Source organism: Devosia sp. (assembly GCF_035944845.1).
Taxonomy (GTDB): domain Bacteria; phylum Pseudomonadota; class Alphaproteobacteria; order Rhizobiales; family Devosiaceae; genus Devosia_A.
The window spans coordinates 1-57,671 of record NZ_DASZAW010000103.1 but is presented as its reverse complement, the minus strand read 5'-3'; the positions used below and the strand labels follow the sequence as shown (position 1 = coordinate 57,671).

Here is a 57,671-nt window from a genome sequence, read left to right as displayed (position 1 = left end):
CGCTGAGGGCGCGGGTGCAGCGGGTCGGCATGCGCAACTCCAACACCATGGCGATCGCGCCTACGGCCACCATTTCCAACATCTGCGGCGTCAGCCAGTCGATCGAGCCGGGGTACCAGAACCTCTATGTGAAATCGAACATGTCGGGCGATTTCACCGTGGTGAATGCGCTGCTGGTGCGCGACCTCAAGGCCCGCGGGCTGTGGGACGAGGTGATGATCTCGGACCTCAAATATTTCGACGGCTCGGTCGGCCAGATCGACCGGGTGCCCGATGACCTCAAGGCGATCTACGCCACTGCCTTCGAACTCGACGCCAGTTGGCTGATCGCGGCCGCCTCGCGCCGGCAGAAATGGATCGACCAGGCGCAGTCGCTCAACCTCTACCTCGCCAACCCCTCGGGCAAGGCGCTGGACAACCTCTATCGCAGCGCCTGGAGGGCGGGGCTGAAGACCACCTATTACCTGCGCTCGCGCTCGGCGACGCATGTCGAGAAATCGACGCTGAAAGGCACAGACGGCAAGCTCAACGCGGTGGCGGTGACGCCGGCAGTGGTGATGTCAGAGGTGGTCGAAGCGCCCAGGAAGCTGGCGCTGGAAATGGCGGCGCTCGATGGGCCGGCGTGCCTGATCGACGACCCCGACTGCGAAGCCTGCCAGTAGTCGCTGCCGGGCTCCCCTCCCCCTTGAGGGGAGAGGTGGGGGGTGGGGGTGGCGAGGGGAACCTCGGTGCTGACTTAACCACCCCCTCCCTCAATCCCTCCCCTCAAGGGGGAGGGAGGCCCGCCCTCTGTGTCTACCCTACAATCTTACAGGAATCCCCCCATGTCCCTCGACTGGTCCCCCGAGCCAACCTCCCCCACCCCGCTCCCCGCCGACACCCGTATCGACCGCGCCGGCGGCCGCGTTTCGGTCGACGACAAGGCGATGATCAACTGCCGCGCCGACGTGAACCAGCTGCTGCCGCTCAAATACAAGTGGGCGTGGGACAAATACCTCGCCGGCTGCAACAACCACTGGATGCCGACCGAAGTGTCGATGCAGGCCGACATCGCGTTATGGAAATCGAAGGACGGGCTCACCGATGACGAGCGCCATACGCTCAAGCGTAATCTCGGCTTCTTCGCTGCCTCGGAGAGCCTTGTTGCCAACAACATCGTGCTCGCCATCTACCGGCACCTGACCAACCCGGAATGCCGCCAGTACCTGCTGCGGCAGGCATTCGAGGAGGCGGTGCACACCCACACCTTCCAGTACATCGTCGAATCGCTCGGGCTCGATGAGGGCGAGCTGTTCAACATGTATCGCGAGGTGCCTTCGATCACCGACAAGGCAGCCTGGGCGCTCGATTTCACCCAACACCTCGACGATCCGGATTTCACCACCGGTACGCCGGAGACCGACCGCGCGTTCGTCCGCGATCTCATCGCCTTCTACGTGATCTTCGAGGGGATGTGGTTCTATACCGGCTTTGCGCAGATCCTCTCGCTGGGCCGGCGCAACAAGATGGTCGGCATCGCCGAGCAGTATCAGTACATCCTGCGCGACGAGAGCATCCACCTCAACTTCGGCATCGACGTGATCAACCAGATCAAGGCCGAGAACCCGCATGTGTGGACGCCGGAGTTCCAGGCCGAAGTGCGCGGCATGATCAAGCGGGCGGCCGAGCTCGAGGCCGCCTATGGCCGCGACACCATGCCGAGGGGGTTTCTCGGGCTCAATGCGGCGCTGTGCGAGCAATACATGCATTTCATCGCCAACCGCCGCTGCGCCCAGCTCGGCCTCGCCGCGGTATTCGGCGAGACCGAGAACCCGTTCCCCTGGATGAGCGAAGCGATGGATCTCAAAAAGGAGAAGAACTTCTTCGAAACCCGCGTCATCGAATACCAGAACGGCGGGGCGCTGAGCTGGGACTGATGACGCCAAGGGCGCCCGGGCCAATGGCGATGTCTGCGATCGCTGGCCATAGCACAGCGTTTGCTTTGCTCAGCATGCTCGGCGGGAACTGACCAGGGGGTTCACTCGCCACCCAGATCCAGCCGGCAGCGCTGTCCGCCTGGGATGGCGCTGCCGGGGTTGGGCAGTTCGACGCGGACGCCGAAGGTGTTGGAGGCCGTGTCGAACACCGAATCGACGACGATGATCCGGCCCTTGAGTTTCACCGGTTCGGGGCGATCGATCTCGACCACGACGTCGGCGCCGAGCTTGGTGCCGGCCCAGAGCTCGGTGGGCAGATAGGCATCGACCAGCAGCGGATCGGTCTGGACGATGGTGGCGATGATCGAGTCCTGCCGGACGAACTCGCCGACCTGGGTATCGACGGAGGTGACGACGCCAGCGATCGGCGCGTGAATGGTCATCCGATCCAGCATGGCCCGCTGTCGTACCAGTTCCTGCGCCGCCAGTTCGGCCTTGCGCTGTTCCCCGGCGAGATCGAGCCGGGTGATCTCCACTGCTGCCTCGAGTTCATCGATCCGCGAGCGGGTAACCGAGCCGGACTCGAGCAGGGCGCGGGAGCGCTCCAGTGTTGCCAGCGCCACATCGAGCCGCTGCCGCTGCGCCGCGATCGCCTCGCCAGCATCGGCTTCGGTTTCGGCGAGGCGGACATTGGCCTCCTCGACGGAGGACTCGAGCCGCGCCACCGGCTGGCCGGCTTCCACCTGGTCACCACGCCGCACCTTCATTTCGGCGAGCAGGCCGGTGACCGGACTGCCGAGCTTGACCGTCCGCGCCGGGGTCGCCACGCAATCGAACAGCCCGGTGATGCCGTCCTGCGCCAGAACCGGGGCAGCGAGAGCGAAGCCAAGCAACAGGCAGAGGGCGGCGAGCCGCATGCTACTCTCCACGTCCAGAGAAGGCGAGCGTCTTGGCCTGTTGCGCGTCGCTGCGCAAGAGCGATCGCCGCATGCCGGCATGGGTGCGCTCGAGCCGCAGTTGCGCCAGGTTGATGCAAAATGCCGCGCCGCGCGAACCGAGCACCGCCAAGACGCCGCGCGCCATGCCGGCCAGCCACTTGCCGCCGCCATCGACGAGGATCGGATCTTCGACCGAGAGGATCGGCTCGAACCGGCCGCGCTGCCCTTGGCGCCCGCTACGCCCGGCGAGCTGCCGATCGATGCGGCGCGCTTCGTGCCGCTCGATCATCACCACATGCAGGCCGCCCAGTTCCTCGACGCCGGGGCCGAGCTTGATGTCGGTGCCCCGCCCCGCCATGTTGGTGGCGATGGTGATGGCACCCCGATTGCCGGCTCCGGCGACGATCTCGGCTTCGGTTGCATCCTGCCGGGCGTTGAGCACCTGATGCGGCAGGCCGGCCTCGCCAAGGCGCCGGCCGGCTTCGATCGAGGAGGCGACCGAGCGCGTGCCGATGAGCACCGGGGCGCCGCGCTCATGCAGTTGCCTCACACGCTCGATGACGGCCTGCCAGTGACGCTCTGCCGAACCATGCACCCTCGCGGGAACCGTCACCCGCTGGAGCTTCCTGTGCGTGGGGATAGGAACGACGTCGAGGCCATAGACCAGCTTCAGTTCACCGGCGACCTGGCTGGCGGTGCCGGTGAGCCCCCCCAGATACTGGTAGCGGCGGAAAAAGCGCTGGTAGGTCATGCGGGCCAGCGTCCGCCGCGCGGCGCTCGGCTCCAGCCCTTCCTTGATTTCGACCAGCTGATGCAGGCCGTCGCTCCAGCTGCGGTCCGGCATGGCGCGCCCGGTGTGTTCATCGATAATCACCACCTTATTCTCGCGCACCATGTAGTGGTGGTCGCGATGGAACAGCCGGATGGCCGAGATCGCCTGGCGGATCAGCTCCTCACGCCGGATCACGCCGCGCCACTGCTCGCCGCGCCCCTGGGCGAAATCGGCGATGGTTTCGCGGCCGGCCGGGGTCAGGCCGACGCGATGCTCGAGCGCCACCACCTCATAGTCCCGCCCCTGCTGCAGCAGTTCCGCCAGCCTGAGCGCCTCTTGCGCCGAGGCCAAGTCGAACGGCAGCGGCGCACTCTCCGAGATGATCAGCGGGGTGCGGGCTTCATCGACCAGCACGCTATCCGCCTCGTCGACGATGGCAGCGACGAGGCCGCGCATCCGCAACTTCCGCTGCCGGGTGTCCTCGCCGCGCAAGGCCTCGAAGCGCAACCGCGTATCGCCGTCGCCATCGCCCAGCACCAGCCGGTCGCGCAGGGCGTCGAAGGTCAATTCCTTGTTGGTGCAGTAGACGATATCGCAGGCGTAGGCGGCCTGCCGCTCGGCCAGCTGCTGGCCGGAAACGACGATCCCGAGAGTAAAGCCCAGCCGACTGAACAAGGGCTGGCCGAGCACTGCATCACGCTCGGCGAGATAGTCGTTGACGGTGACGACGTGCACGGGCCGGCCGGCGAGGGCGGTGAGTGCAGCAGCCATCGCGGCGGTCATGGTCTTGCCTTCGCCGGTGGCCATTTCGGCGATGTGGCCGGCCATCAGCGTCGCCGCTCCGAGCAGTTGCACGTCATAGGCCCGGTTGCCGAGGGTGCGGTGGGTCACCTCGCGGATCAGCGCCAGCGCTTCGGAACGCAGCGGCATCTGCTCGACGCCATGGCGCCTGAGGCGCATCGACACGTCGCGGGCTGCGCGGTCGAGGGCCGCGTCATCGAGACCACTGAACTGCGGTTCCAGTTTGCCTGCGATCCGCACGGCATGCTGCAGCGCCAGCAGGTGACGGCGCGCGAAGGGCAGGCTGAGGCGCGCCAGCAGCGCATGGGCATGCTTGTCGAGCCCCTTGCGCTCCTTCGGCAGCACCATCGGATAGGGCTTCAGCGCCGGCAGCGCGAAGCTCGAGGCGGGGGCGTCAGGCACCGAACACCCGCAACAGCGTCTGCCTGATGGCACGCTGCAGCCTCTGGTAGACCGGCTCGGCACCATGGTCGAAGCGCACATAGGCGCGCGCCCCATAGGCGAGGAGACCCTTGGGACGCCTGGTGGTCACGTCGATGACGAACAGCCGCTCGAGCGCTACGGGCGTGCCGTCGGCGCCGTGGGTGACGGCGATGTCGCCGCCAGCGCGCGCGGCGAGTGCGAGGCTGGGCAGATCGTTCTGCCCGGTCGGCACTTCGCGGGTGACGCGGCCCGGCAAGGCTGCCGCCGGATCGAAGGAATAGCGAACCTCGACGCCGTCGGTGCGGGCCCGGACGAGATCGACCTCGGATTGCGGTATCACCACGCGGACGACCGGGTCTTCCGAGCTCACGACATAACCCAGCAGGTCGCCCTGGCGAACATAGCGACCGATGAGATTGGGGCCGACGGGAACGAAGCGTCCACCAGCCGGCGCGGCGACCAGCAGCGCCGCCTCGCGGATATCGAGGTCGCGGCGTTGTGCCGCGACGTGATCGCGCTGCTGCAGCGTCTCGGCCGCCTGGACCCGATCGGCGAACTGCAGGGCCTCGTAGCGCAGACCGAGCTCGGCGAGACGCGCATCGACGATGGCGCGCCGGGCCGCGATACCCGCATCCTCGAGCTGCACCAGCGGCGCGCCGGCGGCGACGTTCGCCCCATCGCCCGCCATGAGCTCGGTGACGATTCCCGCCGTGCCAGCCCGCACCTCGTCCTCGCCGGGCAGCCACACAACGCCCTGCGCCACCGTGGCGTAGGGCAACGGCAACAGTCCGACGAGGACCACGCAGGCGGCCAGCGCCGCGCTACTCACCGTCAGGGCGCGGCGCCGCTTGTTGTGCAGGGCCGGAGACGAGAACAGGTAGCCCAGCATCTTGGCCACCGGAATGACGAAGGTGGTGGAGAGCGTGAGTATTGCCAGCAGCACGCCGATGAAGAACAGCTGGGTGGCGATGAGCAGCGCTATGCTGAGGCTCAGGACGATGCGGTAGATGAAGGCGAGAATGGCATAAAAGAACAGCCAGACCCGCTCCGAGGGCTCATGCGAGGGGTTCTCGGTCTGGGTCAGCCCGAATGCATAGCGCTGCACCAGGTAGCCGACATAGCGATTGGCCCGGGTGGCGAGATTGGGGATCTCCAGCCAATCCATGAACACGTAATAGCCGTCGAAGCGGAGTAGCGGGTTGCCGTTGAACAACAGCGTCGAGACGCCCCCGATCAGCATGACGCTGAAGGCGATTTCGCGCGCCAGCCCGGGCTCGGCGCTGGCCCAGAAGATTGCCGCGAGCGCCGCGAGGCCGAACTCGACCATGATGCCGGCCCCGCTGACCACGATACGCTGCCACTTGCTGGCAAACGCGGTGGCGGCGGTGGCATCGACATAAGGCGCCGGCACGAGGATCAGCAGCATCAGGCCGAACTCGTGCACGTGGCCACCGAACACCTTGGTGGCATAAGCGTGCCCGGCCTCGTGCAGTGCCTTCACCACCGGGTAGGCCAGGGCGATCATCGCAATGTTGCCGGCGCTCATCAGCTGACCGCCGGCGGCGGCCTGCAAGGCGCCCCAATTGAGGGCGACGACGACGAGACCTGATATCACCAGCGCGATCCAGGCGAGGAGGCCGTAGATGGTGAAGATCGGCCGCGCCAGCCAGACAGTGGCGGTGAGGAAGCGGTCCGGATCCCAAAGCGGCAGGCGCAGCGCCAGCGGGTTTTTAAGCCGCGACATGACGTTGGTCCGCGCGGTCTTGGCTGAACGCTCCGCCAGCTCGGTGAAATCGGGCGGCAGTTCGGTCTGCAGCAGGTCCGCCGCATGCAGCTGCGATAGCAGCAGGATCATCTCATCCTGGGTCGGCGGGTCGTCACCGGCCTTCTGGCCCACCATGTCCCAGATCTGTTCCATGCTGCGCCGGCCGTCCATCAGCGCGACAGCGAGGTTGGCGGCGGCAGACAGCCGATGGAACTTACCGTTCTGCTGGTCTTCGAGCACGTACCAGATGCGATGCCGGAAGCGCTGCCGGTGGATCCGCGCCTGGCCGCGCAGCCGCGGCTGCAGGCCGGAAACGCGATACCACGAGGAGCTGAACAGCGACTGGGCCATGATGCGCCTACGGCACCAGCCGCCACCAGACGAGGCCCAGCCAATCGAGGAAGGGCCTGAGCCAGATCGATATCACCGGCCGCCGATCGATCGCCACCCGGGCCACGCCGGTCATGCCGGGACGGAGCCGGCTGAGATCGCCCGAGATGGTGGCCTCGACCCGGAAGCCGACGCCCCCGGCTTGCTCCTGGGCGACCGGCGTGATCCGGTCGATGGCGATCGGGATCGGCTCCTCGGGGAGCGAAGCGAACACCGCCTCGCCGGGCTGGCCCACGGTGAGCTCGCCGATATCGCGTTCGCCAACGGTCACCACAACGCGGTAGCCCGAGAGCGGCGAGAGTTCGAACAGCGTCTCGCCGCGTCCGACCGAGGCGCCAATGCGCTGGCTGAGGTCACCGCGCACCACCAGCCCATCGAACGGCGCGATCAGCCGGGTGCGGGCGATCTGCTCATCGATCAGGCGGATCTGCGCGTCGGCCTGCTCGATCTGGGTTTTGACGATGTTGATATTGGCCGGCTGCCCGGCGGCCAGCGCCCGGTCGTATTCGAACTGATGCTGCTGCCGCTCGGTGACCCAGCGCAGCCGCTCGAGGCTGAGTTCACGATCCTCGAGGCTGGCGAGCTCCTCGCCCGCCTTGACCAGGTCACCGGCGCGGGCCGACGCCGTCTGCACGTAGCCATCATAGGCGGAGACCACGGAGCGCCGTTCGGCCGGCTCGAGCTGCGCGTCGGCGACGACATGAAAGGTGTCGGTCCAGAACGACAGGATGGCCACCACGATGAGCGCGAGCAGCGCCACCACCTTGCGACCCAGATGCCCCGGCCCGAGCAGCTTTGTCAGCTGCTGGGTCAGGCTGTCCCAGGCCTTGACCACCAGCCAGCGGTCATTGCGGCGTTTCTCGGTGAGCACCGGGCCGAGAGCGGCGGCCATCACGCTTAGCAGGCGCACCGTCTCCTCGTCGAACGGCTGCTCCACCGGGCGCTCGAAACAGATGGCGCCGGCAAAGGCGTCGACCACCAGCAGCGGCACGGTGAGGATATTGCCACCCTTGTGCGCGGCGGCGAGCGCCGCATGCGCGGTGGTGAACACCACGTCCTCGGGAGCCGGCGGATAGCGGAGGATGGATTTCTGGTCGATGGCCTCGTCCATCGCGCCGCTAATCTGCTGCACCAGCTGGATGCGGGTGGAGAAGGTCGAGGTGTGCGAAATGGCGGCAACGCGGCTGCGGCCCCAGCGCACAAAGCCGAGGCTGACGCGCGAGCAGCCGAAACGCAGCGCCATCTCGGTCACTGCCGCCAGCGCCGCGGTGCGGAAATCGCCGCGATCGACCACGGTGGCGAGCAGTTCGAGCGTGGCACGCGAGCGGTCGCGCTCACCGCGCAAATCGGCATCGCCGCCGCGCTGAAAATACTCGCGCAGCCATGCGGCGCTCCACTGCAGCTGGCGCATCTGCCGGGCCGGAGCCTCGGCGTCGTCATCGACGCTGAGCGCCGCGACGGCGATAGCGACAGGCTTGCCGCCGGCCTCCACGGGCAGGGCGATAACCCGGCGCAAGCGCGACCCCCGTCCGGCCTGGCGCAGCACCGGACGCTGCTCGGCGAGCGCCAGCGCGGCGAGGCTTTCAAGGTCGGCGATGGCGGCGTTGGTCGGCCACAGCGCCAGCGGTTTCAGCCCGCCGGAGGTGATCTCGAATACGGCGCTGGAGCGCACGCCGGGCAATTGCTGCGCCTGAAGTGCCAGGAACGCAGCAGCAAAGCCCTGCGGCTCACCGGCGCCCAGCAATTGCCGCCAGAGCGTCGCGTCAGAAGGGCCTTGAGGCAGCGCGACGACGTCGCTGTCGTCACCACCCTCCAGCGCCTGACGTCTGTCGCTCATGGCATCGCTTGCTTATTCGACTTCGAGCGTGCCGTAGCGGCGCTCGTGCTCACGCAGGACATTGGCGAGGATGGTCGACAGGCGCTTGGCGGCCAGCGGGGTCAGGATGATGCGGTTGGACAGCTCCACCGTGACCTGCCCACCGGACTCGGCGTTCCAGGTGCGGTTGGTGCCGAAGAAAATATCGACCTGTTCGCGCGTGCCCTGCACGTTCACCACGTTGGCGAATTGCGTCTGCATCGCCTCTTCGCGCCACACCACCCCAGCCTTGGGGGCATCGGCCGGAGCCTCCTCGGCGGTCGGCTTTTTCGCCATATCTCGTCCTCCACGCGCGAAACTGCCGGAGGCTAACATCTCGCAACGAAGCCGTCTCGTCCCGGCGATGTCAAAGAGTTACCGGCGGCGTACCGCCGGTCAGAAATGAAACTTCAGCGTCACCTTGCCGGTGAGCAGGGTGGGCCACAGTTCAATCTGGTCGAACTGCGTGTTGTCGGTGACCAGCGGGCTGGTGGCCGCGGTGTAGTTGCCCTCGACACCAAGTGTAACCTGGTCGGCGACCGCTGTTTCGACGCCGAGGCCGAACTGAACTGCCGGCAACAGGGCGCTGCCGCCGCCATCGAGGGCGAAGAACTCCTCGTCGGCATGGGTATTGATTCCGGCGATGGCAAGCTTGCCGTAAACCAACGTCGAGGGGTTGGTCTTGACGCCGAGCCGCGCGCCGGCGCTGATCACCGTATCCACGCTCGCGAACTTGGTGGGGGGATCCACTAGCCCGCCATTGCCCGCCGCATCATCGAACACCAGCGGAGTGTAATCGAGATTGGCAGTCGCGCCGATCACCCAACCGTTACCGATGTCGAAGTCGTAGCCCAGGCCGATGCCGATGCCCAGGCCTTCGCTCCAGAACGGGCCGACGTCGGCCCCGGGGGTGACGATATTGATGCGTTCCATGCTGGCTGCGACGGCGAGCGCGGAAACCGAGACATTGGGGCCGGTGAAGTCGAAATCAATCTGTTCCGGCTCGGCGGTCATGTGACCGAGGCCGTCGTCGAAGCGGAACTTGAGACCCGCCGTTACGGCGAGGTAGCGCGGCAGGAATGAAACTCCGTCGGTGGTGGTGAAGCTGTCGAGCGCACTGAAGTAGCGCAGATCGACATTGGCGCTGAGTTGATCGGTCAACCGTGTCTCGGCACCGACACCGGCAACGAACCCGGTGGCCCGGCCATTGACCCAGTCGCCAAAGCCCTCAGGGGCTTCGAACCCGGCGGAGCCGAAGCCCAGCACGCCGTAGATCTGGGTACCTGGCGCCACCAGGTAACCGAGCTTACCGGTCGCCGAGATGGTGTCGTGGAACCGGAACAGGTCGTCATCCTCATCGAACGGCGCGAAGGCCGTGCTGAACAGGTCGTAGCGGAGCTCTACGCCGCCGACGAGGTTGGACCCCAGCATGGTGTCCCAGCCGAAGGCAATACCTGCTGTAAGGCTGGGCTTGGCGAAGTCATAGACCTCGGGTGGCGCAAAATCCGGATCATACTCGAGACCGACAATGGTGGGTCCTAGATGCGCGCCGACGTAGAAACCGGTCGGCGAAATGATCACCGGCAACACGTCGATCGGCGTGTCATCGATGATGAGATCAGCCGCCAATGCCGGCAAAGCCGTCGTCGCCAAAAGCGCGCCGGCCAAGTATCCAGTCAGTATCCGCATAACTACCGCCCCTATGCCCCTAGGACTGCAACAATCGCAGCATGAGCGCCGTCACAGCAAGCCCTGATGTGGTCATATTCACCTAATCGGGCCGCCGCCTCGCCACCGTTGCGCCGCTGCAACACCCCTGCCGTCCGGGGATCCCGGACGACTAATCATCCAACGGCACAAAGCTACCGGTTTCGTCATCGAACACTAGGGCCCCGGACCGTCCAGCTACCGGCGGCAACAGATCGAAATCACCCGTCAGGATGTTGTAGAGCCAGTGGTCGAGATCATCGCGCCCGTCCAGGTCGTCCTCGTCATTGGGCGTGAGCACATTGATGATGATGGGATCGTTGGCCTTGAGCAGAGTGATCAGGTTGGGATCGAGCGGCCGAGCCGAGTGGTACCTGGCGTCCACGGCGCGGGTCGACAGGTCGATCGGGGTGAACGCCGGCGCCGTGACCCCGGGCACGAAGACGAAGGGCTCGCGCAGCGGCGGCCGCACCTTGGCTTCGATGGTCTTCTGCGCAGCAGCCGCGGGTAGGGACGGCGTCGTTACCGCCGGGGCGTTGCGGCCGAACAGCAATCCGGTGGCTGCGGCGCGGTTCACGTCCTTGCCAAGTGCATCGAGCATCGGCGAGAGCCAGCTGCGCCCGAGGATGGCACTGTTGCCGCTGGCGTCGACCGTCTGCTTGACAGAGTCCCTGGCCCCAGGGGTTTGCACAGCCTTGTCACGCGACCGATCGAATGCGACCACGTTATTGCCCGCACCGCCGCCGACCGTGTCGTAGCCATTGCCGCCCGAGACCGTGTCATCGCCAAGACCGCCATCGACGGTGTCGTCGCCCTGCAGACCGAACAGCACGTCGTTGCCGGCGTCGCCCCAGATCAGGTCGGTGTCGATCTGGTAGATCGACTTGAGGTTGACTTCGGCGACCGCGGTGCGGTGCAGCTTGCCGTAGAGGCCCCAATCGTAGCTGTAACGTAGCGTCGAAGCCTGGGTCGCGCCCGGCTCGCCAATCGGCAGGATGCGGACCGCGCTGCCGACGCCGGCGGCCCCGGCGCCGTTGATGATCGGCATGACGTAGGAATTGTCGCCGATGACGATGTCGGCGCCCTCATTGCCGTGGATGCTATCGGCATTGAGCTTGATGTAATCCATCGCCGGTTTCTTGGACTGGCGCGGATCGGACAGGTTGGTGAGCCAGTTGCTGACCGAACCGTTCGACGACCAGTCGCTCTGGCCGGAACGCGAAAGCGTCGCCTGGACGCCGAAGGCATTGGCCAGGGCCGCGGCGCTTCCCATGTTGCCCATGTAGAGCGCATCGATGGTCTTGAGGAACGAGTCCTGCATCTGGTCGGCGACCGACTTGGCCTGGGCCGAGCTATAGCCCTGGAACACCGCCGGCACTTCGATCAAGGCGGTATCGCCGATGATCACGTCGTCCTCGGTGCCGCCGTTGATGGTGTCGCTGCCGATCGCCAGTTTGTAGCCGAGTTGGTTGCCGAGGAGCCATGCGGCGCCGCCTTTGACCGAAGCGTCGATCCGATGGTCACGCCCGATGTGGGCGTTGAGTGCATTGGTGAGCGTGGTGTCCTGCGATCTCAGCGCTGTATCGATCGCTGCCTTGGCCGCTGCCGTGTAGGTTTTGCTCGGCGTCGGACGGGTCAGCATGATCGAAGGCAGCGTGGTGACGCCGTGGTCGCCCACCAGCATGTCGGCGCCGGCGCCGCCGTTGATCGTGTCGTTGCCGATATCCAGCGTGTGCGTCGGAGGTATCAGCACCGCCTTCTTCGGATCGTAGGTGCCGACAATGCCCTTGTCGGCGACATACCTGGCGATGACCTTGGTCCCGGCGGCGTGCACCGTGTACGACAGATCGGCCAGCGCCGTCTGCAGCTTGAACAGCTGGGCGTTGAGCGCCAGCACAGTGGCCTGGTCGTTGGCGCCGTCGAGCACCAGCATGCGGGCCGGCACGAGGACCGTGCCGGTGTCACCGAACACCGTGTCGTTGCCGCCATCACCGTTGATGGTGTCCTTGCCGATGCTCACCGTGGTCGAGCCGCCGAGGCGGGCGTTCTGGGCGAAGCCCAGCGACGAGAAGTTGGTCATCAGGTTCTGCATGGTGACCGAGAGCCCCGCGAGGTTATCGTCGATCGTCGCAAAGCCGGTCCCGGTGTCGGCTGCGATACGGCCATTGTCACCGAAGATGGTGTCAGCACCCTCGCCGCCACTGATCTCGTCATTGCCGTAGATGGCCGCCGAGGCGCGCGTGACGTTGCCCTGCACCGCCGCGAGGATAGAATACTTGCCGCCAGCCGTGATGTTTAGGCTGGTGCGGCCAGCCATATCGCCGGCAAAACCATCGGCATAGGGGTAGACTTCCAGCTGCGGCTGGTACGGTGTGAGCTCGTTCGGCAGCAGGTTGACTGAGGGGACCACGACCTGGCCGAAGACCGGCAGGGCGAGGCCCAACGCGGCATCGGCGGCGATGACGCGGTAGGCGTTGACGATGCCCGGCAGGTCGGTAGCGAAAGCCGCGTTGTTGCTGGCACGATCGCCGAAGATGACGTCGTTGCCCGCATCGCCCCGCAGCTTGTCGTTGCCGCGCTGGCCGAACAGGATGTCGTCGCCGTCATTGCCGTTGATGGTATCGTCATAGGCCGGTTCGAGATTGACCCCGATGGCTACGTTCTGCGCGGCACCGCCGGTGATCGTGGCGTCGCTGCCATTGGCCAGCACGCGCCCGGCCACGAGCAAGGCATCATAACCGAGCAGCTTTTCGGCGGTCGTCAGGTCAATGCCGCTGAGGTTGGAGGTCAGTTGCACGATGCCTGCTGCCGTCGCCACTTCCTCGAGCACGACATCGCGATGCCAGGTGCCGTTGGAGTTGAGCAGGGCCGAGCCGTCGGCATTGAGGGCACGCAGGATCTGGCCCTCGTCGCCGAGGATCAGGTCGTTGTCGGCACCACCAGAGATGATATCGGCACCGAGACCGCCGACGATCTCGTCAACCCCGGCATCGCCGTAGATGGTGTCGTTGCCGCGCTGGCCGTTGATGCGATCCTCGCCGTCGCCACCATGGAGCGTGTCATTGCCGCCGATCTTGTCGGCATGGTCGAACAGCACGAATTCGCGCAACAACGCGGGTGTGCGGCCAGCGATCGTCGGGTTGAGCTTGAAGACATAGTTCTTCCAGCTGGTGCCGCCGATGATGGTCCGACCGATGACGCCGTTGTCGCCGAGGATCACGTCCTCACCGGCATCGCCATAGATGGTGTCGTTGCCGTCGCTGCCGCCGACCACATTGTGGCCGCCGACCAGGTCATCGTCGCCGGCGCCACCCCAGATCTGGTCATCGCCCTGCTGGCCATAGACCATGTCGTTACCGGCTTCGGCATAGATCTTGTCCGCACCTCCGCCATCGGCGCCGCCCGAATAGATGGAAATCACCAGCTGGTTGACCGGGTTGGCAATATCGAACAGCGCGTGATCGCCGAACACCCGATCATCGCCGTCGCCGGAGTAGATGGTGTCGGCGCCTGTGCCGCCGATGACGATGTCGTTGGAGGCCTTGGTGTTGATGGTGTCGTTGCCGCCCGCATTGGGCGCGATCGAGAAGGCGCGCGTCAATGTCATGACACCGGCAATATCGGTGAACTCAACCTTGGCATTGTCGCCGAAGACGATGTCGTTGCCGGCGCCGGTGGTGATGCTGTCGCCGTCGGCGCCACCGATCGAGACGTGGTCGCCGTCACCGGTCTCAATCGTATCGGCGCCGCCGACCGAGGGGTCGATGGCATAGGCGGTCTTCAGCGCGCCATTGACGAACTCGGCATAGCCATTGTCGCCGAACAGCACCGAATTGCCGGTCCCGACCTTGAGATAGTCGCCGTCAAAACCGCCAAACACCAGGTTCTTGCCCGAGCCGGCAACGATCGTATCCTTGCCGCCGACCCCGGGCGCGATGGAATAGGCGATCTGCACCACGCCGTCGACGAACTCGGCATGGCCGCCATCGCCGAACAGGGTGCTGTTGCCGGCGCCGTTGGCGATATCGTCGCCCGCCGCACCGCCGAAGATCACCGCGTTGCCATTGCCGGCGCGAATCTTGTCGATGCCGCCGAGGTCCGGCTGCAACGAGAAGGCCATCGTCGCCTTGTTGTTGAGGAACTTGGCATAGCCGCTGTCGCCGAAGACGACGCTGGTGCCATCCTTGACGTCGATGTCGTCGCCGGCGCCGCCACCGATCACGGTGTTGAAGCCGTTGCCGACCTTGATGATGTCGGCTCCGTCATAAGTGGTGTTCTCGCTGACCAGCGCCACCAGCAGGCCGTTTTCGAAGTTGGCGACGCCATTGTCGCCCACCACAACACTGTTGCCATTGCCGGCGGTGATCTTGTCGGCGCCCGAACCGCCCATCAGGATGTGATCGCCATTGATGATGGTGATCTCGTCATCGCCATAGTGCTCGGGCGCGATGGTCTGTACCACCTGCGCGACGCCCAGGCTCGAGAACAGCGCGAGGCCATTGTCGCCGAGGATCGTGCTGGTGCCGGTACCGGCGGTGATGATGTCGCCACCTGCGCCACCCATGACGATGTTGCGACCGGCACCGGCCCGGATGGTGTCCTTGCCGCCCTTGTTGGTCGCGGTGGTCTCGACACGGAAGGCAATGCCGGCGGCAAAGAACGCCGCGCCGTTGTCGCCGAGGATGGTGTCGGCCTCGTCGCCCGAGGTGATGTCGTCCTCGTCGGCGCCGCCGATCACGATATTCTTGCCGGCGCTGGTGACGATGACGTCCTTGCCGCCATCGTCGACGAAGCTGGAGATGATCGACTTCACTTGGGCATTCTCGTCGAAGACGATCCAGCCATTGTCGCCCAGCACCACATCGCCGGCGCTGCCGGGATTGGGCGCCGCAGCCTCGGCTACCACCTCGATGAAGTCGCCGGCCGAGCCGCCGACCACGACGTTGCGGAGGTTCCCCACCACAGCCGCCCCGATATAGGTCCTGATCGTGTCGATGCCGCCATAGAGCGGGTCGGTACTTTCGATCTCGGTCGGCATGCCGTTGATGAACCTGGCGATGCCGTTGTCGCCGAACAGGATATCGGTCCCGCCGGTGCCGGTGACCTGGTCGGCTCCGCTGCCGCCGAAGACGATGTTCTTGCCCCTTCTGGCGTCGATGATGTCGTCGCCGCCCACCGTCGGATTGGTGGTGCGCACGGCGATGACGGCGCGATCGCTCATCATGTTGAGCACGCCCTCGGTGAGGGCAATGGTGGTCCCGTCGATTACGCCGGCCTGGGTGATGAGGCCGTGGTCGCCGATGATCACGTCGTTGGTGTCGCTGCCGGTGATGGTATCGGCCCCGGCGGAAGTCGCCTTGTCGTCGATGATCACGGTGCGCAGCGCATAGTTCACGTCGAAGGCGCTGTCGCCAATGATCCAGTTGCTACCCAAACCGCCGGTGATCTGGTCGTTGCCGGTGCCTCCGGCGATGAAGCTGGTTTTGGCCCCACCCTTCAGCGTGTCGGTGCCCGCGCCGCCATCGATCACCACGATGCCGTTGGCTTCGGTCGCATCGATGATGTCATTGCCATACTCGGTGAACTGGTAGGCAGTCCCGTTCGGCGCGCCAGGCAGCGCGCTGTAGCGCAGGCCGTTGGCCGAGGTATCGCCAAACAGCACCAGCGGGCCGCGGACAAGCGAGGCGCCCTGCAGGTCCACATCCGCGTCGACGGTCAAGGTATCGGACTTGCCGCCGCCATGAACGACGGTGAGCGTCGCTTCGTTTGTGCTCTTGATGGTGAAGGTGTCGGCGCCGTTGCCGAGCAGCACTTCGACGACGCCCATGTTGGTGTAGGTGATGCCGCGGGGGAAGCGCTGCGTGCCGTTGCCCGTGTCTATGTCGAGCGGATTGGACGGCATGTTGAGGCCGGAGATGTGATCGAGGGTGAGCTGACCGGTCTGGTTGGCCTGTACCGTGTCGGCAAACACCACCAGCTGGTCGAGATCTGGCACGTTGTCGTCGACGATATCGCGCACCACCACCGGGTTGGTTTCGCCCGGCAGCACCACGGCGCGGGTGATCGAGCGGTTGATGGGGCCGACGCCGCCTTCGATGAACAGCGGACCCTGGATGGCGACCAGGTCGTGCGGCTGCTGCGAGAACACTTTGATGTTTTCGGTCGAGTCGAGGCCGGCGGCGTCGTACTCGAGGGTGACGGTAACGGGCAGGTTCCAGTTCGCCGCGGTGAAGCGGACGTAGTAACCCTGGGCGTCCTGCAGCACGTCAGCGCTCAGCTGGGGCTTGGCCTTGCCGGTAACGAGAATGTTGACGCGCACCCAGGGGTTCGGCTCCTCGGACGTTGGCAGCGGCGGCGCCGTCAGCACCACCTGATAGGTGTCGGTCTGGCCGGACTGCGAGACTTGCGTCGAGCCGTCGGTCTCGATGATCTCGACACCCGGGGTGTTGGTATCGACGACCTCGACGCGCACGCGGGCCGTGTCGACAGCGGCATAGACGCCGCCCCCGAGGTTGCTGGTCACGGTGTGGGTGACGTCGGACACATAGCGATTATCGATCCCGTCGTTCATCGACGTAACCTTGATCTGCTGCGCGTCGCTCCACAGCAGGACGCCGGCGCCTGCGTCGGCGAAAAGGCCGAACTTCAGGGTGATGGTCGAGGCCTCGACGATGGCGCCGTTCGACAGCGTTATGCCGGTGCCCGCATCGAGCTTGACCGTCACCACTTCGCCGGCCAGCGGCGGCTTGTTGAGCCGGACGGTATAGTCATCTCCCGCCGGGTTGTTCTCGAACACCTGGGTGTTGCCACCCGTCTCGGAAACCAGCACGCCCGGCTTGTCGTCGTCCTGCACGCGCACCGCGACGTTCGGGATCAGGAAGTCTTGGTAGTCCGCGCCGGTGCTGATCACCGAGTGCGAGATCACCACCGTGCTCTCGCCTTCATGGGCGCCGTCGGAGTCCGCCTTCACATAGATGGTGGCGCCGGCCGCATAGTTGGCGCCGGTGAAGGCGACGGTGACGGATTCCGAGAAGGTGATGCCGTCGAGCGAGACCAGCACGGTCTTGCCTGGGCCGCCCGGGCGGGCGGTGAGCATGGCCGAGGCCTGGGCCGCCGAAATGGTGACGAACACGGTGGCCGCCGGTGCCGTAGGCAAGGTCAGCGTGTAGCTGTCGACAGCCGCCAGACCGCCGTCTTCGAGTACGTCGAGCCCATTGCCGACGTTGAGCGCCACCGTATTGGTAGAGGCTCCGGTGGCGGTGAGATCGAGCCCGCGTACGAACAGGCCACTATAGCGCGGGTCAGAGCTCTGAACGGTGTGGGTGACCGAGCCTTCGTCGCCCTGGTTGTCGGCAACCACGGTCTTGGTCACGTCGCCGGCGACGTTGAACGTATCAGAGCCAAGCCCGCCGATAAGGGTGGTGACCACGTCGGCCGCGGTCGAGAGCACGTAGAAGGTGTCGTTGCCCTCGAGGCCGTCGACTTCCATCGCCTCGGCATTGCTGATCCGCACGGTCAGGCCGGCGCCATAGACGCCGTCTTTGGTGATGACGAAGTTGTCGGCGAGTTCGGTACCGAGCACGACGATCTTGTCGAAGCCGGCGCCGCCGTCGATATCGACCGGAGCGTTGACGTTGTACTGGATGATGTCGTCGCCGGTGCCGCCGTTTAGCTTGACGTTCGCCGCGCCGGCGAGCGCAAAGGCGCGGATGATGAACTCGTCGTTGCCGTCCTCACCCTCGAGCCGCAGATCGGCCTTGTTGGAGTAGACCACGAACTGGTCGTTGCCGACGCCGCCATAGAGCACCGCCGGCAGGCTGATACCCTTGGACAGATAGGCATCGAAGCTGAGTTCCACAGTCTCGAAGCGGTCCTCGACCGATTCGATCGCTGCCGCATCGCGTGGCGTGGCGAAGACCTGCCCGACCTGGAAGCGGTCGTTGCCGACGCCGCCGTCGACGGTCATGATCGCCGAGGTGTCGTCGAAGTAGAACTCATCGTCTCCGTCATTGCCGTTGACGATCACACGGCCATTGATGTCTGCGGTGTAGTTGATCCGCTCGAAGGCGTCGGCGTAGGTGTCGACGCCGGTGCGATGCATATTGGCGATCATGTTCCGGCGCATCAGGAACACATCGGCCGCGGCCGTGCCTTCGATGCGCAGCACATCACCGGCATCGAGCTTGCTGCCGGTATCTACCACGTTGATGACGTAGTCCGAGGTCGTGCCCTGGACATTGACGAGCGTGAGGTCGCTGCCGTCCTGGCCATCGATGGTCAGTTCGTCGCGCAGTTCGCGGCCCGTGCCGTCCTTGCCGAAAACGCCGTCGGCATCGACGACGCCCTGATAGGTGGTCATCGAGGGCAACTGGTTGACGGTGACGGTGTCGTTGCCGGCGCCGCCGAAAACGAAGGTGTTGCCGTTGAGAGCCTCAAGGTCGAACAGGACGGAATCGTCCTGGTCGCCGCCGCTGATAGTGATGGTTGGAGCGGTAAAAATGCCCTTGAGGTCGGCCACGCCGCCTTCCGCATCAGGGTCGGGGCCAGAGACCTGGTAGTCGACCTTGATGACGATCTGCGTCGCCGCCTTGATGAGGGCGGCGGGCTTGGCGAGCAGCGGGTCGGCTGAAACAACCGGCCCCTCGACCAGCAGGTCGTCGCCCGCCAGCAGGCGGACTTCGCCGGTGGTGGATTGTACCGTGACACCAGCCTTGACGGTGATGTCGTCGGGCAGCGCGTCCTCGCCGCCATTTGCCTCGTTGTCATCCTCGGCCCAGATCTCAACGATACCGCTGGCGGTAGTGTTCTCTTTGACGATGACGGGGCTCGAGGCCTTGATATAGACGGCACCTTTCAGGGCGTTGACGCCGCTGTTGTTGACGTTGACGTCGCCGACGACCAGTTCGCCCAGATTGGCGATATAACTGCTGCCATTGAGCGCGGTGCCTTCGAGGTTACCGACTTCCGTGACGATCGACTTGCTGGCGCTGCCAATATTCTGATTGGCCGACAGGAACGTGCGGCGCGACACGATATTGCGCTTGTCGGTTTCGGTGTCGGCCCGCGCGTTCAGGATGCTGCCGGTCATCGCCACGATGAAGGCGAGCGGCTGCGTGCTCCCCGAGTCAGCGGTTGGCGTTCCCACCTGGTCGAGATTGAGGTCGCCGGTGGTCTCGGCGAGGTAGATGCTCTCGATATCGGTGAAGGCGCGGACCTTGCCGGCGGCCTGGTTCGAGCTGTCGATCTCGAGCTCGTTTCCGGCCTGGCCGATGGCGATCCGAGCCGACAGGTTCACCGAGTTACCGATGATGTCGGCGCCGAGCTGGGAGCCCTGCGGGTTGTACTCGGCATCGAGAATCGAGCCGAGCTCGGCGCCGAGATATACGTTACCGGCGGTTGAGGTGATCTTGCGCACGTTGAAGTTGCGCTCGACCGCATTGAGTGAGATGTCGCCCGCCGCGGTGGCGATCACCGTGCCGGTGGTGTCGGCATTGGTGGCGACGCCGCTATAGGCGCCGGTCACCACGATCTCGACGGCATCGGTGGCAGTACCGATGCCGCCGCCGGCGGTGAGTGAGATATGGTTGGCGCGGATCTTCTCGCCATCGGTCCCGACGGCGTCGAGGATCGAGCCGAGCGTGGTGGTGAGATAGACATCGCCCGAGCGCGAGTAGATCGCCTCCACATACATGTTGGAGGTCGGCGCGGTGATGCGCACGTCCTCGGTGGCGCGGGCGATGAGGCTGCCGCCCGTCGACATTTCGACGGTCACGGCGTTGCTCTCGCCGATGCCGCCATCGCCGGCTTCGAGCACGATGTCGAGGGCCTTGAAGTTGACCCCGCTGCCGCTGAGCGCGTTGACGATCGAATTGCTGGATTTCAGCCGGATCGTGCCGGCGGCGCCGGCCTCGATCTTGTCGACTTTCACCTGTTGCTCGGAGCCCAGGTAAATCGAGCCGCCGGCTTTGGCGTTGATCACGCCATCGATCGCCACATCAACGTCGTCGCGCTGCGCGACGATGACATGGGTGATGACGCCGTTGGCCGCGGCGAGCGGATCGAGCACCGCATTGGCGATGGTAACGGTCCGGTTGGCCTCGACGCCAAGCTGCGGCTTGGCCTCTGCGACCCCCGCAGCCAACTTGCCCACCAGGGTAATGGTGGTGTCGTTGATGGCCGCGATCTGGTAGTAGCCGCCCTTGGTGGTGGCGTTGGTGGTCTCGCCGCCGACATAGATGTAGTCGTTGACGGCGTAACCGGTCCAATCGCCGGAAAGGCGGGTGATGGTGCCCTTGCCCAGCTCGTTGTTGCCGAAGCTGACACCCAGGCCCTGCTCGACCTTCTTGGCGAAGACGATGTCCTGCCGTTCGGCCGAAGCGATGGCGACGCGTTGATCCTCAGTCAGCGAGGCCGGCGAGGCGCCCAGCGTGATCACCAAGGCATCTGCGACCTTGCCGATATTCTTGTTGGCATCGATGGTCAGGTTGCCGGCGGTGTCGACATTGTTGGCTTCGATCACCGTTTCGGTGTCGGTGACCGGCTTGAAGATGCCCGAGCCAAAGGCATAGAGCAGTTCGTCTTCGGTCCACACCTTCACGCCGGCGGTGAGATCAGTCTTCACCGTCCCGACAGCGAACAGGTACTTGTGCTTGGTACCGTCGCTGTCGGTCAGATCCCAGGTCTGCGCCGACTCGCCGAGGCGGCCGAACATCATGTGCAGGTCGTGATAGTCGTTGGTCTGCCGCGTCTCTTCGGCAGTCACACCCGTCGCGATGAAATTGGTGATGAAGGTGTCGAGGGCCACGCCGTCCAGCGGGGTGGCGGCGTTGGCGTTCTTGAACAGCGCCTCGGTCCGCAGCTGGTTCTGCAACGCCGTCAGTGCCGCTCCGGTGATGGTGATCGAACCGGCCGTATCGGGCTGTGTCGTGCGATACGCCCAGTACTGGGCGTAGGCCGCATCGATGTCGGTGCGTTGCGTATTGCCGTAGCCTTCATAGATGGCCTTGAGCGCCAGGTACTGCTGAGTGCGCGACGCTTCGAGGGTGGCGATCTGATCGGCCGCCTCCGCGGGATCGGGATAGAGGTCCTCGTAGTAGGCGACCTCGAGTGCACTCAGTTTGACGGTGGTGCCGTTGAACTGACCCTGCATCTGCCAGTAGGCCTGATACTCCTGCCGCTTCCAGGCCTCGTAGCCGTTGAGCGTGTCGGTGATCTTGTCGTTGACGCCGGTGCCGACGGTGAGCTGCAGATCCTTCCACATGCCGGCAAGCAGCTGCTCGCGACTGCGCAGATCCTTCTGCACGGTGAAATCGGCGTCGATCAGCGAGCCGGAATCCACCTTGATGTAAACGTTGCCGTCCGTCGCGGCCGAGATCAGGCGCAGATCGCCGACGGTTTCGCGAACCGCGACGTCGTTCTCGGCCTTGATGGTGACGCGGTGCTCGGCGAGCGCGCCTGAGTTGATCTGCAGCGGCCGGGCCGCGCCGTTGCCGATGCCGCCGACGGCGCCATCAGGTAGAGCAAGGTCCTGCGATTCATAACGGTCGGCAATGAGGTCGATCGAGTTGCCGGTGACGAGACCTGTGGCAAACACCCCGGCTGCGGTTTCAGCAGCGACGATACCGGCCTGTGCCACCAGGACGACGTCGCCCTGCGACGCGGTCACCGAGACGACGGACATGTCGCCGGAGATTTCGTTGAGGTAGACGCCACCGGTGCGTGAGGTGGCGGTCAGCTGCGCGAAGCTGTCGGTCTTGAAATAGCCCGGCGGATACTTGTCGACCAGGTCGATATTGATCGGCTTGATGTTGGTGAGCGTGCCGCCGGTCTCCCCGACATTGGCCATGTTGTCTGCGCCGATATCGTTCTTGGCGTCGAGCTCGATGCGCACGCCCTGCACGACGGATTCCGAGTGTGACGTGTCGATGCCAGCTTCGGAAGTGATCTTGGTGAGGCCGGTGGTGTTGAGGATGCCGCCTTCGATGATCACGTTGCCGCTGCCGTTCGAGTCGATCTCGACCCGGGCCTCGTCGTAGCCGGTGAAGCGGATGGTCACCGGTCGATCGGCTTCGATGGTGTGCCGGCCATTGGTCTGGTCGGTCGAGATGATGTCTTCCTGTTTGCGATAGTCCTTGGTGCCGTACCAATGGCTGATCGTCGGCAGGTCCTTGTAGAACCGCTCCTCCTCGAGGTTGAACTCGTCGGACTCGTAGGTGTGGACGGCGTCGGCATCGACGGCGCTCGCGGCGTCGACGCTGTCGAAATAGAAGAAGATCGAGTTGTCGATCAGCGCCGGTCCTTCGAGAACGGTGATCACCGAGGGCAGCGCGTCGAAATCGTCCGGCGAGAACGCATCGATGCCCAGCCACTTGGAGGTGGTGTAGACGCTGGTGTCCTTGGTCTCGACGACCTTGCCGACGGTCCAGCCGAAACGCCAGCCTTCCTGCGGCTTGTAGGTGAAGGTTTCGCGGTAGGGACCGTCTGCGCCCGCCACGTAATTGGTGACAGCGTAGTTGCCAACCTGCAGGTACTCGCGCTTGTCGGGCGCCGTGGTGGTGGCGCCCGGCGTGGTCTCGAGCTTGAACTCGCCCTCACGCACCGTGACGGTGCCGTCGTCGTCCACCTGATACCAGGTCTGCTTGTAGCCGTCCGCATTGGCAGCCTTGGCCTTGTCGTTGAGCCGGATGGTGCCGGCGCCGCGATCACGCACGTCGAGCTGCCTGATCACCACGTCATAATTGGTGTCGTTGACCACCTTGACGTGGACGTAACCGCCCAGCGCTTCGATGATACCGTTGCCGGTATTGAGCAGGTTGCCGGTGATGGTGATCGAGCCACCGGGAACGCGGAATTCCTCGATGACGATCTTTTTGGTCTCGACGTCCCAATAGGCATTGAACGCGCCGGTGCTGGCGGTCTTCAGCAGCACTTGCTTGGTGGTAGGCTTGCCCTTCTCGATCAGGGCGATCTCGTCGATCGTCGCCTGGTTGAGGTTGAGGACGTAATCCTCCTTGCCGCTGGTGATCACCCCGTTGAGGTCGACGAATTCAGCGGTGATGGAGATCCGGTTGGCAGAGATGCCCGGCTTGGGCGGCTGGCCCACAAGATTGGTGCCAGCACCCGGCGAAGTAATATCGCCGACGCCCCCATCGGTGGAGATGGCTTTCCAATCCTCGTAGGGGTTGCCGCCGGTGTGGTAGACGCTGCCCGGCGGCAGGTCGATCAGCACATAGCCCTGGGTCTTGAGGTCGACGGAATTGGCGTCGATCTCGGCATTGATGGTGATGTCACCCGAGCCGATCGAGTTGTCGATGATGACGTCGCTGGTGATCGCATCGATCGCGCCGGACACGGTAATGCCCGGCCAGGGCTCGTCGGTGCTGCTGCGCTGCCAGCTGTTCTTGATCAGAACGGTGGCGTCGGTGCGGATACCGGGCGTCAGCGTGATCTTCTCGAAAGCGGCATCGCCGGCCAGCCAAGTGTAGTCGAAGCCGGTGTCATCCTTGGCGTTCTTGGTGGTGACGTTGCTGGTGTTGGCGGCGGCGATCTTGCCCCTGGCCTCGGCTTCGGTGGTCGAGGCCGAGATTTCGTTCTGCAGGCCGTTAAGGAATACGCCGCCATTGTTCTCGGGGATGGTGATCCCCTTGATCTCGAGGAAGGCCTGGGTCTTGTTCTCGATACTCACCGACACGTCGCCCGGCGCATCGAGAGTGCCGTCGCCCTGCAACACGTCGGCCATGACATGGATGCGGCCGGCCGAGGCATAGATCGGGTCGACGACAATCGTCAGCACTTCGCGCAGCACCGGGATGACAACCTGCTGGCCGGTGATCGGATCGATGGCGACGATGACGTTGCCATTGTCGTCACGCGGCGGTTCAGCGAGGCCGAGGAAGATCAGTTCACGGGTCAGCCGCTTGATCTCGCTCTGCCAGAAAGCGCGCACCTGCGCGTCGTCGCGGTACCTGTCGTACTCGACACGCGCCTTGACCAATTCGTCGACATAGTTCGAGGTGAGTTGCTTCTTGACCAGCTTCACCGTGACGGTGTCGATCGCCGCGCCGTCCGCGCCCGTTGCGGTGATGACCGCAGTGGGATTGGCCTGCGTGCCGCCGACTGACTCGATCACCACGTTGACGACGCGGTTGAGCCCGGTGCGGATGACGCCATCGACATTGACGACCGAATCCACCTCAGAGCCGCCATTGCTGGTGAAGGTCTCGGCGCCGCCGAGCGCGCTGTTGATGCCGTCGCTGATGGCGCTGGCCCAGTTCCGGCTCTTGCCCTGCGAGATGATATTGGCGAGCGCGAAGGTGTCGGCGAGCACGTCGACATTGCCGCCCGACAGCACCGTCGCGCCATCCATCACGTCGATACGATTGGTGATGAACAGCAAGCTGTCGTTCCGCACCTTGTCGAGCGGGATGACGCTGCCGGCCAGGGTGTCGGCATAAGTCGCAAGCTTGTAGCTGTCGCGGTTGAAGCTTTCGTCCATGCCGGTCAGCATGCGGACATGGCGCAGCGCCTTGATCTCGGCGCCACCGCCGATGGTGATGTTGTGGACCGGATTGATCTCGAGCACGCTCTGCGCCGCCGAGGCGGTGAGGAAGCCGTAGTTGTCGACACTGACCTTGATGGTGGCGTCGACCTCGCTGTTGGAGGCGAGGCGAACGTCGCCGGTCGAACGAATCTTGATGTTGGAGTTGGTTGTCGTTGCCGGGTTGGTGCCGATCTGCACCGTGCCCACGACGCCGTTGCCGTCGTCATCGTCGTCGCCGGCGTCGTCCTTGGTGTCGAGGGTGCTGGAGGCGCCGATGCCGGAGATGACGCCACCGCCCTTATAGGCGACGGTATCGGCATAGAAGATATCGTTGAAGGTCGAGAGCGAAATCCCGCCGGCATCCGCCGAGGCGTTCTGCACGGTCAGCGTGACGTTGTCTTCCACAATCGTCAGCGTGTTGAGCGAAAGGTCGGTCCGGATTTCCGAGCCGGCAATGCTGATGGCCCCGGCCGAGATGCCGTCGACATTGGTGCCGATATCGGCCTTGGTGAAGTGGTTGGCCGCGGAAGCCGAAATGTTGGCGGCGGTAATGTCGGCGCTGTTGGCGAAGCGCGCCGTGCTGCTGGCATTGACGTCGTTGGTGGCCGAGGTGCCGTTGCCCGAGATGACGCCATACGAGCTGGTCTTGATCTCGTTGTTGGCGAGCGTGTTCTGGTCCGAGGCCAGCAGCAGGGCGCCGGTGGCGCCGCTCAACGTATTGGCGAGCAGGGTGATCTGCGCATTGGCGCCGATCTTGGCTTCCGAGTTGACGTTGGCGACGGTATCGGCCTCGCCCGAGGCGATGCCGACAAGGCCGCCGGCGCCGGGGCTGGCCGACGAAGCGTTGTCGTCATTGCCGTTGGCGCGTACCACCAAGTCGCCGGCGGTGATGCTGACACTGCCGGCAACTTCTGCCTTGGTGGTCGAGCTGGACGTGGCGGTGGCCTTGGTGGCTCCTGCGGCGACAAGGCCATAAGCGGCACTGTCGGAGGCGGCGCGCTGCCGGTTGTCGCCGCGCGCCGTGGCGGCCACGGTGCCCGAAGCGACGATCGAGGTGCCGGCACCGAGCAGCGCCGAAATCGCACCGATATGATCAGCATTGGTGACGGTGGCATCGGCGCCGATCAGTGCGCCGACGATGCCCTGCGACGATGCATAGGCGGTGTTGGCGCCCGCGGAGGCGCGCGCCTCCTCAGCCTGAAGCGTCAGATCGCGTACGGTGAACGTGGTGTTGTTGGTCTTGGTTTCCGACAGCACGTTGACGTCGACATCGGCCTTCGACACGCCGACCGCGAGGACGCCGCCGGTGGCCGCCTCGGTCTCGGCACTGGCCGATGGCGTCGCCGTGGCGCGCAGCGTCACATCGCGCGCGTCGATGCTCGAGGTGCCAAGCGTGCGGGCGGTGTTATCGATATCGATATCGGTGTCGGCATCGAGGCCCGAAACGGCGAGGCTGAACAGCCCGGCCGCTACCGTCAGCGCGCGGTTGACCGCAGTCGTCGTGACGTCGGTATCGGCGGTGATTTCGACATCGCCATTCACCTGCAGCGTACTGTGGTCGATATAGGCATCAGTCACCGCGACGACGTTGTTGGTCGTCTCGGCGCCGCCGCCGGCCAGAGTCGGGCCGATGCTGAGGTTGACGGCAACCGAAGCAAGTTCGGCCGTGGCGTCGAGCGTGATGTCGCTGGTGGCGTCGATCGTCACCTTGCCGGTTCCGAGCTGGAACTGCAGCGGATCGGGCGTCGCCAGTACGCCGTCTTCGAGCCGATCGAGATAGCCCAGGGCGTCCTTGGCCACCGTGCCGGTGACAAGCACCGCGCCGGCGTCCTTGATGTAGGCCTTGACTGCCGACTTGCTGAAATTGTCGGCCAGTGTCACCGCAACCGATGCCGCACCACCATAGGCGCCGGCCGCGCCGGCGATCGATGCTGCGCCTGCGTAGGCTTCCATGTCGATGGTGTCGGCGGCAGCGATGCTGATGTCACCGGCGGTGATGCCGGCGCCGTCGCCCGAGATATAGGCCGAAGCCTCAACTCCGACGTGGTTACTGGTCTCCGAGCCGGCCCCTGCCGCGGCGACACCCACGGCGCCGGCAGCGATGGCCACCGAACCCGAGATCACCTTGGCATCGATGGTCTCGCTGGAGGTGGCCTCGAGCGAGAGCTCGCCGAAGGTCTCGACTTCCGTATCCTCGAGATACGCCTTGACCACGATCGGATCGTACGTCGGAGCGAGGTCGGCGCCGTTGGTGACGTAGCCGATATTGTTGCGGGCGATGCCGACGCCGATAGAGGCTGCGACGCCGACGCCGCCAAACGCAGCCGACCCCGCCACTGCGAGGACCTCGGCATCGATGTCGGAGGTACTGTCGGCGGTTACGCTGATGTCGCCGCCGGCATCGAGCATACTGTCCGCCGCATAGGCGCTGGCGCTGCCAAGCACAGTGTTGAGCGCCACGGCGCCACCGCCGGAGACGGAGACGCCGACCGCGCCGCCGCTGATGGCAACTGCAGCTGCCGCGGAGGTGGCTTCGATGGTGTTATCGAGCGTCGCCGAGATACTGATCGTCCCCGGTGTCGCCGCAGCGGGCGGATTGGAGCCGCTCGGCCGGTCGACGATATCGGTCACCGAGATATCGGCGTCGGCTGCATAGGCGCTGACGCCACCATCGATCGTGTTCTTGGCGACGGCGATGCCGACGCTGACCCCGACGCCGGTGGCGCCGATGCCAACGGCAAGCGAAGCTGCGCCGGCGAACGCGTCGATGTCGGAGGTGCTTTCGGCGTTGATGCTGACGCTGGCCGCATCGATCTCCGCCTTCGTGGCCGGCTGGCCTGAGATATAAGCGCTGGTTTCGACAGCGATGAGGTTCTCGACGTAAACGCCCGCAGCGGAGACACCGACGCCGACCGAGCCGCCAGCCAGGGCGCCGGCCGCGGCGACCACCGTCGCATCGATGGTCTGGTCGGAGATGGCGCTCACATCGACCGCACCGGTTGCGGTGACCTTGGACTGGTCGATGAAGGCCTTGACCTCGGCCGTGGTGGTGAGTTCCGCGGTGGTCAGCGGATCTTCGGTGTCGATCAGCTCCTGGTAGGTGAGCCCGCCATCGTCCCAATCGCCGATGGTGTTGAGGGCGACCGAGATACCGATGCCGACGCCGACACCGGTGGCGCCGGCGGCGACCGAAACCGCAACAGCGGCGATCTCTGCATCGATCGTCGAGATGGAGTCGGCCTCGACCAGCACGCTGCCGGTGACGTCGACGCTGGCCACACTGGCGATCGAAGCGACCACGTCGCCGCCGATCTTGTTCTGGGCCGCGGCGCCCGCGCCGCTGACGGCGACGCCGACACTGCCGAAGCCGGCACCAAAGGATGCCGCATAAGCCTTGGCGTTGATCTTCTCGTCGCGCTTGGCGTTGACCGACAAGTTCCCCGAATTGGTCTTCAGCTGCGCCACGCCGGCCGCCGAAGCGGTGACGCCGGCACTGATCTCGTTGAGCGCCACGGCGATGCCGAGGGCGATACCGGCACCGGTCGAGCCGACCGCCAGCGCCACCGAAGCAGCACCGGTCAGCACGTCGATATCGGACTTGTCCTCGGCGGCCACCTTGATCGAATCGCCGATGATGTCGGAGGTGGCACCGTCGATCAGCGCCGAGGTCGCGACGGTGATGGCATTGTGGGTGCCTGCGCCGGCGCCGCCGAGCGCCACGCCCACCGAGCCGCCGATGCCGATGGCCATGGAGGCCGCGACAACCGTGGCGTCGATCTTGCCTTCGGAGAGGGCGTTAACTTCGACCGCTCCACCCGAGGTGACGTCGCTGCTGCCGATATGGGCCTTGACCTGAGCCTGCGCGGCCGCGGCGCCTTTGATCACGTTCTCGGCGACCGAGACGCCGAAGCCGACCGCAACGCCGTTGGAACCGCCGATGCCCGCCGCGAATGCCGCGGCGACAATGGTGGCGTCGATATCTTGCTTTGAATGCGCATCAACCAGCACGCCGCCATCAACCGTGATGGTCGAAGTCAGAATGGTGGCGAGCACATCGGTGGCAATGACATTACTGGCCCCGGCGCCGCCGCCGCTGACCGACACGCCGCTGCTCGGGCTGCCGCTGAGGGTGAATGCCGCCGCTGCGGCGGTGGCGTTGATCTTGGACAGGTCCTCGGCCTTGACCGAGACGCCGCCAGAGCCGGTTACCCCGGTATCCTCGAGGTTGGCCTTGGTGGTGCCCTTAATGTCGTTGAGCGCCACGCCGGCGGCAATCGACACCGCGACCGAAGTGCCACCCGAAAGCGCGGCAGTCACACTGCCGGCCGCGGCAATGGCGTTGATGGTGTACTTGCTGTAGCCGCGGATCTCGAGACCATCGATACCCACGATGATGGTCGAGCTGCCGGTATCGCCACCATCGACGGTGGCGATCGTATCGGCCGCGATACGATTTTCGACGATCGCCCCGGCGATGCCGAACTGCTTGGCGCTCGACGACGAGGCGCCGATCGCCACGGCCGCGGCTGCGACGGTAGCATCGATGGTAGCCGTCGAGCTGCCGTCGACCTTGAGCTTCTTGCCCGACACGGTTGAGTTGCGGACACTTGCCTCGGTCTTCAGCGGCGTCGCCGTGCCGACTTGGGTGATCGAGCCGGTATAGCCGACATAGTTGAAGGCCAGTGCCGCGCCAATGGCGACGCCGTTCGAGGCGCCACCAAAACTGCCGGAGACCGACACGGCGGCCGCCAGCACTGTGGCGTCGATGTCGGCGGCATTGCCGGCATGCACTTCAACGGCACCCGTCGGGGCGGAAACGTCGGAATCGAGGATCGTCGCCTCGGCGCTACCCAGCAGCGCATTGTTGGAGATGGCACCGCCACCCGTGACGCCCGTGGTGGCGCCGCTGAGCGCCACGGCCGCGGCAACCGCGGCCGCAGCCGCCATGCTCTCGATCTTGCTCGCCTGGTCGGCGGTGACGGTGACCGAGCCGGCGTCCATGTCCGCTACACCGTCGATCGCCGCGTCGATGTCGGCGCTGATGATGTTGCGGGACACCACAAGGCTGATGGCGAAACTCTTGGTGCCGCCGCCGGTGAACAGGTCGGCCGCCAGCGCGATGACCGGCTGCACAACTTCCGAGGTGATGTTCGCGGTGTTGTCGGCATCGACCACCACGTCGCCGTCGGAATAGACTTGGCTCGAGTTGCTGATGGTGGCGCTGACAGTCGAAGTAACCCGGTTCAGCGCGATAACCGCGCCGACGCTGATGGTATCGCCGCCGCCAGCGCGCAGGGTGCGCACGAAGTTCGAGATTTCGGCATTGATGGTCTGGTCGCCATGCGCCTCGACATTGAGGTTGCCAGTGGCATCGATGGTGGTGTTGTCGATGAGCGCCGTGGTGGCGACCGGGGGAGCACCCTGGATGGTGTCGACCAGGTCGGTGCCGACCAACGCATCAACGGTGTTGAACAGGAAGTTCTGGTTCTGCACGCCGACCGAGTTGAAGGCGAGCGTCACCCCGACCGAGGTCTGCTTGGAGATGGTGTCGGCATCGAGCGTGGCGTCGATGGTCGAGGTGTTGTTGGCGATGACCGAGACGTTGTCGACCGACGTGACGGTGCTGCCGGTAAGCTTGGCGCTGGTGGTGCCCAGCACATTGTTGGTCGAGATGACGGCGTTGACGGCGATCGAGGTCGACTTGGCAGCGGTGCCACCAGTGACTTCGACCCGCGCCGTCAGGTCAGCGTCGATGATGCCGGTCTTGTCGGCGAAAATATCGAGGTCGCCGGTCAGCGTCAGCTTCGCGTCCTTGACCAGCGCCTCTGCCTTGCCCTCGACCATGTTGAGGATGGCCATCGCGCCGACCCCGGTGGCGCTGCCGCCCGCGAGGTTCGAAGCCAGCGCATTGATCAGCTCGACGCCGGCGCTGAGGCTGAACTCGGAGAACCGGGCGTCAGCCGCGATCAGGCCGCCGAGGTCGACTGCGACCCCATCGGGGCCGGAATACTTGAAGATCTTGCCCCGGTCGGCTTCGACCGCGTAGTCATCACCGATATAGACGAGATCCCCGTCGTTCAGGGTCTGCGTGCCCGACTTGGTGGTGTATTTGTAGCTCTCGATCAGCGACTGGATGACATTGGTGGCGATGCTCACGCCGTAGTCGTTCTTGATCTCGGCGATGGCCTTGATGTCGCCGACCGAAATGATCTCGCCATCGTCGACCGCCTGCACCAGCACGTCGTCCGCCTCGATCGTGTCTGACGAGTCTGCAGAATTGTCGATTGTCGCCGTTGCGCCGCCCGCCACCTTGTTGCTGGCGACGATGAAACCCATCGCTTTGCCGTCAGTGCCGGCGATCGAGGTCGTCGACGACGTCGCCTCGTTGCTGACCTCGGCGTCGATGATCGCCGTATTGTCGGCGCTGACGGTCAGATCGCCGGCGACGTCTATGGTGCTGGAGGTGATGTGCGCGTCGGCAATTGCCGGATTCTGCAGCCCGAACGCGTCATCGGCCAGCACGTCATCGCCCAGGATCGCATCGAGGCCGTTGAACAGCACATTCTGCGTTTCCCAGCCGACCGAATTGAAGGCAAGCACAACCCCAAAGGTTTCGCCGCCACTGGTCGAAGCAGCCGCGAGCGTCTTGGCATGGATCTGCGCGTCATTTACCGCCTCGACCGAGGCGCCGCCCTGCCCGGTGATGGTCGAATTGACGATCTCCGCGACGGCGCTCGACTGTACGAGGTTCGTGGCAATGGTGCCGTTGATGGCCAATACGGTATCTTCGGGAGGTTTGACTTCCCCGGTCTCGGGATCCGGCTTCGGATTGGGCGCGAACGTATTGGACGGCAGCGAATTGCCGCCGATTGCCGCAACGGCGCTGTCGGCGGTGGCACGCAATGTCGCCGTCTCGTAGGCACTGACGGTGACGTCGCCTGTTCCGCCTTCGACCTCGGCATTGTCGATGCTGGCCTTGGCACCACCCCGCACGTCGTTCAGAACGACCAGCGCACCAACGCTGGTTGCCGGTGCAACCGACAGGTTCAGGTCGTGCAGGAGAATCTCGGTGGCCGGGTCTTTCTTCCAGTAGTTGAGATCGGAATAGTCGACCTGAGTCAGGTCGGTACCCTGTCCGGTCGCGGCGGTCCCCATATAGGTATAGATGGCCCCGGCATCGCCGCCGATCAGCAGCCAGTCGCCGTTTTCGAAATCCTCGCTGTCCACGTCGGCGATCGTGTACGGACCGCTACCGATGTAGAGGTACTTGAGGCCGTCGTCCTCGCCATCGGCGGGCTGCAGCTTGATGACATCGCCAGGTTCGACATCGACGTCGAACGGCGGAATACCGGTGGTCATATCGACCGCTGCCGAGCCATACCCGTCATCCAGCCGGATACGGTCGCCATACTTGAGGCTGCGAATCTTGTCGCCGGAAGCGTCGGCGGTCGTGTCGTAGTCGGCCCCCATCACGTCGTTGAGAGTTTCCTGGATGATGCCGACGCCGGCATCATTGGTCACCGAGGTCTCGACCACCAGCTTGGTGTTGGAATAGATGCCGCTCTGGTCAGCGGCGGAAACGATAACTCCTCCCGCCGAGGTTATGTCCTTGCCGGTCGCTGACTTGGCGTCTTTGATCGATGCGGTCGCTTTGCCAACGACCTTGTTACCCGACAGCACGACACCATAGGAGGCACCCGAGGCCCCGTAGAGGGCCGCGGTAACAGTCTGTGCCGTGTTGGAAACGGTCGAGTTGATCAGGGCGCTGTTATCGGCGAGCACGCTGATCGTACCGCTGGCGTTGATCGTGCCGCCGATGACGGTTGCCGTGGCGTTGGCCCCGACGTCGAGTCCGAAACCGTCTCCCGCTATGTAGTTGGCGCCGACCAACGTGTCGATGGCGTTGAACAGGACGTTCTGCGAGTCCCAACCGACGGAATTGAAGGCGAGGGTGATCCCGGCAGCGGTGGCGCCCGACACGCCCGAACTGTAGTTGCGCGCATCGATGGCGGCGACGTTGGTGGCGAGAACCTCTAGGTCGCCCGCGGTGGTGATCCTAGCATCGTCGAGGGTCGCGGCGGCGTCGCCGAGCACGACATTGGTGACGATCTGGCCGTTGAAACCGAGCACATCGCCGGAGCCGTCTATGCCGCTGCCGCCACCGGCCGAAACGGTGTTGGTGCTGTAGGCCCAGATCCTCGAGGAGGCCGTGGCTTCGACCAGCAGCGAACCATCGGCAGGGCCGTTGCCGTGCGCGGTGACGGTCGCGGTCTTGATATAGGCCTCGGCGTTGCCGCGGACGTCGTTATAGGCGATCGACAGGCCGATGGCCTTGGAGTTGGTGGTAACGACGTTCCCGATGGCGGGGAAGAAAATGTCCTCGTAGTCGGCGGTCCGCAGCTGACGCCACTTCGTCGTGTCGGAGTAGTTGACCGTCGGCGAGGCGAGATCGACCGGGCCGAGCGCGGCGGCGCCGATATATTCGTAGATTTCACCGGCGTTGACGTCGAGCGCCAGCCACTGCGTCGTGTCGGACAGGTTGATGCCGGTATTGGTGCCGATCACCGTATTACCGAGATAGCGGTAGATCGTGCCGTTCATTTCGACCAGATCGCCGTGCTCGATGGTCGTCGGCAGCGTATCGCCGGGGGCGAACGAATCGAGGTCGATCTCGGCTGTCAGGTAGTCCAGCGCAACGCGGACCTTGTCGCCTTGTTCGATGGTGCGGACGCCCGACTTGGTGGTGTAGTCGTAGGAACCAGCGCCCAGCCGGTCGGCAACGCCGCGGACGACGTCTTCGAGGGCTCCCAGCGTGCTGCCGGGGGCCGTGGTCGAGACGACCTTGATGTCCGCCGAAATGGCGGCGTCGGTGCTTGCGGTGATGGCGATATCGCCCCCGGCATCGATCTGCCGCGTCGGATTGCCGTCGTCCAGGATAACGGCGCTGTTGTCGACATACGCCGAGGCGCCGGCGCTCACCTTATTGCTGGCGAGGATAGCTCCCGCCGCGGTGCCGCTCACCCCGTACTTGGCTGCGGGGGTGAAGGTATTCTCCCATTCCATCGCACTTTCGTTGCCGACGGTGGCGGATATCCCTGCGGTGTTGATGGCACTGACGCTCAGGTTGCCGGCGATATCGACTTCGGAAGTCTTGATGTAGGCCGTGGTCTGCATCGGTGTTTCGAGGCCGAGCGCCTTGCCGACTTCAGGGGAACCGATCAGCGCGTCGACCGCGTCGAACAGCAGGTTCTGCGGCTGGTAGCCGATGGAGTTGAAGGCGATGACGGCCCCGAAGACGGTTCCCGAGCCATAGGCGGCGCTGAGCGCGGTGGCATCGATCAGGGCGTCTGTGGTGGCGGTGACGGACAGCGTGTTCGCTGCTCCCGCCCCGCTCGCCTTGGTAACCGTGCTGTCGTCAACGGCAGCCGTCGTGCCGCCGAGGACGGTATTGGTCACCGAGACGACGCTGGCCGAATCCCAAGCGTCGATGATGCTGGAATCGAACGACAGGATGCTAGCCGCCTGCGTGGCCGAAACCGTAACAGCCTCGAGGGTGGTGAGCGTCGTCTGGTTGAGCTTGGCCAGCACATCGCTGTTGACCTGGTTGCGAGCAAAGATGCCGCCCTTGCCCACCGCGTTGCCGAAAACCGACTTTTCCGACATGCCCATTGCAAGCAGCGTCGTCTTGGCGAGGTCGGCCGGAACGATCGATTCGGAGTTGAGCTGCTTCCACAGACCGAAATCGTTGAAATCGGCCTCTGCCAGCACCACCGCCGCGTTGTCAGGGCCCATATACTGGTAGATCGATCCCGGCGCGCCGGCCGCCTCCACCCAGTCGGCATCGTTCGCGAAGTCGACCGACGAGATGTCGGTGAGGGTCGCGGCGCCGATGTAGCGGTAGATGGTTTCCTCGGACAGCACCCGATCGCCGGTCTGGATCTCGACCGCGGCCGGATCGTCACCGTCGTCGAGGTCGACTTCCGGCTGCTCGATGCGCACCTTGTCGCCGAGCACCATCTGCGGCACGCCCGACTTGGTGGTGAACTTGTAGTCGTCGAGAAGATTGGCGGCGATCGCGTTGACCGCGGTGACGCCGTTATTGTTGTCGAGCGAAGCCGTCGCGCCGAGCGCTGTGGCGGCATCGATGCTCGCGGTATCCTCGGCGGTCACGCTCACGGCCTTGGCAGTGACGGTGCCGCCGCTGATCTTGGCAGTCGCGGCGGTTGCGACTTTGTTTCCGGCAATGACGGCGCCTGTTGCCGACGACTGGCCATCGAACAGCGCCTCGTAGGCGGCCGAAGCCGAACTGTCGACCGTGGCGATGATTTCGGCGCTGGAGACCGCGTTCACCGCGACCGTGGCACTCGAAAACGTACTGCTGTCGGTAATCGAGGCTTCGACGTCGAACGGGTTCGGCGTGCGCAGCCTGAGATCGGACCCGGTCTGCCCGGCAACGTCGGCCACCACATCGCCCAGCAACGTCTCGACGGTATTGAACAGGAAGTTGCCGCGCTCCCAGCCGATCGTGTTGTTGGCGATCTGGAAGGCACCGGCCGTCGCGCCGTTCTCGGCGGTCGAAACCGTGGAATTTTCCGAAACGATGATCGACCGGTTTGTCGCCTCGACCAGGATATCGCCGACCTTGTCGAGCGTCGTTCCGACGGCCGAATCGACGATCTTGGCAGACGTCTCACCCTGGATGAGGTTGGTCGCGACCACGGCGCTCTGAGCCGCCGTGCCGCCGGCCATGAACAGGAAGCCCTTGACCTTGCCGAGCGCCTTGGTGACCAGCGTGTCCTGGTCGAATGGCGAACCGCCCTCGACGACGCTGAGTACGTCGGCGACGGCCTGGATGGTTCCGGTAGAGTCGGCCTTCACCGTTACGGCGCCTGCATCGATCACCGCGTCGGTGATCAGCGCCTTGGCGCCGCCGCGCACGTCGTTGAACACGATACCGGCACCGATCGACATGCCACCGCTGCCACGCAGGTTCAGCCCGCCGGATAGCACCGAATAGTCGAGTTCGGGTTTCCACAGGTCCGCATCGGTAAAGTCAACGGCGTCGGGGTCGGTGAGGTCCAGAGTCGGGTTGTCGGCACCCAGATAGGTATAGGTGTTGCCTTCGACGCCCGGAATCTCGATCCAGTAGCCGGTATCGGAGAAATCGGCGGCGTCGTCGGCCTGCTCGAAATTGATGGTCCGCGTCGCATCGGCGCCGGTCCCGACATACTTGTAGAGCACCCCGGCCGTGCCCAGCCGGGCCACGTAGACAATGTCACCGGTGGCGACGTCGATCGACCCGGTGTAGCCATCGGTCTTGGTGTCGTAGTTCAGCGTCACGGTGGTGCCGTAGGGCACTGCAGTGCCGAGCCCGTCGATCAGCGTCCGGTCGCTGTCGAGCTGTTGGCCTTCGGCGAAATAATCCTCGAGGGCATGCAGGCCGCCATCGCTCGACGAGATCGCCGCGGTGGAGATCTTGGTGTTCGAGTTGACGGTCGAATCATCCCAGGCGCGCACCTCGATGTCGCCCTGCGCTCCAACCTTCTTGGACGTCGCGCCGCCATCGATGGTGGCGACCGCAGAGCGGCTGATCTGGTTGGACGACAGCACCGCCGCAATCGACTTGGCGCTGCTCGACAGGATGCCGCCTTCGCCCCGGTTGCGTAGCGCGTTGCTCACCGTTGTGTTGGCGACGCCGCGGGAGTTCGCGGTGACCACCACCGCGCCGGCGGCGACAACGACCGTGTCGACGATCGAGGCAGAAACTTCGACCGGCGTTTCGTTGGTCCAGAACTCGGTCCCCAACAGCACATCGAGCGAGGCCTTGGCGAGATCGCCCGCCGTGGAACCGATGTCAAAGCCGATGACGTTCAGCGCCTCGAGCGCAGTCACTCCGTTGGACGAAGCCATGCCGAGACTAACGGCCCCGTTGCCGTCGACGCTCATATAGATCGTGGCGTCGATAAAGCTGTCATCTGCGGCCGTCACCACCAGGTCGCTGCCGTCAGTTGTGGTGATCGCGCCGCCAGCGATCCTCGCCGCGACCCCGCCATTGACGACGTTGGCGGCCAGAATACCAGCCACGGCGTTCTTTGCCTCGACCGGATCGGCGGTGGTATCCTGGCCCGTTGGCGCCGAAGACGCGTAGGCGAGAAGGTTGGTCTCGTTGCTCGCCGAGACGGTCACGCCGCCGGAGCTCTCGACGGTAGATGCCGAGATGGTGGCAGTCGTCAGCTTGTCGACGATGTTGACGATGCTGACGCGCGCCACCTGAATCGTCGGGAACGCGACGTTGGGATCGAGCCTGGGCTGGAAGGGCATTGCGATGGCGATGAAGCGCGACGCGTCGGTTGCCGTTACCGAGAGCCCGCCAGCTCCAGCCGTGATGACGCTCGCGTCAATCGTTGCGGTTGTTGCGCCGGAAACAATGTTCTCGGAATCGAGACTACGCGCGGTGTAGGACGTGCCGCTGGCAGCATCGACGGCAAGACCACCTGCCGCCACGGCGACGCCCCGCAGCAGCACCTTGACGAGGTCGCCGCCGTCGCTGGTTTTCGTCGACGCCGAACCGATCGAAGTGGAGACGATGTCGTTGCGGACGTCGCCGGTGCTGCCGGCGGCAATGCGAACGTCGCCCGCCGCGCTGATCACCATTGGCGCGCTGGACACCGCGCCCGTTTCCGGACCGACCAGCACCTCGGCGCTGCGGTCTAGCGTGATGTCGGACGATACCGCAGAAAAGACCACGACGCTCGACAAGGCCGAGATCAATGCGTCGATCTCGGTCTGCAAAGCGGCGCGTGCTGTCGTATTGTCGTTGGCGGCGATCGTAAGGTCGTCGACATCATCGCCGGCGGTGCCGCCGGTCTGAACAATATCCGCGTTCGCGGCAATCAGAACCTTGGTCGCGTTGGAGATGTCGAGCGTAGCTTCGAGCTGTGCATTCTTGAAGGCGACGAGGCTTTCCGCCAGCGTCTTCAACTGCTCCATGCCGATCTTGCCACGGGCAATGGCGTCCTTGAACGCCGCATCCGCCGTGCTGAACGAGGTCGAAGGATCAGCGGTAATCTCCGCCAAGACGTCAGGATCGAGGCCTAGCCCGGCGAGCGATGTGTCGGGCAGGATAACGTTGGTCAGCCCGAGCAGATTCGGAATCTGCACTTCCGTGATCATCGAATCGACGTCGACATCGGTATTTGCGGCGATGCCGATGACCTCGCCAGCGATCTCAGCGGCGCTGCCGATGGTGATCGTCGAGGTGTTGTTAAGGTTCAGCGCGATGGTTCTGATCGTCGACGCGGCCTGACCATGGCTGCGCACCGTATTGGCTGCGACTGAGCTGATGATCACCGAATCGGCGGTGATGCTGCCGTTGACGAGCACTGTCGCCGACGTGCTGCGGGTAACGCTCAGCGTCGTGGCATTGCCATCGCCATCGGCGTTGGCGTTTGCCGCATCGAGCGAGACGCGCGACCAGTCGACGGCCTTGATGGTGATCGCCTCGGCGACGACATCTGCGCCCGCCTGGATGCTGACGTTTTCCGCACTCAGCCCGAGCGTACCGCCGACGGTGACATTGCCGGCGACGACGATCTGCTCGCCAGCGTCGATCATCAGCGAGAATGCGGCATTGGAGGGCAGCGAACTGATCGTCGTGACGTTGGCCAGGTCGCCCAGGTAGAGCCAGACCGGTCCGGTGGCGGCCGTATCGTGGTTGATCCCATCGATCACCGCGCGCACCACATTGGCGCCACTGGCGATGATCGAGACGTCCTTGCTGGCCGCAGCGGCGATAGTGTTCCGCATGTCGACAACACTGACGCCGCCGCCGACGTCGAACGGCTCCATGTTCTCGAAGGTCAGCGTCGAAAGATTGTCGAGCCCCACCGAACCCGACCCGTTGGCGCCAAGCGTGGCAGTGCCAGTGGTGTTGACGCCGGAATAGATGACCCGGTCATTGCCGCCAAAGCCGCCATCGACGGTGCCGCTGAGCTTGCCGGCCGCAGTGAAGGTGAATGTGTCGGCGTTGCCGTCGGAACCCTCAAGATTGCCGAAGCCTTCAAACGTGAGGTCAACCGCCTGGCCATTGATCGAGCCCGACTGGTTGCCGTTGATCAACCAAGCCGTGGCATCGGAGGTGTCGTAGATCAGCCGGTCAGTCCCGCCACCGCCAGTGAGGGTGATGGACGGAATGAGCGTGTTGGAGCCGAACGAATCCTCGTCGATGCGGATCGTATCATTGCCCGAACCGCCGGTGATGTTGATGCTGCCGGACGCGTTGATCTCATCCAGATCGCCAAAGGCCAGCACTTTGCCGCCGCTCTTCTGGTCGAGGATTTCGACCCGGCGCACGGTAACGGTGGACGGACCGACGACCTTTTCCTCTTCGATGAGGCGTACCAGCAGGTCGTGATCCTGCACCGTCGGGTCGGTCGAGAAATTGAGGTTCAGGTCGGCATTCAGCAGCAGCCGCGGTTCGAGCGAATCAAAGACCAGGCGGACGCGCTCAGCGAGTTGCCGGTCCGACCTCGATCGACGCAGGAGTCGCTTCAGCCTGTCCTGCAGCGCACTGGCCAGCTTCACCCGGCGCTGCGAGGTGGGACGCCCGAAGATGCCTTCGGATCTGAACGGATAGGCCATCATGACTCCTGGCCGGCGCGCCCTCGCACACCGACAGATGTTGCAATGCTAGTTACGCACTACGTCACCAGGATTCCCGCCAACGCGCGGGGATCCTTACCGTCGCCTATCCGAGCCGCAAAATCGGGTTCGGCCGTCCCGCGGGCGCCCCCGCGGGTTCTAGTTCGCTACGGCGCGACCGGCTCTGGAGCGGTCGCCGCGCTGGGCTCGGTCGGCGCAACGCCGAGCCGCCCGGCGGTTGCCTGCAAATTCCGTAGCGATTGCAGGTGGAGGTAGATCACTTCGAGGTCGTCGGAGCCGAACAGCAGCGCGAGCTGGTCGGCGGAAATCGCCTTGAGCCGCTCGCGGCTCACCACCTCGAAGCCCGACAGCATCATGTTGCGGCCATCAGGAAGGGTAAACTGCGCCTGCATCGGCTCAAGCAGGTTGAACTGGCGCAGCCTCCCGCACAGATCCTTAGTGCGCTGGAACTGCACCTGATAGGCCTGGAGGAAGCCGAGCACGCTCTTCAGATACTGGGTCTGCTCGCCTTCGGCATCGAACAGCCGCTCGCCGCGCCCGTCACTGTTGGCGCCCTCGAACGACTCATCGATGCACAGCGTGAAGTTCTTGCCCTCGTCGTTCGAGGAGAAGACGAAGGGGTAGCGCCGGAGGAAAGCCGGAACGTACTTACCCAGCCACTTGCCCTTGTCGTCGATGAACAGGTTCTCGTTCTCTCGGATGCCCAGCAGCACCGCCGGGATGACGTCTTCGCCGTTGCCGGCGAACACGATCGCCATCTCGTTGGCCACCTGCGAAAACTCGGCCACCATCAGTGGCACGGAGTTGACGTTCGCCGCGAAACTGAAATCGTTCCCGGTCTTGACCGCCAAATTCGCGTGACGGCCGCGATTGACCGGCGTGGCAGTCTCATAAATCAATAATTGTTTGGCCAAGTAAGCGCCCCCTCGGCGTTGGCCATGAAATGCTCCGGTTCCCGCCGGCCGACCAACGTGTCATGCGTATCAATGTGCTTCGACACATTCAACTGCCGCTGACGAACTAGTGTAAATAATACCGCCTGCCATACAAAACCCGCATCGAGCGCAATTAACGGGCGGTTAATGCGACCTAAACATATGGCGCGAGGTCAGCGGCCATGTCGCCGAAACGCGCGATATAGGCCTCTGTCAGCCCCAGGCAGGCCTTGGACGCGCAACGTTCCCGGTGCGGGCAGCGATAGAAGCCGTTCTTGTCGAACTCGATCCAGAAATCGGGATCGATCAGCAGCGCAGCCTGGCCATTGTCCAGCCGCCAGTCGTCCGGCCCGAGCAGGCATTGCGGGACGTTCTTGATCTCCACGGCTATGCCGCGCGCGTCGGCCCGCTCGCAGGCCTGCCTCAGGTAAGGCACGATCAACCGATAGTCGGCGAGGAGCAGCTTGTCGTCGGTCCGGCTCATCGGGAAATAGTGCCAGAACTCCATCTGGCTCAACGCCTCGATGCCCTGGAGCGCATCGACCACGTCGGGCAAGAGGCGGTAGCTGCGCTCGGTGACCACCGTGTTGGTGATGATCGACGTGCCGGGGAAGCTCGAGACGATTTCCATCCCCCTCAGCATCTTGTCGAATGAGCCCTTGATCGTGGTGATGCCGTCATGGGTGGCCGCATCGCTGCCAGCGACCGAGACGAAGAATTCGTTGACCCCCGCCTCGATCAGTTGTTCGGCGTAGCCGGCGCGACTCAGGTGCATGCCATGCGTCTGGATGCGGATGTGCTCGAAGCCGGCGGCCCGGGCGCGCCGCGCCAGATCGGGAAGATCGCGCCTCAACGTAATCTCCGAGCCGGTCATGATCAGGCCGCTATATTGCCGGGTCTCCTCGTTGCGGCGCAGCACGTGATCGAAAGCCTCATCCGACACCGGCTGCAGCCGATCCATCGTCCCCTCGATCATGCAGTGGACGCAGCGCAGATTGCACCGGAACTCCAGTGTCGCTGACACGTAGCTGGCGTTGTCGTAGCGTCCCATGCCGTTTCCCGCCGGTCAGGCGAAACCGTAGATCGCGGTCTTTCTGACCTCGAAGCTGCCATCCACCATCGCATAATCCACCCCCAGATCGAAATAGAGATGCTGGAAACGGTTGAGATGGGTTTGCACGAACTGCGCGAAAGGCTGCGGATAGTGATGCTCGACAACGAAATCCGCCATCTGGGCGGCACTTACACGCGAATAGTAGATACCGTCCGACTGCCGCTTGTTGGCGACGACAGTGACAATGCCGAGCCTGTGCTGCTCCAGCAGTTGGTCGGCGACGCCCTCGGCATCATCGAGGCGGGCCGAAGTGATGAGCTTGCGGCGCAAGGCGGCAGCATCTTCGCGGGTGTGGAAGAAATGGTAGAGGTTGGCGAACTCGAGCCCAGTCTCGGTCAGACGATAGGAGAGGCCGGAGGACAGGTCGCCGCTCGGGTTACCGAAATAGAGATTGACCTCGTCGATCGGCCGGCGGGCCGCAAGCCATTGCGGCTCGAGATCGATCGAGAACATGAAATAGGGCCGCTCGTCCGGTATCGAGAGCCGGCATGGCACAAAGCGGGCGAGGCAGGCGAGGACGCGCTGCAGCGACACCTGCCGCTCGGCCCGCCCATAGTCGTAAAAGTAGAACTCGTAGCTCAGCCGGCCGCCGGCCGCTTTGATGCCCCAGACGGTCTGGCCGCGCCCCAACTCGTCCTGCAGCGCGCCGATGACCGCCGTCAGCATTCCGCCGGCCGGATCTAGCTGCGCCGCGGCCCACAGCACCGCCTCGCTGCGCAGGGCTCCGGCCGTCGGCCCCAGCGGTTCGTAGGGCCAGAGACAGAAATCGGCCAGCCGGTCGTTGGCCGCGGCCGCCAACGAGGTCGGGAGCCGTTCAGCGATGGTCATGCTTGGTGGCCGCATAGTAGAGGGTGACGAACTCGGTGCCGGCGGCGTCGCGCCCGATGGCGACATGCCCGAGCATCGTGCCTTGCCCATCGGCAAGAATCGCGGGCGCTGCCGCAGGCAGGCCGAAGGCGGCGCAGAGTTCTTCGAGCGCCCGGCGATGGCGCGCCAGCGGCGTATCGACCCGATAGAGGTTGATGTCGAACGACTTGCGTGGCGTGTCCTCATCCTCGACCAGCATTACATCGACGCGGCCCTCAGGGGTGATCAGTTCCGACAGCACCCGATCGGTGAACGCCGCCGAGGCCTCGCCGACATCCCCGGCGAAATTCCGGCGTAGGGCGTCACGGGCCTCGACCCCGTTGGTGGGATGGCTCAGGTGCCGGTATCGCGAGAAATTGGCCTCGCGCCCAGGTCGCCACTTCGCCGATAGGAAGATCGTATCGTCAGGGATGTCCGACCGGCCGGAGCGTCCCAGTTCATACTCGACATAGAGCTTGAACAGCGGCGGATCGATACCATCGCAGCCAAGGTGCACGGTGATCACCCGATCCCACGACGCCAATAGCCGATCGGTTGCGGAGGGATCGCAGCCGAGCGCCAGGGCTATGTCCCGGAAGCGGCGGCGCGGATCCGACCCCAGCACCTCCGGTTGACAGGTGACGAGAAAGCGGTCGGTCGATTGCCGCCCCGGCCAGAGTTTGGTCGAGCGTTCGCTGACGTGCGGCCCGCTGAGCGCTTCGACGAAGCGCCGCATGTCGGCCGCCGTCAGGGGCTGGTCCAGCAGTGAGATACCCTCTGGCATCGACTTCCCCGATCAGCCCGCAGGCTTCGTCGCTGCAATCACCTGGAACGGCATATCCAGCACCACCTGGCGCACCGTGTCCACCACGAAGCCCTGCGCCTCGAGCAGCTTGGCATAAGCCGGGGCGGGCCGAAAGAAGGGCAGGAACACCAGGTTCGCCAGCATCGCGAACGGCATCGGCTGATCGAGCGGCAGTTCGGGGGCGCGCTCGACGATCAGCAGCCGCCCACCCGGATCGAGCACCTGACGCGCGGCGGCGATGAAGCGGGCCGCCATATCTTCGGGCCAATCATGTAGCACCGACTTGAACACGACGGTATCGACCGGCCCAGGCAGGTGCTCGCGGCGGATGTCCCGCGGCACGAACGCCACCCGCTCGGCGCCCGGCCGGTTGGCGATATTGAGCGCGCCGAGATGGCATACGCCGGGCAGGTCGACGACAGCGGCGCGCAGCTGCGGGTGGGTGGCCGCGACGTGCAGGGCGAACTCGCCGCTGTTGCCGCCGACGTCGAGCAGCCGTCGCGTCGCCTCGAGCCCCAATAGCGGACTGAGCAGCGGGCCTTCGTACTTGGTCAGCGCCGTGGTGTAGCCGACCCAGCGCGCGGTGGCCGCGAGGTTCTCCGGCGACATGGTCAGCGCCCGGGAGTAATCGAACAGGCGAAACACTTCCGCCTGCTGCACGAAGGCGCCGGGGTCGGCGAGCAGCAACGGAAAGTGCTCATGCACGTCCTTGGCGATAGCAAGGAGGAACCAGAGCCGGGCTTCAAGCAGGTCGCGGGCCTGAAGCACCCTTCGGAAGCGCTCCGTCAAGCCGATCGAACCAGCCCCTTCGAGCACACCACTGGATTTCAACTGTCCCAGCAGCAAGGCCGATCCCGTCGGCGTCAGCTCGTCGGCATGCGGCAGTTCGCGCAGCTCAAGATTGCGATGCGTAAGCCGATCGATCCAACCGAGCGTCAGCGCCCGCTCCAGGGCCCGTGCCCCCAACTCGGACGCAAGCACTGCATCGACACCCCTGAAAGGTTCAGCCGCCCCGTTCATGGTTCCCCCACCGCCAGTGGAGGCAACCTACTGCAGGGACCGTCTGGCATCACGACATTCTTGGCGTTCCACCGGACCATGTTCTGGCCGGCTCTTGTGCAGTAACGCACCGTTAAGCCTGATTGCCGGCTGCTGGCCGGCATTTACCAAGCGTAATCCCTGTGGTGCCTAGCGTTGTCCCTCAAGTCACGGCCTGCAGAAGCGGGCCTCTCGATGGGGGCATTGAGATGAAGCGCCGGATCGGCAGGTTGTTTCGCCATGGGCTGCTTGCCGCAGCTATCGTCGCTTTGCCGCTCAGCGGCTGCAGTTCGGCAGGGATGAGCAGTTTCGGCAGCAACAAGCTGGCCGTTGCCGAGATCTCCAACATCGAAACCTACACTGCCGACGGTGCCCTGGCCGAAGCGCGGGCGCATTTCCGCAACGACAATTTCGGGTACTCGGCGGCGTTCTACAAACGCGCGGTGGAGCTCGCTCCCACCAAGGCCGAGGGCTATGTCGGGCTCAGCGCCTCCTACGACCGGCTCGGCCGGTTCGACCTGTCGGACCGGGTCTATGCCTCGCTCTACCAGATGACCGGCGGTACGGCGCAGTATTACAACAATGTCGGCTATTCCTACCTGTTGCGCGGCAGCCTCAAGGAGGCGCTGAAGAGTTTCCGCAAGGCGCAAAAGCTCGAGCCCGACAACCTGGTGGTCGCCAACAACATCCAGATCCTCGAGCGCGCCGCCGCCGAAGCGCGCGCCTGAACGGTCGAATCGCACAAGCAAAGGGCGGGTGGTCGCTCAGACCCCCGCCCTGCTTGTTACCTCGTCTGCGCCGCCCCGGGTCTATTCGGCGGGGACGGCCGCCGGGTCGACGAGCGCGCCGTTCCGACCCAGCCCCTTGGTCCGGTACATCGACGCCTTGGTCGGGTTGGTGGTCTCGCGCGCCAGGTTCGCTTTCACCGCGTCGCCCGCGCTGTAGGCCACCCGATCGGTGCGCTGACGATAGTCGTAGGTGCAGCCGGGGAGCGCCGCGAGTATGGCAAGTACGGCGGCAGCGCGCAGGGCGTTGAGCATGGCCGGGCTCAATTGCCGCTCCCCAGATCTATGATGTAGCCGTAGGGACCGATGACGCCGTTGCCGGTCTGAAAGCTCTTCAGCATCTTGGGCGTCACTTCCATCTGGCTGAGCGCAAAGAACTCGAGGTCGTTGGCCGGCTGGGTGGCGTCGAGCGGGGTGGCGGCGATCTGGCCGGGAACGCTCGGTTGCACCAGACGGGGCGTGACGATCACCACCAACTCGGTGTCGTGCTTCTGGAAGCTCGACGACTTGAACAGCGAACCGAGGATCGGCACATCGCCCAACCAGGGCAACTGGTTCTGGTTGAGGTTGGTGTTGGATTGCAGGAGCCCCGCCACCGAGAAGCTCTGGCCGTCGCGCAGCTCGACCGTGGCATCGAGGTTGCGGGTGTTGAACACGGGATCGCCCGAGGTGGTGAAACCGTTGATGCCGCTGACTTCCGGCGTCAGGTGAATCTGGATGCGATCGTCATCGAGCACGGTCGGCTGAAACACCAGCCGCACGCCGAAATCGCGATATGTGAGCGTGGCGTTGCCGTTCGGATCGGCGACCCGGATCGGCACCTGGCCGCCGGCGAGGAAGCTGGCGCTGACGCCGGAAAGCGTGGTGAGGTTCGGTTCGGCCAGGGTGCGCACCAGGTGCTTGCCCTCGAGCGCGTTGATCGTCGCAGTGAGGTTGATGCCGCCGCCGGTCGAGATGATGTTGGTGACGAACGAGGCAAACGAGTTGGGCGCCGGGTTGTTGGGGCCACCCTTGATGCTGGTGGTGACGCCGCCGACGCTGCCGCCCCACTGGATGCCCAGTTCACGGCCGGCGTCGCGCTGTGCCTCGAGGATACGGACCTCGAGGTTGACCTGCTGGCCGCCGCTGACCGTCATGGTGTTGATGACTGCCGGACTGCCGTACTGGGCGACGATATCGAGCACCTTCTGCATGGTGACCGCATCGGTGACCGAGCCACCCAGCCTTACCCGACCGTTGACCGAGCTGACCTTGACGTTGGAACTGGGAACCGCATCGCGGATGGAGCGGGCGATGTCGGCCGTGTCGACGCCGACTTCGACGGCGAGCAGCCCGACCGGCGCGCCATCGGCGGAAAACAGGTTGACCGTGGTGGTCCCGAACCCCCGCCCGACCAGGTACAGCGACTTGTCGGTGATCGGCTGCGCATCGGCAATCGCCGGGTCGGCCGAAACGATCTTGCCCACCGCATCGGAGATGACGACGGTCACCGCCTGCGACACCGGCAGCTTGATCCGCATCACCGAGGTGGTCTTCAGGTCGTAGTTGACGGTTTGGGCCAGCGCGGGAACCACGCCCACGCAAAGGGCCGCAAGCACGACCGCAAGGCCGAGCCCCGCTCCCGATCGCTTCGCCGTCTCAACGAACCGTCGAAGTGCTCTAAGTGACTGGGACAGCAGCGTTCTGCCGAAGTCCCGGTATGCCGTCATGTTGGTCATCTTTGCTAACGTTCTCAAGCAACCCGCAAAGTTCTAGCAGGGCCGGGTCAACGGCGATTTAACGGCAGGGCGAGTGGAGTGCGGCGCGACCGCCGCCTGACCGGTCATCTGGTCCAGAACGGGCTGGTAACGCGGATCGCCTGATTGGCGCTGCGATCGTCAGCCGCCGCCGCTTCGGCGGTGTCGACGAAGGGACGCAGCACCAGCGTCAGCCGGCCCAGCGCGGTGGCGTTGATGATCACCTCCGATTGGCCCGGATCGAGCTGCAGCGTGGCGATCGCCTCGTCAGCGAAGATCTCGGCCCGCGGGTTCTCGGGATCGGTGGCGGCGCCGGTGCTGCCGGTTTCGCCGAGCCGGGTGTTGATCGCGAGGACGCGCACGTTGCGCAGGATGGTGTCCGAGACCTGGGTCTGAGGACTATCCGACTGGCCGATGCTGCGGGTGAGGACGACGTCGACCCGGTCGTTGGGGACGACGAAGCCACCGGAAGCCGAGGCAGCGGAGACGGTGACCGAGACACCGCGGGTGCCGCTGTCGAGCACTGCCGAGAGGTACCCGTCGCTGGCCAGCGCCAGCTTGTCGGCACGGATCGGCTCGCCCGCAAAGAACTCGAAGCGCGCCACGGCGCCGCTCATTTCGGCGATGGCATCGGGCTTGGCCTCGACGGTGATGTACTCGGGTCGTACCGAGCCCTCCGGCCAATCGACCCATTCGACCGATGCCGCGCTCAGGCGCTGGCCGAGGCCGATGCCGGCCTTGGCGGCAAGGACGCGAACGCGCGCTTCCTGCACCACTTCGGTCACCGGTTCGGCGACCGGCTGGGCCGCCGGCTGGTTGGTCTGGGTGGTGAGGTAGGCGGCGAGCCCGCCGGCGATCAGCGCCACGGCGAGCAGGGCCAGACGGGACGGGGGAACCTTCCAGCGCCAACCGGTACGCGGCGGCGGTGGCGCGGCCTTGCGGCGATCGCCGCCTTTGCGGCGATCCGTATTGGTGACGACGGTCTGCAGCGCTTCGTTGCGCCAGGCATCGAGGTTGCGACGTTCGGTTTGATTGGGGGGCGGCGTCCAGGTCACCTCGGCGAGCACCTTGTCCAGTTGCTCCGGATCGGCCCGCTGCGCTGCGGTGCGCGGCAGTTCGGGCCGCAGGGCCTCCTGGATTTCGCCGTCATCCTTGAGAGCGATCGTTTGTGTACGCCGAAGCACGCGTTCCTCGCTGAGCCGCCAGACCCTTGGCACTACCGGCATTCGACCGGCCGTACTGGTCTACGCGAAAAGGCTCACGGCTTCGTTCCAAAGCGCGGTGACTTCGAGCAAAGTGGGTAAGGCGAAGTTAACCGTGACACTGATCTGTCTCGGCCCTATCGCACCCACCGGTCATTCCCGCGAAAGCGGGAACCTTCGTTTGCCGAGTGTGCGGCGGGCTCAGAAAACAGAGGTCCCCTGCCTTCGCGGGGATGACGCCGGTGGTTGGGAGGAATCGCCTTGAGACGAAACTGCCGGCGCATCCAAAGCACGAAAAGTGCTCTAGGCGAGCGGCAGGCGCACCGTGGCGGCCAGCCCACCCTGGGCAGCGCGAGCGAAATGCACCGTGCCGGCATTGAGCGCCACCACCTCAAGCGCAATGGCGAGACCGAGGCCTGAACCGCGGCGGCTCTCGTCATGGCGCTGGCCGCGCACGCCGAGCCGGGCGATCTGCTCCTCGGTGAGGCCGGGCCCGTCATCGGCAATGGTCAGCTCGGCAAACGCGCCGTTGCGCCGGCCCTCCACCCGGACCAGCGACCGGCCCCATTTGGCGGCGTTCTCGAGAATGACACCCACCAGTTCCATCAGGTCGTGGCGATCGATATCGACCTTGAGCCCGGGGGCAAGCTGGACTTGCCAATCGAGCTCCTCGCCTTCCTGGGTGCGGCTCAGAACGGCGATGGTCCGGTCGACCGCTTCGTTCAGCGAGGCGCTGAGCTGGTGCGCCCGGGTGCGCATCCTCAGCCGCGACAGGCGCAGCTGATACTCGACCCGATCATCCATCTCGCCGACGATCTCATCGACCTGCTCGCCGGCCTCGGCATGGCCGGTGGTCTGCATGTGGGCTGCGAGGTTGCGCAGCACCGAGAGCGGCGTCTTCAACCCGTGCGCCAGATCCGCGGCGCGGGCCCGCGCGAACTCCATGGATTTCTGCTGCTGGCTCAGCAGCTCATTGACTTCGCCGACCAGCGGCAGCACCTCGGCGGGGTAACGCGGCGGCAGGTTCTGCGCTTCGCCGCGGCGCACCGCCCCGATGCCCTCGCGCAGGTGCTCGAGCGGCTTCAGGCCCAATTGCACCTGCAGCCAGGCCGCTAGGATCAGCGCCACCCCCAGCACTGCCAGGGCCAGCATCAGGTCGCCGCCGAACCGGCGGATCGACTCGTCGAGCAGCGCCCGATCTTCGGCGAGGGTGACGCGAAACAACTTATGGCCGGCATCGGTTGCAAAGCTGACCTCGCGCAGCATGGCCGAGAGCGACTGCCCGCTCGGGCCGGCCAGCGTGCCGAAACGCTCGGCGCCGCCGGGCGCCGTCGCGGCGCCGGTGGCGAGGACGTGATCACCGAGGGACCGCGAGCGCCAGGCATCATCCGAACCCGGCGTCTCGACCTGCCAGTAGATGCCTGACAGCGGCGTGCCGTAACGTGGGTCCGGCAGCGCATCGCCGGGCACCGGCTCCTCGGCCAACGGGTCGATCTGCGCCACCAGCCGGTTGAGGCTGGCGGTCAGCCCGTCGCGCATCGAGCGCTCGACATTGGCGGTGAACATCCAGCCGATGGCGAAACCGGCGACCAGCAGTGCGAGGATGATCCACAGCGCCGCGCCGCCCAGCAGGCGCAGGCGCAGCGAGCGCGGATTCATTCCTCGAGCGTCCCCATATAGTAGCCGAAACCGCGACGCGTCTTGATGATGTCGGTGCCGAGCCGGCGCCGCACCCGGCCGACCAGCACTTCGATGGAATTGGATTCGCGCTCGAAATCCTGAGCGTAGAGATGCTCGGTGATCTCCATCTGCGACACCACCCGGCCGCGCTGATGCGCCAGATAGGCGAACAGCCGGTATTCCTGTGGGCTCAGGCTGATCGGGATGCCGTCGCGGGTGACCTGCATGGCGCGGGTATCGAGCACCAGATCGTCGATCTCCACCCGCGACGAGGCGAAGCCGCCGGAGCGGCGGACGATGGCGCGGATACGCGCCACCACTTCCTCGATGCGGAAGGGTTTGACCACATAGTCGTCAGCGCCGGCCTCGATGCCTTCGACCCGCTCCTCCCAGTGGCCGCGCGCGGTGAGGATCAGCACGGGGCCGCTGCGGCCCGCCTTGCGCCAGCGCTTGAGGATGGTCAGGCCGTCCAAGGTCGGCAGCCCCAGGTCGAGGATGATGGCGTCGAATTCCTCGGTGTCGCCGCGATACCAGGCTTCCTCGCCGTCGGATTCGACCTCCGCAACGAAGCCGGCCGCCTGCAGGGCGGCGGCAAGGGCCTCGGCGATGCGCCGATCGTCTTCGGCAACCAGTACGCGCATGTGACGCTCAGTTCAGATCGAGATATTCACCCGTCTGGGCAAGGAAATACAGCTCGCTCACTTCGCCGGATTTCGCCAGCGCCTTGATTTCATACAGCAGCACATCTTGCAGCGACACTAACTGCGCATCGATGATCTCGCCGTCGGTGAGCAATCGGGCGCGCAGCATGATGTCTTCCATCGGCAACGCCCGGCCGCTGCGCACCGCCTGCAGCGCCGCCTTCTGGCCCAGCGGCTTGCCGGCGGTCTCAAGATCGAGCCCCAGCCCACCGACACCGGCGCCCGACCCGCCCAGATTGATATCGAGGCCGCTATCGTCGCCCCCGAGGTCAAGGTCGACGCCCAGCCCACCGTCACCGCCAAGATCGACGTCGACACCCAGCCCACCGTCACCACCGACACCAACGTCGACGCCCAGCCCGCTGTCGCCACCGAGATCAACATCGACGCCCAGCCCGTCATCGCCGCCAATGCCGACATCGACGCCGCCGAGGCCGCCCAGGTCGAGCCCAAGGTCGATCTGCGCCAGCGCGGCGGATGGGAGGAACAGCCCCGCGACGCAGACAAGTGCGAGCACCAAGCGATGATTCGGACGGGTGAGGAGCATGTCTGGCAGACTACATTCCCGACCCTGACCAATGCCTGACAACGATCTCATGAACGTGTCAGGGCGTATCCGGGAAGCTCCACGACGCAACTGCAACGGAGCCATCATCATGAAAACTCAAACCCTTGCCGCAGCGCTCACCTGCCTCTGCGTCCTCAGCACGCCCACCCTGGCGCTCGACATCGGTGTCGGCGTCTCGCTCGGCGGCAGCGCTTCTGCCTCGTCGGGGGAAGGCGGCCTGTCGCTCGGCGTTGCGACCGATTTCGACGCTACGGCCAGCCTCGGACACGACGACCTCGAGGCAATTGATAGCACGGCGAGCAGCCTCACCGCCAATGCCTCCGCGAGCGCGTCCTTAACATCCGATGATGAGCTGGGCGTGGTGATCTCGCTGATCGAGAGCAGCCACTGGACCGAAACGAGCCTCGCCAGCCTGAGCGAAATCGAGGGCGCCACCTACGATATCAGCGGCTGGATCAATGCCGACAACGCTGCGGCGCTCGACCTGGCGCTCAACGACAATGCCGACGAGATCGATGAGCTCAGGGTGGCGCTCAACTCCAATGTGGCGCTCGGCGCCTGGCTCGCGGCCAATGATAGCTCGGCCGAAGAGGTGATCGCCATCGGCGTCGCCGCTGACGGTTCGCTGGCGGTATTCACCAACTAGCGGTCTTTGGCTTGGTCGCGCCTTGGCGCCCTCAGGGCGCTGGCAAAGAGAAAGGGCCGGTCAGCAGACCGGCCCTTGCCAATTCTGTGGGCGTCCGAGGCTCAGCCCCGCTTGGGCAGCAGCTTCCACACGCCGACCACGCTGACCGCCGCGAAGGCCATTTTCAGCACATCCCACAGGATGAACGGGGCAACGGCGCCGTTCCACGCCGTACCGATGAGGTTCGTGGCATCGAGCCAGCCCGGGAGCGTGGCACCCGACTGCACGATCGCGTTGGCGACGACCAGCAGCCAGGCGAAGCCGAAGGCGAACAGCACGGCATCCGCCAGCAACATGGCGCCGAACAGCAGCACGATGCGGCCCGAAGCGCCCAGATCAGCGGCCCGGCCGATGATGTAGGCCATCGGCAGGTAGCCCAGGATGAAGCCGAAGGACGGGCGCATGATGTAGTCGAGACCGCCGCCGGTGGCGAAAACCGGCAGGCCCGACAGGCCCTGGACGATATAGAGCGCCACGGTGGCGACGCCGATGCGCCAGCCGAAGCCGGCCGCCAGCGCCGCGACGGCCATGGTCTGCAGCGTCACCGGGATGGGCATCACCGGCACCGAGATTTTGGCCGACAGCGCCAGAACAAGCGAGCCGAGCACCACGGTGACCAAGTTTGCCACAAGGCGCGCCGACTGCGATTTGGGCGAGAGCACGCCAAGAACGGTATTGGGCGTGGTGAGCGTCAAGGCCATTGCCAATCCTTCATCAACAGGAGCATTGCTAGCGCCGATTACTAGTCGCTCGCCTGGGAGAGCGCAATGGCTGGCCAGACGCCGGCGCTGAGCTTCAACACGACGTTCGACGCTGAGACCGGCCGCCCGGTGGCGGTGGCCGCCGGCCTCGTACGCGTCACTGCGCCCAATGCCGGCCCCTACACGTTCAAGGGCACCAACAGCTTCATCATCGGCACGGCTCGGGTGGCGATCGTCGATCCTGGCCCGGACGACGACCTGCATCTCGAGGCGCTGACCAGCGCCATCGCCGGACGCCCGGTGGAGGCGATCCTGCTCACCCACACGCACCTTGATCATTCGGCCCTGGCGTCCAAGCTCAAGGCGGCGACCGGCGCTCCGGTCTGGTCTGGCGGCAAGCATCGGCTCAGCCGCCCGGGGCGGCTGTTCGAGATCAATGCGGTGGGTGGCGACAGCGACTGGCGCCTCACCCCTGATCGGGTGCTCGAGGATGGTGAGCAGCTGGCGGTTGACGGCGTGGCGCTCGAGGTGATCGCCACCCCTGGCCATTGCGCCAATCACCTCGCCTTCGGGCTGACCGGAACGCCGTGGCTGCTCACCGGCGACCATATCATGGGCTGGAATTCGACGCTGGTTTCGGTGCCTGACGGCTCGATGGCGGACTACCTGCACTCGCTCGAGAAGGTGATCGGCCTCGGCTACGCGCACTACGTGCCGGCGCATGGCGGGACCATCGAGGACGGCCCCGACCATGCCCGAGCGCTGCTGGCGCACCGGCAGGAGCGCAACCGGCAGGTGGTCGCGGCTGTGAACGCCGGCGCCCGCAAGATCGGTGAACTGTTGGCGACGATCTATCCGCCGCTGGCCCAGCCGTTGCACGGCGCGGCGTTGATGACGCTCAAGGCGCATGTCGAGTATCTGGTCGATCGCGGTTTGATCGGCGCGACCTACGGTCCGTTCGGCACGACGCTGTTTCCGTCGCGGGCTTGATCGGGTTGGGAACGCTTTACCGCACAAGCCGGTGCGAGCAGCGGACTACTCGGCGTCGTCCCCCTCGGGCAGGGGCGGAGCTTCGGTGTCGGGCGCGGCTGCGGCCTGCGGCGCGTCACGCAGCGTCAGTGTGATCTTCTGGTCGAGCGCGACGAGAAACTCCTCGATCCGCTTGCCGTTCTCGCCGAAATCATGGAAGCCGCCGAGCGGCACCGAGCGCATGTCGATAACCGAACCCAGCGCGGTGCCGGCGACTCGGATCGCCACCTCGTCACGCCAGCCGAACAGCGTCACTGCGATGGCATTGATCTGGCCGATATCGAGCGCAGTCGGCGGCGCGCGGCGAGTGCGCACGTCCCAACCGCGGGCCTCGACCAGACCATCGACGATGGCGAACATTTCGGTGGCATCCACCGGATAGCTGCGAGTCTGGGCATTTGGGAAGATGGCCGCGATCTCGTCGCGCAACGGGCTACCGGTCGGCGCCACGCGCACCGGCGAGACCAGCGGCAGCGGATCGGCGCTGTCGGTCGTCACCTCGTCGACCATCGGGTAACGCATCGCCTCATAGCCGAGATAGGCGAAAGGCAGCAGGCAGACGATGCCGAAGAACAGCCCCCACCCCGCCTTGCTCCAGCCCTGGTCGCCGGTGATCCACAGCCGCCCGAAAGCCCCGAGCGCCAGGAACACCGCCAACGCCGCAACGCCTGCCGCGACGGCCTCGACGACGGTAAAGTCGGCGCTGGTGATCAACTGTTCGCGGTGCAGCAGCACCGGAATGATGGTGAGCGGCAGCGCCAGACTGCCGAAGCGCCGGGCCCAGATCGCCCATTTCGAGGTGCGGATGAGAATGCGCATCGTGCCGGCCGGAACTGCTGGAGAGCTAAGGGATAAGCACGGCGCGCCGCTTCGTGCAAAGCCTCGCAGAAGAAAGTTGTTGAGGGCGGTGGCCCAGGCATATCAAGGCGATGTGCTCAGACATCAAAGTGGTGTGCCTAGCACATCGACTTGATCGATTGCCATTCGATGTCGGAGAACGCCGGACGGGTGATCGCCGGCGCCACCTCGAGCGCTTCCAGCGCGGCGCGGCGCTCGTCGGTCAAGGGATGGGTGCTGAGCAGGGCCAGGCTGCGCGTCATCGTGGTGTCCTCCGCAACCAGCCCGAGTAGGTCGGCCAGGGCCTGCGGTGAAAAGCCCAGGCGGTTGCCCGCAGCTCCGGCGAAGGCGTCGGCCTCGTGTTCCGCCTCGCGGGAAAAGCGGCTGTCGATCAGCGTTGCGCCGGCGGCCGCGGCAACCGACAGGTTGGTCATGTCGCCGAGCACGAAGCCGACCAGCAGGCCGGTGGCCGAACTTTCGATCAGCATCTCCATGCCGTGCCGGTGGACGACGTGGCCGAGCTCATGGGCGAGGACGCCGGCGAACTCGTCGGCCGTCTCGGTGCGCTCGAGCAGGCCGGAGAAATAGTACACCTGGCCGCCCGGCAGGGCGAAGGCATTGGTCAACGGCGACCGAACGATGGTTACTCTGGGGGTGAAGGGCGAGGCGGTCCCTGCCATCACTTCGGCCGCGAAACGGTCGATGGCGCGATTTGCCTGACTGAACTCCGAACCGCAGGCCTCGAAGCGGCGGCCGTTGCCCAGCATTGCCTCGATCTGCAGGCGGGCGCCTTCGCCGAGGCGGATCTCCCAGGCCGGCGGCACCAGATTGGTAGCACTGTCGGCCAGCACCGGAACGCCGAACACATAGGCTGCTATCACCGAGACGAGCGCCGCCACGGCGCCCGCGAGGACGCGTCGCTGTTGCCCGCGCTCCAGCCGCGATCGGCGACCGAGGCCGGGGATTGCCTCGCGCAAGGCGGTGCTCCACTCCCCTGTTGGCAGCGTGAGACGGGCGCCATAGGGCCGATCGGCGGCACCGAGGCGCAGATCGTCGCCGAGCCCCGCCAGTTCGAACACCGAGTCGACCGGCCAGCGATCGAGCTCCTCGCGCGTGTCGCGGTCGGCAATGATGAGTTCGGCCGAGCCGGCATCGCGCGTCAGGGCAAGGGTGACATAGCGGCGCGCTGCCACGAGACCGTCGTAGTAGCGGCCGGTTGGCTCCATCTCCATCAGAACGATCCCACATTGAGCGCATCGGCGAGGCCTTCGCCGGCGAGGGATTTGTCCTCGCTACCCGCCCGGACGGTGCTGAGGCTTTCAATGCCGACAATGGTGGCGCCACGCGCGACCAGCATCCAGTAGCCGCAATCGAGATAGACCTCGGCCATCAGGCTGAGCGCCGCGAGGCTGGCCAGATAGCCGCCCAGCGCGAGCCCCACGCCGATCCAGCCGGCTCGAGCGATGCCGGCAAGCGAGGTGAAGTCGAACTGGCCCTGCACCAGCAGCGTGACGAGGTAGCCGACGAGCCCGATGATGATGAAGGCCACCGTCAGCATGCCGGAGTAAGCGGCGAACTGCGCCGCCAAAGCCCGGGCCTTGATCTCCACCCTGAGGCGCGCCGTGCCAAGCTGCACCTCTGAGAACATCCGGCTGCTCTCGCGGGCGCGATAGTAGAAGAAACCGCCGAAGCCGAGGACGACTGCGAGGAACGGCGCCGCCGCCATGGCCGCACCGCCGGTAAGCAACCCGACGCCCAGCAGGGCCCCGACGAGAACGGCGAACGTGGCATAGGCCCGGTAGAACGGACCCGCGATGGTGCGCCAGGTACCGGTGAAGCCGAACTGGCGATCGCCGTACCAGGTGTTGGTATAGCGGTAGCGCCAAAGGTCGGCGGACATGAACGGGTAGGCCAGCCCGAGCGTGGCGAGGACGAGCATTGACCACAGGAATTGCCGCGTCGCGTAGGCCCAGGCATTGCCCTGCTGATCGAAGCGGATACCGCGCCACAGGGTGCGCGACAGGCGGAAGTCGCGCCCGCGATAGCTTGCATAGCCGAAGAGGAACCAGAACAGGGCCGCGACGACGGCGTAGCCCACCAGCACGACGGGGCCGACCTGGGTCGAGAGATAAAAGAAGACGAAATAGAGCGGCAGGAAGATCGCCAGGGCGAAAAGAAAACCGATCAGCAGCTGCAATGGGGTGCCGGAATACTCGAGCGCGTCGCCGTCGATGCTGGTGTTGTGCCAGTAGAACTGACGCTTCATGGTGGTAACCCAGAAGCGGTAGAGCCCAAGCGTCGGAATCATCAGCAGGTAGCCGCGGACCAGGCGCCAGAACAGCTCGGCCCGCGTACCTGTGAACTTGACCGGCACACGAGTGATCCGCACGTTGCCCAACAAGGTTGCAATACTGCTCACGCCACCGCCCCCACCCGGAGGGCATGTTGCGGTAGTCGCCGCGTTATTGGCAAGCGCCAGGCAATTGCCGGCGCTCAGGATTTACGGATAGAGCCGCTGCCGGGCCCACGACCCGTCCGGCAGGGTGCGGGTGAAACGAACGCGGTCGTGCAGGCGGTTGGCGCCATCCTTCCAGAATTCCATCGCCTGAGGGATGACCCGAAAGCCCGACCAGTAGGCCGGGCGATTCACCGGCTCGTCTTCGCGAAAGCTCTTCTGCAGGGTCTCGACCCGCTCCAGGAGGGTATAGCGGTTGGCCAGCGGACGCGACTGCTTGGACGCATGGGCGCCGATCTGACTGACCCGGGCGCGGGTGGCGAAATAAGCGTCGGCTTCCTTGTCGGCCACCACCTCGACCGGGCCGCGCACCCGGATCTGCCGGCGCAACGTCTTCCAGTGCATGACGAAAGCGGCCTTGGGGTGGGCAAGCAACTCGCGCCCCTTGTCGCTCTCGAAATTGGTGAAGAAGCAGAAGCCGCGCGCGTCGCGCTGGTTCAGCAGCACCATGCGCACGTCGGGCAGGCCGTCGGCATCGACGCTGGCCAGCGCCATGGCGTGCGGGTCGTTCGGCTCGCTTTCCTGTGCGGCGGCAAACCATTCCTCGAACAGCGAGCAGGGGTCGATCGGCGCGGTATCCGAATCATCGAACAGCCGCTCGGTAAGTGTCGTTGCCGGCATGGTTTTACCCTCGTGACGCGCCAGTCTGGACAAGCCCGGAGCGCATGGCCATATAGGATGGCGCGGGCCGCGAAAGCAAATCCCAACCCGCCCCGAATTGAAGGAA

28 protein-coding genes (1 of these 28 running past the window's edge) are annotated in these 57,671 nt (G+C 65.1%); 5 read left to right on the top strand and 23 right to left on the bottom strand.

The annotated features are described in order from the left end of the window. Together VGV07_RS20225 and VGV07_RS20220 are read left to right on the top strand one after the other, a co-directional pair. Positions 1–662, top strand: partial view of a ribonucleoside-diphosphate reductase subunit alpha gene (locus tag VGV07_RS20225; protein WP_326870538.1) — the 3' end only. 2,224 nt of this gene lie to the left of the window's left edge; 662 of the gene's 2,886 nt are visible here — the last part of the coding sequence; its start codon lies off the left edge, out of view; its stop codon occupies positions 660–662. A 162-nt stretch (positions 663–824) separates the two neighbouring features. Beyond that, entirely contained in the window at positions 825–1,916 is a 1,092-nt protein-coding gene (locus tag VGV07_RS20220) for a ribonucleotide-diphosphate reductase subunit beta (RefSeq protein WP_326870537.1), read from the top strand. Positions 1,917–2,017: 101 nt separating this feature from the next. Here VGV07_RS20220 and VGV07_RS20215 read toward each other — a convergent pair whose 3' ends face one another. The 12 genes from VGV07_RS20215 to VGV07_RS20160 all read right to left on the bottom strand — a co-directional run bounded on the left by VGV07_RS20215 (position 2,018) and on the right by VGV07_RS20160 (position 44,487). Further along, entirely contained in the window at positions 2,018–2,833 is an 816-nt protein-coding gene (locus tag VGV07_RS20215; protein ID WP_326870536.1) for an efflux RND transporter periplasmic adaptor subunit, read from the bottom strand. 1 nt (position 2,834) lies between these two features. Then, positions 2,835–4,829 (bottom strand): prepilin peptidase, encoded by a 1,995-nt coding sequence (locus VGV07_RS20210; protein ID WP_326870535.1) that lies wholly within the window; start codon positions 4,827–4,829, stop codon positions 2,835–2,837. After that, positions 4,822–6,966 (bottom strand): peptidase M50, encoded by a 2,145-nt coding sequence (locus VGV07_RS20205; protein ID WP_326870534.1) that lies wholly within the window; start codon positions 6,964–6,966, stop codon positions 4,822–4,824. The genes VGV07_RS20210 and VGV07_RS20205 overlap by 8 nt, the downstream gene beginning before the upstream one ends. Positions 6,967–6,973: 7 nt before the next feature. Further along, positions 6,974–8,842: an efflux RND transporter periplasmic adaptor subunit gene (locus VGV07_RS20200; protein WP_326870533.1), complete on the bottom strand. Its 1,869-nt coding sequence runs from the start codon at positions 8,840–8,842 to the stop codon at positions 6,974–6,976. A gap of 12 nt (positions 8,843–8,854) precedes the next feature. Beyond that, on the bottom strand, positions 8,855–9,157 hold the full coding sequence (locus tag VGV07_RS20195; protein WP_326870532.1) for a DUF3467 domain-containing protein: 303 nt from the start codon (positions 9,155–9,157) through the stop codon (positions 8,855–8,857). A 99-nt stretch (positions 9,158–9,256) separates the two neighbouring features. Beyond that, positions 9,257–10,549, bottom strand: coding sequence for an outer membrane protein (locus VGV07_RS20190; protein ID WP_326870531.1), 1,293 nt, complete (start codon positions 10,547–10,549; stop codon positions 9,257–9,259). Between the two features lie 151 nt (positions 10,550–10,700). Further along, entirely contained in the window at positions 10,701–39,746 is a 29,046-nt protein-coding gene (locus VGV07_RS20185) for an LEPR-XLL domain-containing protein (RefSeq protein ID WP_326870530.1), read from the bottom strand. Positions 39,747–39,913: 167 nt separating this feature from the next. After that, complete coding sequence (locus VGV07_RS20180; protein ID WP_326870529.1) at positions 39,914–40,681, bottom strand: SapC family protein; 768 nt, start codon at positions 40,679–40,681, stop codon at positions 39,914–39,916. Positions 40,682–40,856: 175 nt separating this feature from the next. After that, positions 40,857–41,753 (bottom strand): radical SAM protein, encoded by an 897-nt coding sequence (locus VGV07_RS20175; RefSeq protein WP_326870528.1) that lies wholly within the window; start codon positions 41,751–41,753, stop codon positions 40,857–40,859. Positions 41,754–41,768: 15 nt separating this feature from the next. Continuing rightward, positions 41,769–42,644: a hypothetical protein gene (locus VGV07_RS20170; RefSeq protein WP_326870527.1), complete on the bottom strand. Its 876-nt coding sequence runs from the start codon at positions 42,642–42,644 to the stop codon at positions 41,769–41,771. After that, complete coding sequence (locus VGV07_RS20165; protein WP_326870526.1) at positions 42,631–43,446, bottom strand: hypothetical protein; 816 nt, start codon at positions 43,444–43,446, stop codon at positions 42,631–42,633. The genes VGV07_RS20170 and VGV07_RS20165 overlap by 14 nt, the downstream gene beginning before the upstream one ends. Before the next feature lie 12 nt (positions 43,447–43,458). Then, positions 43,459–44,487 (bottom strand): methyltransferase, encoded by a 1,029-nt coding sequence (locus VGV07_RS20160; protein WP_326870525.1) that lies wholly within the window; start codon positions 44,485–44,487, stop codon positions 43,459–43,461. Positions 44,488–44,714: 227 nt separating this feature from the next. On the opposite strand from VGV07_RS20160, the gene VGV07_RS20155 reads away from it, so the two are divergent. Then, positions 44,715–45,233 carry a tetratricopeptide repeat protein gene (locus VGV07_RS20155; RefSeq protein WP_326870524.1) on the top strand — a complete coding sequence of 173 codons (519 nt, stop codon included), beginning with the start codon at positions 44,715–44,717 and terminating at the stop codon, positions 45,231–45,233. Between the two features lie 81 nt (positions 45,234–45,314). On the opposite strand, the gene VGV07_RS20150 is transcribed toward VGV07_RS20155, so the two are convergent. The 6 genes from VGV07_RS20150 to VGV07_RS20125 all read right to left on the bottom strand — a co-directional run bounded on the left by VGV07_RS20150 (position 45,315) and on the right by VGV07_RS20125 (position 51,129). Then, positions 45,315–45,545 carry a hypothetical protein gene (locus VGV07_RS20150; protein ID WP_326870523.1) on the bottom strand — a complete coding sequence of 77 codons (231 nt, stop codon included), beginning with the start codon at positions 45,543–45,545 and terminating at the stop codon, positions 45,315–45,317. Positions 45,546–45,553: 8 nt separating this feature from the next. Further along, positions 45,554–46,870, bottom strand: coding sequence for a type II and III secretion system protein family protein (locus VGV07_RS20145; RefSeq protein WP_326870522.1), 1,317 nt, complete (start codon positions 46,868–46,870; stop codon positions 45,554–45,556). 242 nt (positions 46,871–47,112) lie between these two features. Next, complete coding sequence (gene cpaB, locus VGV07_RS20140; RefSeq protein ID WP_326870521.1) at positions 47,113–48,210, bottom strand: Flp pilus assembly protein CpaB; 1,098 nt, start codon at positions 48,208–48,210, stop codon at positions 47,113–47,115. A gap of 321 nt (positions 48,211–48,531) precedes the next feature. Further along, the gene (locus tag VGV07_RS20135; protein ID WP_326870520.1) at positions 48,532–49,887 is read right to left on the bottom strand and encodes a HAMP domain-containing sensor histidine kinase; all 1,356 of its coding nucleotides are present in this window, start codon (positions 49,885–49,887) and stop codon (positions 48,532–48,534) included. Further along, positions 49,884–50,549, bottom strand: a complete 666-nt coding sequence (locus VGV07_RS20130; RefSeq protein ID WP_326870519.1) for a response regulator transcription factor — start codon at positions 50,547–50,549, stop codon at positions 49,884–49,886. The genes VGV07_RS20135 and VGV07_RS20130 overlap by 4 nt, the downstream gene beginning before the upstream one ends. Positions 50,550–50,556: 7 nt before the next feature. Next, entirely contained in the window at positions 50,557–51,129 is a 573-nt protein-coding gene (locus VGV07_RS20125; protein WP_326870518.1) for a hypothetical protein, read from the bottom strand. 136 nt (positions 51,130–51,265) lie between these two features. On the opposite strand from VGV07_RS20125, the gene VGV07_RS20120 reads away from it, so the two are divergent. Continuing rightward, positions 51,266–51,823: a hypothetical protein gene (locus VGV07_RS20120; protein WP_326870517.1), complete on the top strand. Its 558-nt coding sequence runs from the start codon at positions 51,266–51,268 to the stop codon at positions 51,821–51,823. Between the two features lie 101 nt (positions 51,824–51,924). On the opposite strand, the gene VGV07_RS20115 is transcribed toward VGV07_RS20120, so the two are convergent. After that, complete coding sequence (locus VGV07_RS20115) at positions 51,925–52,563, bottom strand: biotin transporter BioY (RefSeq protein WP_326870516.1); 639 nt, start codon at positions 52,561–52,563, stop codon at positions 51,925–51,927. Positions 52,564–52,629: 66 nt separating this feature from the next. On the opposite strand from VGV07_RS20115, the gene VGV07_RS20110 reads away from it, so the two are divergent. Further along, positions 52,630–53,553 (top strand): MBL fold metallo-hydrolase, encoded by a 924-nt coding sequence (locus VGV07_RS20110; RefSeq protein WP_326870515.1) that lies wholly within the window; start codon positions 52,630–52,632, stop codon positions 53,551–53,553. Between the two features lie 45 nt (positions 53,554–53,598). Here VGV07_RS20110 and VGV07_RS20105 read toward each other — a convergent pair whose 3' ends face one another. The 4 genes from VGV07_RS20105 to pdxH form a co-directional block, all read right to left on the bottom strand. Then, positions 53,599–54,411, bottom strand: a complete 813-nt coding sequence (locus tag VGV07_RS20105; RefSeq protein WP_326870514.1) for a DUF1499 domain-containing protein — start codon at positions 54,409–54,411, stop codon at positions 53,599–53,601. 137 nt (positions 54,412–54,548) lie between these two features. Further along, positions 54,549–55,661 carry a M48 family metallopeptidase gene (locus VGV07_RS20100; RefSeq protein ID WP_326870513.1) on the bottom strand — a complete coding sequence of 371 codons (1,113 nt, stop codon included), beginning with the start codon at positions 55,659–55,661 and terminating at the stop codon, positions 54,549–54,551. Continuing rightward, positions 55,661–56,848: a DUF898 family protein gene (locus tag VGV07_RS20095; protein ID WP_326870512.1), complete on the bottom strand. Its 1,188-nt coding sequence runs from the start codon at positions 56,846–56,848 to the stop codon at positions 55,661–55,663. The genes VGV07_RS20100 and VGV07_RS20095 overlap by 1 nt, the downstream gene beginning before the upstream one ends. An 81-nt stretch (positions 56,849–56,929) precedes the next feature. Beyond that, complete coding sequence (pdxH, locus tag VGV07_RS20090) at positions 56,930–57,565, bottom strand: pyridoxamine 5'-phosphate oxidase (protein ID WP_326870511.1); 636 nt, start codon at positions 57,563–57,565, stop codon at positions 56,930–56,932. Between the last annotated feature and the right edge of the window lie 106 nt (positions 57,566–57,671).

Coding starts and splice junctions, on each gene's coding strand:
- VGV07_RS20220 (WP_326870537.1), top strand. CDS start 825: ATGTCCCTCGACTGGTCCCCCGAGCCAACCTCCCCCACCCCGCTCCCC.
- VGV07_RS20215 (WP_326870536.1), bottom strand. CDS start 2,833: ATGCGGCTCGCCGCCCTCTGCCTGTTGCTTGGCTTCGCTCTCGCTGCC.
- VGV07_RS20205 (WP_326870534.1), bottom strand. CDS start 6,966: ATGGCCCAGTCGCTGTTCAGCTCCTCGTGGTATCGCGTTTCCGGCCTG.
- VGV07_RS20200 (WP_326870533.1), bottom strand. CDS start 8,842: ATGAGCGACAGACGTCAGGCGCTGGAGGGTGGTGACGACAGCGACGTC.
- VGV07_RS20195 (WP_326870532.1), bottom strand. CDS start 9,157: ATGGCGAAAAAGCCGACCGCCGAGGAGGCTCCGGCCGATGCCCCCAAG.
- VGV07_RS20190 (WP_326870531.1), bottom strand. CDS start 10,549: ATGCGGATACTGACTGGATACTTGGCCGGCGCGCTTTTGGCGACGACG.
- VGV07_RS20185 (WP_326870530.1), bottom strand. CDS start 39,746: ATGGCCTATCCGTTCAGATCCGAAGGCATCTTCGGGCGTCCCACCTCG.
- VGV07_RS20175 (WP_326870528.1), bottom strand. CDS start 41,753: ATGGGACGCTACGACAACGCCAGCTACGTGTCAGCGACACTGGAGTTC.
- VGV07_RS20170 (WP_326870527.1), bottom strand. CDS start 42,644: ATGACCATCGCTGAACGGCTCCCGACCTCGTTGGCGGCCGCGGCCAAC.
- VGV07_RS20165 (WP_326870526.1), bottom strand. CDS start 43,446: ATGCCAGAGGGTATCTCACTGCTGGACCAGCCCCTGACGGCGGCCGAC.
- VGV07_RS20160 (WP_326870525.1), bottom strand. CDS start 44,487: ATGAACGGGGCGGCTGAACCTTTCAGGGGTGTCGATGCAGTGCTTGCG.
- VGV07_RS20155 (WP_326870524.1), top strand. CDS start 44,715: ATGAAGCGCCGGATCGGCAGGTTGTTTCGCCATGGGCTGCTTGCCGCA.
- VGV07_RS20150 (WP_326870523.1), bottom strand. CDS start 45,545: ATGCTCAACGCCCTGCGCGCTGCCGCCGTACTTGCCATACTCGCGGCG.
- VGV07_RS20135 (WP_326870520.1), bottom strand. CDS start 49,887: ATGAATCCGCGCTCGCTGCGCCTGCGCCTGCTGGGCGGCGCGGCGCTG.
- VGV07_RS20130 (WP_326870519.1), bottom strand. CDS start 50,549: ATGCGCGTACTGGTTGCCGAAGACGATCGGCGCATCGCCGAGGCCCTT.
- VGV07_RS20120 (WP_326870517.1), top strand. CDS start 51,266: ATGAAAACTCAAACCCTTGCCGCAGCGCTCACCTGCCTCTGCGTCCTC.
- VGV07_RS20115 (WP_326870516.1), bottom strand. CDS start 52,563: ATGGCCTTGACGCTCACCACGCCCAATACCGTTCTTGGCGTGCTCTCG.
- VGV07_RS20110 (WP_326870515.1), top strand. CDS start 52,630: ATGGCTGGCCAGACGCCGGCGCTGAGCTTCAACACGACGTTCGACGCT.
- VGV07_RS20105 (WP_326870514.1), bottom strand. CDS start 54,411: ATGCGCATTCTCATCCGCACCTCGAAATGGGCGATCTGGGCCCGGCGC.
- VGV07_RS20100 (WP_326870513.1), bottom strand. CDS start 55,661: ATGGAGATGGAGCCAACCGGCCGCTACTACGACGGTCTCGTGGCAGCG.
- pdxH (WP_326870511.1), bottom strand. CDS start 57,565: ATGCCGGCAACGACACTTACCGAGCGGCTGTTCGATGATTCGGATACC.